Here is a 57,671-nt window from a genome sequence, read left to right on the forward strand (position 1 = left end):
GGCGGCAGCTGGGCGCGACTCGGTTCGGACGGGGCCTGGGTGCCGCTGCTGGCGGCGCGCGGGGTCGATGTGGCGCCGCTGGCGCCGGCCAATTGCGGCTTCGACGTCGACTGGAGCGAGCATTTCAGCGGCCGTCACGCGGGGGAACCGCTGACCACCGTCGCCATCATTTCGACCGGCGCGGATGGCAAGCAATTCCGCAAGCAGGGACAATTCGTTGTCACCGCGGGTGGGGTCGAGGGGAGCCTGATTTATGCGCTGTCGGCGGCTTTGCGCGACCAGATCGCGGCCGCGGGCAGTGCGACGATTTATCTGGATTTGCTGCCGGATTTATCGGTGGAGCGGGTGGCGGATGAAGTCACGCGGCCGCGCGGCGCGCGGTCGCTGGCCAGTCATCTGCAAAGCCGGTTGGGAATCAAGGGCGTGAAGGCGGGGCTGCTGCGGGAGTGTCTGGGCAAGGAGGAGTATGGCGATCCGGATCGGCTGGCGGAGGCGATCAAGATGCTGCCGGTGCGGCTGGTGCGTCCGCGCCCGATCGACGAGGCGATCAGCAGCGCCGGCGGCGTGCGCTGGGATGGCCTGGAGGGCACGATGCTGAAAGCGGCGCCCGGAGTGTTCGTGGCCGGCGAGATGATCGATTGGGAGGCGCCGACGGGCGGGTATCTGTTGACGGCGTGTCTGGCGAGCGGACTCGCGGCCGGGCGCGATGTATTGGCCTGGAGCGTCAGCAATCACGAGGAGGCACGTAGGGCGGATTAGGCGGAACGCCGTAATCCGCCATTGCATGCGCCGTCGAGACGCGCGCAATGGCGGATTACGCTGCGCTAATCCGCCCCACGTATCTCCACGGTGTTTTCGGAGCCGGGCCGCAGGTCTATTCCCAGCTGACGTCCCCCGAACCGCTGCGGTTCACATTGCGCTGATCGGGATTGCCCAGCACCCGGATGTCGCCGCTGCCGCGCAAGGTCAAATCCGCCGATTGCTTGGCGAAGACATGGCTGGTGCCCGATCCCTTCAAATCGACCGTCACCTTGTCCGCCGCCAGATGGCGCGCATCGAGGTCGCCCGAGCCGGTCAACTGCGCGTCCAGCGTCTTGCAGCTGCCCGACGACTTGATCTCGCCCGAACCGACCAGCTCCAATTCCACATGCTCGCTGCTGCCCGCGTTCAGATGCAGGTTGCCGCTGCCATGCGCGCCGGCGATCAGATTGCGATAGCGCCCGGAGAAATTCACATTGCCCGAGCCGTGCAGCCGCAGTTCCAGCTTGTCGCCGCTGAAACCGGACACCTTGGTGTCGCCGCTGCTGCGCACCGTCAGCTCCTCCAGCATCGGCAGCACCAGCTCGACCTGCAAGCGGTGTTTCGGATTGAGCAGCATGCCCTTGGTGCCGATGTGCAGATCGCGCCCGTCCTGGATGGTTTCGATATTGGCCAGCGAACGCTGTTCGCCGCGCACCTTCATCGACGCCGTCGGCCCCTGGGTCAGGATCAGGTCGATCGGTCCCTCCAGTACCACGGTCACCGCCATCGCGTCGACTTTGCGGGTCTCGCCGCTCAAGGTGCGCCCGGCCACGCTGGTCGGGCTGGTGGTGCCGTAAGCCTTGAGCATGCTGTACGTGACGCCGATCAGCAAGAACGACAGCAGCAGCAGGCCGATTCCGATTTTGAGTAATGCACGCATTCGTAGCTCCTTAGCGTCCGCGCAGCAGCGACATGTTCATCGCCGCGTAGCGTCTCAAGCCGATCACGGTGTAGCGGGTCAGCACGATGCTGATCAGGCACAGGCCGATGCCCGCCAAAATCAAGCCGAAGCCGATGAAGGTCTGGGTGGTGCGGGCGCCGCTGTCGAAGTCGGTGGTGATGTGGACGTCGCCGGTGGCCACCGCCTCGGCGCGGTCGAACAGGCGGCTGGCGCGGCTGGTTCCCTGCACGCCGCCGGCATCGGCATCCGCATCGTCCGTGCCGTCGGGCGTCTTGCTGACCTGGATGCCCATGTCGTTGATGGCGATGCGCCAGCGCTTGGCCTCGGCTTCCTCTTCCTTGGTGTCGAAACGGGAATCGGTCAGCGCCATCACGTGGTGCAGCGGACCTTCGAGCGAGAGCTCGTTCTGGCCCGACAGGCCGCTGGCGGTCAGCGCCACGCCGCCGATGTAGAAGGCGAAGGCCGACACGTAGATGGCCAGCAGCATCGACGCGTACACCATTGCCGGAATGACCATGAACAGGTTGAAAATCGCCAGTCCGACGAACGAGACCATCACGCGGACCAGGTTGGCCGGCGTTTTCTTTTGCTCAAAAGAACTTAAGTGGGCCGAGGCGCGCAGGGTCATCGCGATCTTGCGCGGTTCGTCGAGCTCTTTGTAGACCTCGGCTTCGCTTTTGCCGGCCACCAGGCCGTCGATAAAGCGCTGCTCGTAGTAGGCCAGGGTCTTGGCCACCGTTTCCGGTGGCAAGCCCTGCATCGCCTGCTTGAGCGCATCGAGGTATTGCTGCTTACTCATGATGTGTTCCAATTACGTCTTTGTCGATGGTGCAACTGTACGCAGATCGGCGTCCACATGCCAACGCCATGTGACAGGCTGCACAAATCGCGGGGCAGGCGACGGAAACCGGACACCGGACGGCGGGGCGTTACGTGACGCCCTTCAAATGGGCCGCCGCCGCCACGCCGCTGCGCACCGCAGATTCCAGCGTGGCCGGGTAGTCGCCGGCCGTGTAATCACCCGCCAAGGCCAGCCCCGGCAGCCCGCTGGCATTGCGCGGACGCACCAAACCAGGCGAGCTGGCGTAGGTGGCGCGCTTCTCGGTGATCACCTTGAACCAGCTCGGCCGGCCCAGTTCCGGCCGTTGGAAGGCCGCCGCCAGCTGCACGGCGACCGCTTCGGCCAGCAAATCCTGTTCCTGCGCGGCCACGCCGGCCGAGGCGCTGATGACCACCGCCAGCAGCCCCGCCTGGCCGGCGTCGAGCTGGCCGCGGTCGAACACGAACTGGCCCCACTGGTAGTTGTCCGGATCTTCCAGCAGCGCGAAGAACGGCAAGTCCAGCCGGGTGGCGGCGTCGTATTGCAAATAAATGGTGGTGATGGCCTCGGATTCGAAGGCTGTCAATTGGGCGCACACGTCGGTGGTGTCGCAGTCGGGCACGGCGTGCAGCAGCGCGGCGGCCTGGGCGGCGCCGGTGGCCAGCACCACGCCGTTGAAATAGGTGCTCCAGGTGCCGCCGACGGCCGCGCCGCTGACGTCGACCTGCCACAGGCGGCCTTCGATCGACCGCAGCGCCTGGACCTTGGCGCCGGTGCGCACCGCGCCGCCGTGCGCCCGCAGGAAGGCCGAGGCCGCGTCCGGGAACAGCGCCGACAGGTCCGCGCGCGGCAGCAGCATGTCCGAGGCGCTGCGTTTGGCGCCCAGGCTGTCGCGCAGCACGTTGAGGAAGATCCGGGCCGAGGCGCGCTCCGGCGGCGTGTTCAGCGCGGCCAGGCACAGCGGGCGCCACATCAGCTGGATCAGGCGCGGCGTCTGCTCGAAGCGCGCCAGCAGTTCGCTGACGCTGCAATCGGTGTTGAGCTTCCAGCCCATCCAGCGCGCCGTGCTCGAGAAACGGGCCAGGCTCATCTTGTCCGCGCGGTCGAGGCCTTTGCTGCGCAGCAGCGCGAGCGCCAGGTGCAGCGGGGCCGGCAGGCGCGGCGCGACGAAGTCCATGCCCCCGCCGCCGGGCGGATAGCGCATCTGCAGCGGCAAGGTCAGCAGGGTCTGGTCGCGGTCGACGCCGACCAGCTTCATCAGGCGCAAGGTTTCGCTGTAGGCGCCGAGCAGGATGTGCTGGCCGTTGTCGAGCAGCTTGCGGTCGGTCTCGACCCGGCGCGCGCGCCCGCCGAGCGTGCGCGCCGCCTCGAACAGGGTGACCTTGAAGCCGGCACGCGCCAGCTCGACGGCGGCGGCGCAGCCGGCCCAGCCGCTGCCGATGACGGCGACCGAGCGCACATTGGACGGTTCGGCCTTCGCGGCCGAGCGTTTTTCTTCCGGCGACCCGGTCGCGGCGTCGTCGTTAGCCACGAATATAGGTCTTCCAGGCGAGCCACAGTTTGCGGATGGGCGTGAGCGAAATGCGCTGGCTGAGCACGTGATAGCCGTCGTCCTGCACTTCCGTCAGCAGGGTGCGGTAGATGGCGGCCATCATCAGGCCCGGCCGTTGGGCGCGCCGGTCTTCCTTGGGCAGCAGCGCGAAGGCGTCGTCGTAGGCCTGCTGGGCGCGGGCCACCTGGAAGGCCATCAGCTTTTCGAAGTTCTCGCTGTGGCGGGCGTTGAGCAGGTCGGCGGCGGTCACGTTGAACTGCTGCAGCTCGTTGATCGGCAGATAGATGCGGCCCTTGCGCGCGTCCTCGCCGACGTCGCGGATGATGTTGGTCAGCTGGAAGGCGTGGCCCAGCTTTTCCGCGTACTTCAAGGTCTCGGGCCGGGTCGCGCCGAAGATGCTGGCCGACAGGATGCCGACCACCGAGGCCACGTGCCAGCAATACGTGGTCAGCGCCGGATAGTCGAGGTAGCGTGTCTGGTTCAGGTCCATCTCCATGCCGTCGATGATGGCTTGCAGATGCTGCTGCTCGAGGTTGTAGAGGGCCAGGTGGGGCTGCAGCGCCTGCGTGACGGGGTGGCTTTGCTTGCCCTCGTACATATTGGCGATTTCCTTGCGCCACCACGCCAGCTTGATGCGGGCCACCGATTCGTCGGTGCATTCGTCGACGGTGTCGTCGACCTCGCGGCAAAAGGCATACAGGGCGGTGATGGCTCGGCGACGCTCCGGCGGCAGGAACAGAAAACTATAGTAAAAACTGGAGCCGCTCTGGGCGGTCTTTTGCTGGCAGTAGTCGTCGGGGGACATGAATAAAAAAGCAAGGAATGACTATCGAAGCCGCTATTCTATAGTGTTAAGCGCACGGATGGGGGCTGGGTTATAGTCACCATTTCCTTATTTGGAGGGGACGGCGAGATGATACGGATCCGGGAAATAGACCATATCGTTTTGCGGGTGATCGAACTGGAGCCGATGCTGCATTTCTACGGCACGGTGCTCGGTTGCCCGGTGGAGAAGCGCCAGGACGCGATCGGCCTGGTGCAGCTGCGCGCGGGCGCCTCGATGATCGATCTGGTGCCGGTCGACGGCAAGCTGGGCAGCATGGGTGGCGCCGCGCCGGGCGCCGAGGGCCGCAATCTGGACCACTTTTGCCTGCGGGTGGAACCGTTCGACGCGGCGGCGATACGGGCGCATCTGGCCGCGCACGGGGTGGCGGCGGGGCCGGTGGAGTCGCGCTACGGCGCCGAGGGCGAGGGGCCGTCGATCTATCTGACCGACCCGGAGGGCAACGTGGTCGAGCTTAAAGGCCCGCCGGCATCCGGCTGGCGCGGCGCCGGCCCGGCGGATCGGACAGCACGCGGACGATGACGTTGACCGGGATCGCGCGGCGCACCAGGAATTCCGACGCGAACGCCTTGCCGTGGCTTTGCTGCAGGCGCACGCCCAGCTCGACGATTTTGGACGTTTCGGTATCCGGGCGCTGCGATTGGCCCATCGCCATGCCGAAATAGGGATTATGTGACAACATGATGACACCTCGTAATTTTTCCCCGAACATAACACGAGAAGCCGATATTGTGCAGTGGAAACGATTAAATCGTGCGAGGCTTGCAGATTACTGCTGGGTTAGACCGGCTGTTCAAGCGCCGCCGGCACGATAATGTTGCACCATGGCGTTAAACAGGCTTGTCTCTGGGGAAATTGAGCGACAGCGCGAACCTATTTCACTACAATCGTTTTCAGGTCCACACCGCCGCCGCCCCCACGAGGAGAATCCCATGCGCATGGCTCAATTCCACACTTCCGACGTCGCGGCGGTCGGCGACTTGGCGCTGCCGGCCGACGCCGATCTGTTGCTGGTGTTCGGCGCCCGCGCGCTATTGCAATCGGCATCCCTGTTCCCGGCGCTGCGAACAGCCTGTCCGGGCGCCGTGATCGCCGGCTGCAGCACCGCCGGCGAGATTTGCGGCACCGAAGTGCACGACGACAGCCTGGTGATCACCGCTGTCAATTTCGCCGCGACCCGCGTCGCGCTGGTGTCCGCCACCCTGGAACTGGCCGCCGACAGCCGCCAGGCCGGCGCCACGCTGTCGGCGCAACTGCTGGGCGAGCAGCTGCGCCACGTGCTGGTGCTGTCGGACGGGCTGGCCGTCAATGGCAGCGAACTGGTGCAGGGTCTGCGCACCTCGCTCCCGGCCGGCGTCAACGTCACCGGCGGCCTGGCCGGCGACGGCCCGCACTTCGGCGCCACTGTCGTCATCGCCGACGCGCCGGCCGCCTCGCACCGCATCGCCGCCATCGGTTTCTACGGCGAGCGCTTGCGCGTCGGCTACGGCTCGCTGGGCGGTTGGGACTCCTTCGGGCCGGAACGTCTGATCACGCGCGCCGAGGGCAACACGCTCTTCGAACTGGACGGCGAGTCGGCGCTGAGCCTGTATAAAACCTACCTCGGCAAGCAGGCCGAGGATTTACCGTCGTCCGGCCTGCTGTTCCCGCTGGCGCTGCATCTGCCGGACGCCGACACCTACGTCGTGCGCACCATCCTGGGCATCGACGAGGGGGCGCAAAGCATGACCTTCGCCGGCGACATGCCGGTCGGCGCCCGCGCGCAGTTGATGAAGGCCAATTTCAACCGGCTGGTCGACGGCGCCATCGGTGCCGCCGAGGACACGCTGACCCAGCTCGACGGCCACGCGCCGGAGCTGGCCATCCTGATCAGCTGCATCGGCCGCAAACTGGTGCTGCAGCAACGCATCGAGGAGGAAACCGAGGGCGTCGCCGAGGTGTTGGGGCCGCGGGCGACCTTGACCGGCTTTTATTCCTACGGCGAAATCGCGCCCCACAGCGCGCTGACCCGCTGCGAGCTGCACAATCAAACCATGACCGTCACCACCTTCAGCGAGGAATAGGCCATGCATCCCTTGCTGGCGCGCCAGCTCAAGAAGTATTGCCGCGACGGCCAGGTCGACCTGGACGGCTTGAGCAAGGCGGTCGACGACGCCTATGCCAGCTTCGAGCATGATCGCTTGCTGATCGAAAATTCGCTGGAGGTGATGTCGCAGGAACTGGGCAAGCGCAACCGCCAACTGGCCGAGCAGCTGTCGGACAAGCAGCAGATGATGGATCAGCTCAGCATCAGCAACGTCGAACTGCGCGAGCTGAACAATAAGCTGGAGACGACCCGCCACCAGCTGCTGCAATCGGACAAAATGGCGTCGATCGGCCAGTTGGCGGCCGGCGTCGCGCACGAGATCAACAATCCCATCGGCTACATCAATTCCAATTTTTCCACCTTGCAGCGCTACGTCGGCAGCCTGTGCGACATGCTCAGCGCGTATGAGGAGGCCGAGTCCGCCATCGCGTCGTCCGAGGTGGTGTCGCGGCTGAAGGCGATGCGCGCGGAAATGGACCTGGGCTACCTGCGTACCGATATTCCCGAACTGATGGCCGAGTCGACCGAGGGGCTGGAGCGGGTGCGGCGCATCGTCCAGGACCTGAAGGATTTTTCGCACGCCGACGCGCAGAACGAGTGGCAGCTGTTCAATCTGCACCTGGGCATCGACTCGACGCTGAACATCGTCGCCAACGAGATCAAGTACAACGCCGAGGTCGTCAAGGAATACGGCGACATTCCCGAGATCGAATGCCTGTCGTCGCAAATCAACCAGGTGGTCATGAACCTGGTGGTCAACGCCGCCCACGCGATCCGGCCGGGGCACGGCAAGATCACCTTGCGCACCGGCATTGACGGCGAGCACGTGTGGTTCTCGGTCACCGACACCGGCAGCGGCATCGAGCCGGACAACCTGAAACGCATCTTCGACCCGTTCTTCACCACCAAGCCGATCGGCAAGGGCACCGGGCTGGGACTATCGGTGACCTACGGCATCGTACAAAAGCACAGCGGGCGCATCGAGGTCGACAGCGAAGTCGGGCGGGGCACCACATTCCGCGTGGTGCTGCCGATCGTACACCGCGGCGACGACGCCGTCGCCGCCGACCGTTAAACGCCCCCCGGAATTACGGTTTGATCACCGCCACCGCGCCGCCGGAGGGCGCCAGCTTCAACGTCAGCGTTGCCGTCGCCGATACCTTGCTGTCGCTCGCCTTCAGGCGGGTGGGATCGGCGCCGTCCTGCAGCACGTGCGCGTTGAATGCGCCTTTGCCGAGGAAGGACAGCGGCACCTTCAACGTGCGGCCCGCTTCGTTGGTCATCGCGCCGATGTACCAGGTGTCGCCCTTGCGCCGCGCCGAGACGATGTACTGACCGATATCGCCCGACAGGATGCGGGTCTCGTCCCACGACGTCGGCACCGTCTGCACGAACTCCGCGCCGTCGGCGTTGACATAGGCGGCCGGGGCGTCCGACACCATCTGGAACGGGCTGTCGTAGACCACGTACATGGCGACGGCCTGGCCGCGCGTGGTCATCACCATCGGCTCGTGGTTGCGGTGCTTGAAGTTCGCCGGCGTGGTGTTGCGGAAGCCGCCCGGCGTGTAATCCATCGGCCCCAGGATCATGCGGGTGAACGGCAAGGTGACGTTGTGGCCGGCCGTGATGCGCGCGCTCCACTTGTTGTTCTCGGCGCCCAGCACGCCTTCCTGCGTGATGTAGTTCGGCCAGGTGCGGTTCAGGCCGGTCGGAGGATAGGCGCCGTGCAGGTTGACCATCAGGTGGTGCTTGGCCGCCTTCTCCAGCACCTTGTGGTACCAATCGACCATTTCCTGGTCGTTGCGGTTCATGAAGTCCACCTTGACGCCCTTGATGCCCCAGGCTTCATACTGCTTGAAGGCCGCGTCCATCTGGTTGTCGAGTTGCTGCCATTGCAACCACAGCCACACGCCCACGCCTTGCGACTTGGCGTACTGGAGCAGGGCGGGCATGTCCATTTCCGGCTTGCCGCGCGTGACGTCGGCGTCGGCGTTCGGCTCGATATCGCTGCCGACGGACCAGCCCTCGTCGATCAGGATATCCTCCAGCTTCATCTTCTTGGAAAAGTCGATGAAGGCCTTGTAGGTGGCGGTGTTGACGCCGGCGTTGGGCACGTCGACGGCCCAATCGTTCCACCAGTCCCACGACGTCTTGGTCGGTTTGATCCAGCTGGTGTCCTTGATTTGCGACGGCGCGGCCAGGGTTGGGATCAGCGACGAGGCGGCCAGGTCGCCCGGCGCGTCGGCCAGCATCACCACGCGCCACGGCGTCTGGAATCCCTGCCCCTTCAACTGCACGCTGGCCGAAATGGTTTTGCGGGAGCGGAAGTTGCGGTCGTTGTCGAAGCGCGGCGGCAAGGTGACCGCCACGCCCAGTCCGGCGTCGCCGCGTCCGGACAGGAAGAAGCCGGGATAGTCCTTGACGTCGGACTCGGCGATGGCGAAGGTGGTCTGGCCGGCGCCGGTCTTGCACACCAGTGGCGAGATGTAGTGGTGGAAGTTGCGCAGCTTCGACGCCTTGGTCTGGTCGTACTCGGCCTCGAAACTGGTGTCGAAGCGGCCCATGTTGGCGCCCCAGCAATCATAGTCTTTGGCGAAGTTGAACTGCGTGCTCTCGCTCTTGACCTTGACCGTGCTCAGACCGGCCTGTTCCGGCAGGGTGTAGCGGAAGGCGACGCCGTCGTCGTAGGCCCGCACCAGCAGGTGGAAGTTGAAGGGCTTGCCGGCGGCGGTAAACGCCAGGTCGGCGTGGGTGTAGCGGTCGGGCGCGCTGCGCGCCTTGCCGACGACGATGTTGTAGGTGTCGTTGACGTTGCCGCCGGTGCGGCCGGTCAGCTTGGCGCCCGGGCCGATCGTGCCGATGTCCAGATTGAGTCCGAGCGGCGAAGGCTCAATGATGACCTTGCCGTTGCGGCTGACCGAATAGGTGAGTTTATCGCTGTCGATGGTCACCACATTGCTGCCGCCGGGCGATTTGACGGTGATGGTTTCGGCGTTGGCGCTCGCCATGGCGGCAACAACGGTGGTCATCGCGATGAGTGTGGCCGCGCGGACGTGATCTGTCATGTTGGTGGGTCTCCGATTTTATGGTGGATGGTCTAATTGCCCCTCATTTTGCGAGAAACTTGCCACTACGGCAATTGCGAATTTCACCAAGCGACGGCATGGAAAACCGCAATACCGGTCAGCTGCCTGGTTTACAGCGGGTCGGTCAGTACTGCGCGCTAAGATCGATCCGGACGCATAACTGGGCCGACCGCCAAGGTGCGGAGCAGGGCAGCGGCCAACCTGAAGCCGAGACACTTGTCGGGTCAACACGCCCCGAAATTTTAGTTCGCCCACCTCGCAGATAGCGCTGAGGCACCTCAGCCATCTATGCGGTTTTTTTATTTCCCTGAGTGGATTTTTGTTGTGATAAAATAATTGTCACTTTAAGAATACTAGGGGTCTCAATTGATTAAAAAAACATTCTGCATCTTACTTTCTGCGCTTGCATTTTGTACCTCATTGGCGCAGGCGGCTGACTATAGGCTTGACTTCGTCGTATCTGATTTCCTTACAGATGAGGGTGATTCAGCGCCACCGTTTAGCTCTGCTTCGGGTTCGTTCGTCTTTTCAACTGATTCGCTCTTCTCTCAGTGGACGGCATTGAAAGACTTTCAAATGACGCTCGGCGACCAGCGCTACTTCATATCAGACGTGGGTTTTGAAAGTTACGGGGTTTATACGCTTATCGGCGGACTTGAGACTGGCTTTAATGGGGTGGGAAGTGAAACGAATGATTTTGTCATGGAACTTTGGGCTAGCTGGCGCGGACCCCGTCCGACCGTAACTTACGCGACTACTTCCCAGCCTGGTTTTTGGATCAGCACATCCTATAGTCGGACCTTAACTGAACTAACTCCAGCTGTACCTGAGCCAGAAACGTATGCGTTGCTGATCGCCGGACTTGGCTTGGTAGGCATGGCCGCTCGGCGCAGAAGGGTGTAGTTATCAACCCGTTTTATGGCCATATTGACTCACGGAAGCCCGCTTAAATGCGGGCTTTTTCTTTCCGCATTCAAAAGAAGAGGCGGCCATACAGACCACCCACCCGAGCAGGCAACTGGTCCGCGACTACCTCAGTTTGAGCTGGTGCAGTTAAGCTAGTTCGATGGCAATCCCATCATTTTTTCGCTGTGTCAAATTGGTCGGGGCGGCAGTGGGAGCTAGCTTGTAGCCGCCGTACGCAAACTCCGTTCAATAAAGTTGGGGTTTGCCTTGTTTAACCTAAATCCTGTCGATCAGCATGGCCAATTCCAGCCCCCGGGGATTTCGCCTCGTTTGTTGGTTGCTTTGGCCGTGTCGGATACTTCAACTGATAGTCCAGCGCTGCATGCTGAATGATGAGAAATGCTGCAAGCGATGCGCGATTGCTGTCGAGTCAGGTCCGACATTCGGACATTGGCACTGGGCGGCGGAACTCTTTTGACGCGCGAAAGTTTGTAAATGTCCGAATGTCAGACTTGAGCCTCGTGGCTGATGTTGCGTTTGGTCGGCGCTTTCTTTTAAAATGTACAGCGTATATTTAAGGAGGATACCATGACTACTGGACACGTTTTTATCGCCACCAGCCTGGATGGCTACATCGCGCGCTCCGATGGCGACATCGATTGGCTGCTGCAACGGGATGACCCGGCGGAAGATCATGGCTATCTCGATTTCATTGCGGACAAGGAGATGATCGTGATGGGGCGCGGCAGCTATGAGAAGGCGTTATCTTTCGATAAATGGCACTATGATCGGCCGGTGCTCGTGTTATCCAAGCAACTGGCGGGGCGCCCAGTGCCGAGCTCGCTGCAAGGAAAGGTGCGATTCTCAGGCCTCTCGCCGGTTGAGACGATGAGGGAAATGGCGGAACAGAACGTGCGCCGGGTCTATGTGGACGGCGGACAGGTGGTGCAGTCCTTCCTGCGGGAGGGGTTGATCGAGGACATGGTGGTGACCACCGTCCCTGTACTGATCGGCGCTGGCAAGCCTTTGTTCGGGGCGCTGCCGCAAGATGTCGATCTGACGCTGGTTTCCAGCCGCGCATTTCCCTCGAGCCTGGTGCAAACGACGTATCGGATATCGCGGTGACCCGTGCACGAGGCCGCCCGAAGCAGGGAACGGGACTGACGCGGGACGATATTCTTGACGCGGCCATGCCATTGCTGGAGCAGGGCGGTGGCAAAGGGTTGAGCATGCGCGCCCTTGCCGCGCGGCTTGGCACCACGCCGATGAGCCTTTACCACCACGTCCCCGACCGTGCCGGACTCTTGGTGGCATTGTCGGACCGTGTTTATGGCGAAGTGCTGAGCGCAATGCCGGACTCGATAGACGGGTGGAGTGAAATTCGGATCCTGCTCACGCGTTACCACGAGGCCGTCGGCGGGCATCCCCAGCTAACCTTGGAGATCTTTGCCGAACCCCAGGCGTTTGCCGGAGTAAGCCGAGTGATCACCGATCGCCTGAACTCGTTGCTTGCAACGATCACCGGGGAGCACCTTCTCTGGCGCGATATCCTGATCGACCATGCGCACGGGAGCGGGTTGGCGCTCAGTTCGGCTCAAGCGGATCAGGAGCGCGGCGCTTTGCTGCGCGCCCAGTACGGGCAGGCGCTGGATTGCTTGTTGGCGGGGCTGGCGTCCTCCAGCAATCAGCCGTTGTTATAAAAACAGAAGCTTCCCGCCGTTCCGTTCAAAATCTCGACGGGAGACTTCCGTCTCAATGGCCGCCAATCCGTCAGGGCTGTAAATATCCCGGTAGAGCAACTGTGGCTGCTTGGCTATTTTGCGAAATTCCTGAAAAGGTAATGTGGCGATGTCGATGTCATAGCTAGGCTCCACGACCGCCGCAACCCAAGAGGCGAGCAGGTCGGTCCTGTTCAGGATTTTGTTTATGCGCGCTTCCAGCAGAAGGTGCCCGCTTGAATCCTCTAACGTCTTGTTGAATTCATCGTCGGTCAGGGTCGTCACAACCAGATCGTGATTGACGCCGCTTGTCAGCGATACCCAACCATTCGTTGCCATGTCCGTGTCGGCAGAGAATTGAATGACAGGGAATTTCTTGCCCGTTTTTTCCGACCTCAGCCACAGAATGGCATCGTAGATTGCCGCCAGCCTCGTCATTTCGTCGCGTCGGGCGATATTTGTTGACGACTCGTTTGATTTCTTCTGCTGAAAAAATATGAGATCGTCCCGAAGACCAAGCCTAACAGTATTGTCGCACCCCATCTGTACCCGGCGGCCGGTCCCTGAATCAAGGTGTACAAATAGCTGCCGAAGATGGAACCCAAGGTGCTGCTGAACAAGGTTATCAAAAATTTTTTCATATTGTTCTCGAATTTGAGAGGCAGATTTGCCGTGCGGAGCCTGCTGCCGGCCGCCCCTGCTACGAAGAAGCACGCAAGAATTTTCCGGCTTTGGCCTCCAACAACTTGATGAGCTCAGGCTGCATGTATTCGTAGTCGTCGGGAATGTCCAGACAGATGACGCGCTTGCCATTCAAATATTTGCCAAATTTGGCGGAGAGACGGTTTCGATGCGCCTTCTCCATGACAAAAATGATGTTTGACCAAGCGATCTGCTCCGGCGAGAGCGGGACAGTGGCATCGCCACCTAAGCCAGCTGAGTCTGTTTCTACATCCGGCCAGCCAGCGAATATTTGTTCAGCGGTAGGGCTGCGCAATCGATTCTGGCTGCATATAAATAGTGCTTTTTTCATTTTTCCGTTCTTGTTCTACGTGCCGCGAATCAGGATCATGTCCAGCGATAGTCGAGCTCATGTCCGAATGACAGACTTGACCCCCGCAGCGGGTTTGCTTATTCCCGCAGTATTTTTGTCATCGGCTTTCCTTTTGCCAGCTCGTCGACCAGCTTGTCCAGATAGCGGATCTTTTGCATCAGCGGGTCCTCGACGTCCTCCACCCGGACGCCGCAGACCACTCCTTTGATGAGCGAGACGTTCGGGTGCAGCGCCGGGGCGTTGGCAAAGAATGTCTGGAAATCGCTTTCCTGTTCCAGCTGCCGATCCAGTCCCGGCTTTTCATAACCCGTCAGCCAGCAAATAATCTGGTCGACTTCTTCCTTGGTCCGGTTTTTACGCTCCGCTTTTTGGACGTACATCGGGTAAACCTTCGAGAACGGCATTGTGAAAATTCGATGTGTGGACATGGCTGTTCTCCTCTACGAGCCTATCCTGAAGAACTCCATCTTCCAGTTGGTTTCCCAGGTGTGCCCGGCGTCGTTCGAAAATGCTTGTTCCCAGCGCGGATTTTCGCCCGGCGTCGCGGTCCAGGTAAACCGGACCTTGATCGCTTTCCCGTCCAGCATATCGTCGGCAAAGAATAAGCCGATGTGGTTGTCGAACTTGCCCACGACGGGCGTATCGAGTTGTGTGGGATTGCGGCCGTCCAGCCACCAGATCGCCCACTCACCGGATTTGCGGCAATACGAACGCATCGCCACCGCGCGTACCGAGCCCTCGGGGAAGTGCAGGATGTTGTCTTCGAGATTGCCGAAGCCGCCAAGTATCTTGCTCGTCGAGGATAGCCCTTCGAAATCCGTCCACTCGGTGCAACCGCACATGCGTGCATTGAGGCGATGGTGTTCGACGCGCCAATCGCCGATGATGAAATCGAAGTCGGCGGGTGCGGCGTGGTCTGGTGGCAGGGGCATCTGTGTTGGCTTTCTCAACTTGAGGTCAAAACACAGTATAGAAGCACTGTTATCCTTCTGGCAAGCTCGGGCGGCCTGCGGCGTTTACGCCGCGCTCAGCACCCGCTTCAACTGCCGTTTCATGCGCACCGACGCCCAGAACACGCTCAGCCATTCCCGCTTGGTCAACTTTGGACGATGCAGGAAGACATCGTATTCCGCCTCCTCAATGGCGTCGAGGATGCGCAGGCCGCCTTGCACCATCATCCGCAGCTCGAAGCCGATCCGGCCCTTCAGCCGCAGCGCCAGCGGCGCGCCGCTCAGCATCAGGGCGCGCGCGCGCTCGACCTCGAACTTCATCATCGAGCGCCAGCGGGGCCGGGCGCTGGCCTGATCCAGCGCGCCGGGCAGGATGGCGTAGCGGTTCAGATCCTCCAGCGGAATATAGATGCGCTCCTTTTGCAGGTCGATCGCCACGTCCTGCAGGAAGTTGATCAGCTGTAGCGCGCTGCAAATCGCGTCCGAGTCGCGCAGGTTCTGTTCGTCGGCCGCACCGTACAGGTGCAGCATCAGGTGGCCGACCGGATTGGCCGACCGCGAGCAATAGTCCAGCACCGCGTCATACGTCTGGTAGCGGCTGACCACCACATCCTGCTTGAAGGCCGACAGCAGCTCGTACATCGGCTTGAGCGGCAGTCCGTACTCGCGCACCACCTGCGCCAGCCGCTCGAACATCGGCGCGTGGCCGCTATCCCCGGCGGCGATGCGGTCGAGCGCGGCTTCGTAGGCGCTCAGCGCGGCCAGCCGTTCCTCCGGCGTGGCGTCGCCCTCGTCGGCGATGTCATCGGCGCTGCGGGCGAAGGCGTAAATGGCTTCGACCGCTGGACGTAGACGACTTGGTAACAAAATGGAAGCAACAGGAAAATTCTCGTAGTGATCAACTGACATACACACCCAGCCTAAAGCAATATTTTTAGATTAATGACGCAAAAGTCATTTGCAAACGGATTTGCTCGGCTTATAATTAATTAACGGAAAGTCATTTATTTCCAACCCGTAATAGTAGTGCCAACTACCCTCCAGAGCAAGGAAAAGGAAAGTACTGTGGTCGCCCCCAAAATCCCGCGTCAGATTTCCCCATTGTTAATTGCGTTGCTGATGGCCGCCACCCTGGCCGCCTGCTCCAAGCCCGCCGAGAAAACCGAAGATATCCGTCCGGTGCGGGCCATCGTACTGAGCAGCAGCGACGTCGACGTCAACGCCGAGTTCTCCGGCGAGGTGCGCGCCCGCGTCGAATCGCGCCTGGGCTTTCGCGTGGCCGGCAAGATCGTCAGCCGCAAGGTCGATGTGGGCGCCCTGGTCAAAAAGGGCCAGGTGCTGATGCAGCTCGATCCGCAGGATTTGAAATTATCGCAGGCGCAGTCGCTGGCCGCGCTGCGTTCGGCTGAAACCAGCCGCGACCTGGCCAAGGCCGAGTTGAAACGCTACCAGGAGTTGCGCGCCAAGAATTTCGTCAGCCAGGCCGTGCTCGACGAGAAGGAGTCCACCTTCAAGTCGGCGCAGTCCAATGTCGAGGCTTCCCAGGCGGCCTATCGCGGACAATCGAACCAGGCCGGCTACGCGGCGCTGGTGTCCGATGTCGACGGCGTGGTGACGGCGGTGTCGGCCGAGGCGGGACAGGTGGTGCAGCCCGGCATCGAGGTGGTGCGCGTGGCCAAGTCCGGCGAAAAGGAGATCGTCATCGGCTTGCCGGAGGATAAGGTCGACATTTTGCGCAAGATTTCGGACGTGCATGTGCGGTTGTGGGCCGATCCGACCAAATCGGTGGCCGGCAAGATCCGCGAGATTTCGCCGGTGGCCGATCCGGCCACCCGCACCTACACCGCCAAGGTGACGATTCCGGACAGCCTGGCCGAAGCCAAGCTGGGCATGACGGCGGTGGTGCGGTTCGCCTCGAAGACGGACACGCCACAGATCAAGGTGCCGCTGACGGCCCTGTTCAACGAGAAATCGGTGACCTCGGTCTGGGTGGTGGAGGGCGGCGTCGCCAAGCTGGTGCCGGTCACCGTCATCGGCGCGGCCGGTAACGATTTGATCATCGGCAGCGGCGTCAAGCCCGGCCAGACCGTCGTCACGGCGGGCGTGCATCTGCTCAAGCCGGGCCAGAAAGTCAAGATCCTCGGTAACGATGTGCCGGTGGCGGCACCGGCGCCTGCGGCCGGGGTCGCCAAATGAAGGGCTTCAACCTCTCACGCTGGGCGCTCGAACATATTCCGCTGACCCGCTACCTGATCGCGGTGCTGCTCATCGGCGGTGCCCTCAGTTATAGCAACCTGGGCCAGGACGAGGACCCGCCGTTCACCTTCCGGGCGATGGTGGTGCGCGCCAACTGGCCGGGCGCGACCGCGCTGCAGGTGGCCGAGCAAGTCACCGACAAGCTGGAAAAGAAGTTGCAGGAAACACCAGGCATCGATGAAATCAGCAGCTATTCGAAGCCGGGCGAGACCCTGATCATCCTCAAGTTGCTCGAATCGACGCCGCCGAAAGAGGTCGCGCAGTCCTGGTATCAGGTGCGCAAGAAAATCGGCGACATGCGCGCTACCTTGCCGCCGGGTGTGCAGGGGCCGTTCTTCAACGACGAGTTCGGCGATACCTACGGGTCGATCTTCGCGCTGTCGGGCGACGGTTTCACCTATGCCGAGATGAAGGATTATGCCGATTTCGTGCGCCAGCAGTTGCTGGGCGTGAAGATGGTGTCCAAGGTCGAGTTGTTCGGCGTGCAGGACGAGAAGATCAACATCGAGTTCTCGCACAAGAAGTTTTCCCAACTGGGCATTCCGATCGAGACCATCGCCAACCAGATCGCCACGCAGAACAGCATCGAGTCGACCGGCGTGCTGGTCACGCCGACCGACAACCTGCAGGTGCGCGTCACCGGCGCGCTGAAGACCGTCAAGGACCTCGAAGAGCTGGAGTTGCGCGCCAACGGCACCACGTTCCGCCTGGGCGACTTCGCCACCATCAAGCGCCAGTACCAGGACCCGCCGGGCGACAAGATGCGCTTCAACGGCAAGGAAGTGATCGGCCTGGGCGTGTCGATGGAGAAGGGCGGCAATATCATCGAACTCGGCAAGCACATGGAGAAAACCGTGGCCGAGATGAAGGCCAAGCTGCCCGTCGGTATCGAGCTCGAGCGCGTTTCCGACCAGCCCGAGGCGGTCAAGGCGTCCGTGGGCGAGTTCGTCCATACGCTGATCGAGGCGGTGCTGATCGTGCTGGCCGTCAGTTTCGTCGCGCTCGGCCTGCACACCAAGCCGTTCCGCCTGGACATCCGTCCGGGCCTGGTGGTGGCGTTGAGCATTCCGCTGGTGCTGGCCGTGACCTTCCTGTTCATGCGCATGCTCGACATCGACTTGCACAAGATCTCGCTGGGCGCGCTGATCATCGCGCTGGGCCTGCTGGTGGACGACGCCATCATCGCCGTCGAAATGATGGTGCGCAAGATGGAGGAGGGCATGTCGCGCTTCGACGCGGCCACCTACGCCTACACGTCGACCGCGATCCCGATGCTGACCGGCACCCTGATCACCGTCGCCGGCTTCCTGCCGATCGGCCTGGCCAAATCGGCCGCCGGCGAGTACACGTTTTCGCTGTTCTCGGTCAACGCGCTGGCGCTGATTATTTCGTGGGTGGTGGCCGTGACGTTCACCCCTTACCTGGGCTATGTCTTGCTGAAGGTTAAGCCGCACGCCGACGGCGCCAGCGAGCACGACCTGTTCGACACGCCAGGCTTCCGCCGCTTCCGGGCGGTGGTCAACTGGTGCGTGGAATTTCGCAAAACGACCATCGTGCTGTCGCTGGCGGTGTTCGCGCTGGGCGTGTACGGTTTCAACTTCATCGAGAAACAATTCTTCCCGGATTCCAGCCGTCCCGAACTGATGGTCGAGATGTGGACGCAGGAGGGCACGACCTTCGCCGCCAACGAGGCCCAAGTCAAGAAGTTCGAGGCGTTCATCCGCAAGCAGCCCGGCGTGGTCAGCGTGACCAGCTATGTCGGCACCGGCAGCCCGCGTTTCTATCTGCCGCTGGACCAGATTTTCCCGCAGACCAACGTCTCGCAAATCGTCGTGTTGCCGAAGGATTTGAAGGCGCGCGCCGAGTTGCGCCAGAAGATCGTCGATGTGTTCAAGGTCGATTTCCCCGAGGTACGTGGCCGGGTCAAGTTGCTGCCGAACGGTCCGCCGGTGCCGTATCCGGTGCAGTTCCGCGTGACGGGCACGGAAGTGGCGAAAGTGCGCGCCATCGCCGACCAGGTCAAGGACATCATGCGTGACAACCCGAACACGCTGGGCGTCAACGACAACTGGAACGAATCGATCAAGGTGCTGCGTTTGGACCTGGATCAGGACAAGATGCGCGCCGTTGGCGTCACTTCCCAGACTGTCATGCGCGCGGCCAACACGATTCTGTCCGGCACCACCGTCGGCCAGTTCCGCGAGGACATCAAGCTGGTCGACATCCAGATTCGCCAGCCTATCGACGAGCGCAACACGATCTCGATCCTGAACGACACGAATATCCCTACCGCGAGCGGCAAGTTCGTGACGATCAGCCAGCTGGCGCGCGCCCACTTCGTGTGGGAGCCGGGCGTGGTGTGGCGGGAAGGGCGCGAGTGGGCGATCACCGTGCAGGCCGATGTGGGCGACCACATCCAGGGGCCGACCGTCTCGGGCCAGATCGAGCCCAAGCTGAAGGCGCTGCGCGACGCGCTACCGGCCGGCTACAAGATCACCGTCAAGGGCGCGGCGGCCGACAGCGGCTCGGCCGAGGCGTCGATCGCGGCCAACCTGCCGCTGGCGATCTTCATCATCTTCACCTTGCTGATGTTGCAGTTGCATAGCTTCTCGCGGGCGCTGCTGGTGTTCCTGACTGGTCCGCTGGGCGTGGCGGGCGCGGCGATGGCGCTGCTGTTGCTGGGCCGTCCGCTGGGCTTTGTCGCCAACCTGGGCATCATCGCGCTGTTCGGCATGATCATCCGCAACTCGGTGATCCTGGTCGACCAGATCGAACAGGACATCAAGGCCGGCCACGATCCGTGGACGGCGATCGTCGAATCGGCGGTGCGGCGTTGCCGTCCGATCATCCTGACGGCGGCGGCGGCGGCGCTGGCGATGATCCCGTTGTCGCGCTCCGTGTTCTGGGGGCCGATGGCGGTGGCGATCATGGGTGGCCTGGTCGTGGCGACCGCGCTGACCTTATTGTTCCTGCCGGCGCTATACGCGGCGTGGTTCAGGGTGAAAAAGCCAGTTAAATAAGCAGTTGCGAGGCGAATTCGCGTAAAAATAAGCGAAAAACGGCGGAATGCTGGGGTTAGTTTAAAAATCACCACATTTCGCTAAAAAACCCGTTAGAATACCGCGTTGAAGTTGAAAGCTCCCACGGAGAATAGTGGGGCCGGGGCGACCGTTTTCACTTACGAGTCGCCCTTTGCTTTTGTGCAAACATGCCGCGAGGATGGCGAAATTGGTAGACGCACCAGGTTTAGGTCCTGACGCCAGCAATGGTGTGGGGGTTCGAGTCCCCCTCCTCGCACCAACTGTATCACTATTTTTTTGGACGATTTTTACATGGCAACTGCAGTCGAAACCTTGGGCAAACTCGAACGTCGTATCACGATCTCCTTCCCGCTGACCGAAGTCCGCAGCGAAGTTGAGAAGCGCCTGAAAGTGCAAGCCAAAACGGCTAAGGCACCAGGCTTCCGTCCGGGTAAAGTTCCTCTGAAAATGGTCGCAGCACAGTACGGTTATCAGATCGAGACCGAAGTGTTGAACGACAAAGTTGGCCGCGCTTTCAACGACGCCGCAAACGAAGCCCAGCTGCGCGTGGCTGGCTACCCGAACATCCAGCCGAAGGAAGACTCGCCAGAAGGCGTGCTGACCTTCGACGCGACGTTCGAAGTCTACCCGGAAGTCGTCGTCGGCGACCTGACCACGGTGGAAATCGAAACCGTCAAGGCCGACGTCTCGGAAGCCGAGATCGACAAGACCATTGAAATCCTGCGCAAACAGCGCGTGCACTTCCACACCAAGGGCGAAGCCGGCGAACACGGCGACGGCGGCGAGCCGGTTGCCGCCAACGGCGACCGCGTGACCGTCGACTTCGTCGGCTCGATCGACGGCGTTGAGTTCCCAGGCGGCAAAGCTGAAGATTACCCGTTCGTGCTGGGCGAAGGCCGCATGCTGCCGGAATTCGAAGCCGCGACCGTCGGCCTGAAGGTTGGCGAAGCCAAGACCTTCCCGCTGGCTTTCCCGGAGGACTACCATGGTAAAGACGTCGCCGGCAAAACCGCGTCGTTCACCATCACGCTGAAAAAGCTGGAATGGGCGCACCTGCCGGAAGTCGATGCCGAATTCGCCAAATCGCTGGGCGTGGCCGATGGCGACGTCGCCAAAATGCGCGAAGACATCAAAGTCAACCTGGAGCGCGAAGTCGCCGGCCGTGTCAAAGCCCGCAACAAGGAAGCCGTCATGGAAGCGCTGGTGAAAACCGCCACCCTGGACGTGCCGCAGTCGCTGATCGCGCAAGACAGCGAGCGCCTGGCCGAAATGACCCGCCAGGACATGGAACAGCGCGGCATGAACGTCAAGGACGTGCCATTCCCGCAAGAACTGTTCGCGGAAAAAGCCGAGCGTCGCGTACGCCTGGGCCTGATCCTGTCGCAACTGGTCGGCGAGAACAAGCTGCAAGCCCAGCCTGAGCAGGTCAAGGCGCAAGTCGAAGACTTCGCCCAGAGCTACGAAGACCCGCGCGAAGTGCTGAAGTACTACTACAGCGACCGTCGCCGCCTGGCCGAGGTGGAAGCTCTTGTATTGGAAGAAAACGTCGTCAACTACGTCCTGGGCCTGTCGAAGACGTCGTCCAAGGTCGTGGCCTTTGACGAACTGATGGGAAGCAACGCTCAAGCGTAATTCAGCACGGCCGAAGTGATAATTTAGCTGACAAGTTTGCTGTAACGATTTGTAGTAATATCTTCACTCCGGCCTAGCTGCTTCACAAGGAAATAGAATGACTGGTTTTAACCGTAATCCGGCGCTGGACACTGAAATGCTCGGCCTGGTGCCGATGGTGGTCGAACAAAGCGGTCGCGGCGAGCGTTCGTACGATATCTACTCGCGCCTGCTCAAGGAACGCATCATCTTCATGGTCGGTCCCGTCAACGACCAGATGGCGAACCTGGTGGTCGCCCAGCTGTTGTTCCTGGAAAGCGAAAATCCGGACAAGGATATCTCGCTGTACATCAATTCCCCCGGCGGTTCGGTCTCGGCCGGTCTGGCGATCTTCGACACGATGCAGTTCATCAAGCCCGACGTATCGACGTTGTGCACCGGCATGGCCGCCTCGATGGGCGCCTTCCTGCTGGCCGCCGGCGCCAAGGGCAAGCGCTTCTCGCTGCCGAACTCGCGCATCATGATTCACCAGCCTTCGGGCGGTTCGCAAGGCATGGCGTCCGACATCGAGATCCAGGCCAAGGAAATCTTGTATCTGCGTCATCGTCTGAACGCCATCATGGCCGAACGCACCGGCCAAACCGTCGAGCAGATCGCCAAAGACACCGATCGTGACCGTTTCATGTCGGCGGAAGAGGCTGTAGAGTACGGATTGATCGACAAAATGTTGTCCAACCGGGCTTGATGCTTTCATCGCAGCGTTGCTGCGCAGTATTGCTGTAAAACGCGCCCGGGCGATCAATCGTTCGGGCGTTTCGTTTTTATTTCGGGTAGCATGTAGTGGTAGGCGGACTTTTCCGGAACGCCACGCACGCTGCAACAGCAAAGCCATTCTGTAACTCAAAGAAAACTGCCCCATGTCAGACAAAAAATCCTCCAGCGGCGAAAAATTACTGTACTGCTCGTTTTGCGGCAAGAGCCAGCACGAGGTAAAAAAACTCATCGCCGGCCCGTCGGTCTTCATCTGCGACGAGTGCATCGACCTGTGCAACGACATCATCCGCGACGAGACATCGGCCATCGAATCCGTCGCCGGCGCCAAGTCGGACCTGCCAACCCCGCATGAAATCAAGGACTTGCTGGACCAGTACGTCATCGGCCAGCAAACCGCCAAGCGCATCCTGTCGGTCGCCGTGTACAACCACTACAAGCGTCTGAAGCACCTGGGCAAGAAAGACGACATCGAACTGGCCAAGAGCAACATCTTGCTGGTCGGTCCTACCGGCTCGGGCAAGACCCTGCTGGCGCAGACCCTGGCGCGCATGTTGAACGTGCCGTTCGTCATCGCCGACGCCACCACCTTGACCGAAGCGGGCTATGTGGGCGAGGATGTTGAGAATATCATCCAGAAACTGTTGCAGAGCTGCAACTACGATGTTGAGAAAGCTCAACGCGGCATCGTCTATATCGATGAGATCGACAAGATCTCGCGCAAGTCCGACAACCCGTCCATCACGCGCGACGTGTCGGGCGAGGGCGTGCAGCAGGCGCTGTTGAAACTGATCGAGGGCACGATGGCGTCGGTGCCGCCACAAGGCGGGCGCAAGCATCCTAACCAGGACTTCGTGCAGATCGACACCACCAACATCATGTTCATCTGCGGCGGCGCGTTCGACGGCCTGGCCAAGGTCATCGCCAACCGGTCGGAAAAGTCGGGCATCGGCTTCTCGGCCAGCGTCAAGAGCAAGAAGGAGCGCAACGCCAGCGAAGTGCTGATGGAAGCGGAACCGGAAGATCTGATCAAGTTCGGCCTGATCCCCGAGCTGGTCGGCCGTCTGCCGGTCGTCGCCACCCTGTCCGAGCTGACGGAAGAGGCGCTGATCCAGATCCTGATCGAGCCGAAGAACGCGCTGGTCAAACAGTACTCGAAGCTGCTGGACATGGAAGGCGCCGAGCTGGAGATCCGTCCGGCCGCGCTGCACGCCATCGCCAAGAAAGCGCTGGCCCGCAAGACCGGCGCGCGCGGCCTGCGTTCGATCCTGGAGCACGCTTTGCTGGACACGATGTACGAGTTGCCCAATGAAACCAATGTCACCAAAGTGGTTATCGATGAAAATACGATCACCAGCGGCGCCAAACCTTTATTGATATACCAGGACCAGGCCAAAGCCTCTGGTGAGAATTAAATAACTTGTGCACACTTGCCCCACGCCGACGCAAAATTCATTTCGCATCCGTGAGGCAAGGCGGTACAATTTAAATCAATAAAAGAGCAGGCTTCATTCGAAAAGCCACACGTGACAGCCGCTGTCGCGCGTGGCTTTTTTATTGGATGGTTCTTTTAGAATGGCTGGCTTCTTTGAAAAGACTCTTTTTTAAGGGAATTATTTCTTGTAGTCGGTCTTGTGATTCGGCATGTCAGCGCCCACATCATAATCACGCTTTCACATAAGGTACGCCATGACAACTTCCAAATTAACAGAGCAAACTCAACTGCCGTTATTGCCGCTGCGGGACGTTGTAGTTTTCCCGCATATGGTGATACCACTGTTCGTAGGTCGACCAAAGTCGATCAAGGCGCTGGAAGCCGCAATGGAGCAGGGCAAGAGCATCATGCTTGCCGCGCAAAAAGCGGCCGCCAAGGACGAACCTTCTGCCACCGATATCTACGAGATCGGCTGCGTGGCCAATATTCTGCAAATGCTGAAGCTGCCCGACGGCACCGTGAAGGTGCTGGTCGAGGGCTCGCAGCGCGCGCGCATCAACCGTATCACGGATTCGCCGACGCACTTCGTGGCCGACCTGACGCCGCTCGATTCCGAGCTGGGCGACGATTCGGAAATCGAAGCCATGCGCCGTGCGATCGTTCAGCAGTTCGACCAGTACGTCAAGCTGAACAAAAAGATCCCGCCTGAAATCCTCGCTTCGCTGTCGGGCATCGACGACGCCGGCCGCCTGGCCGACACCGTCGCCGCGCACCTGCCGCTGAAGCTCGAGCAGAAACAGGTGATCCTGGAAATCTTCAGCGTCGCCAAGCGCCTGGAGCATCTGCTGGGCCAGCTGGAAGGCGAACTCGACATTTTGCAGGTCGAGAAGCGCATCCGTGGCCGCGTCAAGCGCCAGATGGAAAAGTCGCAGCGCGAGTACTACCTGAACGAGCAAGTCAAAGCCATCCAGAAGGAACTGGGCGAGGGCGAGGACGGCGCCGACCTGGACGAACTGGAGAAGAAGGTCGCGCTGGCCAAGATGCCGAAAGAGGCATTGGACAAGGCCACCGCCGAACTGAAAAAGCTGAAACTGATGTCGCCGATGTCGGCCGAGGCCACCGTCGTGCGCAACTACATCGATACCCTGGTCAGCTTGCCGTGGAAGAAAAAGTCCAAGGTCAACAACGACCTGTCGAACGCCGAGAAAGTGCTCGAGGGCGACCACTACGGCCTGGACAAGGTTAAAGAACGCATCCTGGAATATCTTGCAGTCCAACAGCGCGTCGACAAGCTGAAAGCGCCGATCCTGTGCTTCGTCGGTCCTCCTGGCGTGGGTAAAACCTCGCTGGGCCAGTCGATCGCCCGCGCCACGAACCGCAAGTTCGTGCGCATGGCGCTCGGCGGCGTGCGCGACGAGGCCGAGATCCGCGGCCACCGCCGCACCTACATCGGCTCGATGCCGGGCAAGGTGCTGCAGTCGCTGGCCAAGGTCGGCGTGCGCAATCCGCTGTTCCTGCTGGACGAGATCGACAAGATGGGCGCGGACTTCCGCGGCGATCCGTCGTCGGCCCTGCTCGAGGTGCTGGACCCTGAACAGAACCACACGTTCTCGGACCACTACATCGAGGTCGACTTCGATCTGTCCGACGTGATGTTCGTGGCGACGTCGAACTCGTACAACATCCCGCCGGCGCTGCTGGACCGCATGGAAGTCATCCGCCTGTCCGGTTACACGGAAGACGAGAAGACCAGCATCGCCCAGCGCTACCTGCTGCCGAAACAGATCAAGAACAACGGTCTGAAGGAAGACGAGATCGCCGTCAGCGAAGCCGCCTTGCGCGACATCATCCGCTACTACACCCGCGAAGCCGGCGTGCGTTCGCTGGAACGCGAAGTGTCGAAGATCTGCCGCAAGGTCGTCAAGATGCTGCTGCTGAAGAAGTCGGAGAAGAAAGTCGCCGTCACGCCGAAAAACCTGGACAAGTTCCTGGGCGTGCGCCGCTACGACTTCGGCGTGGCCGAGAAGGAAAACCAGATCGGCCAGGTCGTCGGTCTGGCATGGACCGAAGTGGGCGGCGATCTGCTGACCATCGAGGCCGTGCAGATGCCGGGCAAGGGCGGCGTGATACGCACCGGTACTTTGGGCGACGTGATGAAGGAGTCGATCGAAGCGGCCCGCACCGTGGTGCGCAGCCGTGCCAACCGCCTCGGCATCAAGAACGAAGTGTTCGAGAAGAGCGACATCCACATCCACGTGCCGGAAGGCGCGACGCCGAAGGACGGTCCTTCGGCCGGCGCGGCGATGACGGTGGCGATGGTGTCGGTATTCACGGGCATTCCGGTGCGCGCCGACGTGGCCATGACCGGCGAGATCACGCTGCGCGGCGAAGTATTGCCGATCGGCGGCCTCAAAGAGAAACTGCTGGCGGCCCAGCGCGGTGGCATCAAGACCGTGCTGATCCCCGAGCAGAACGTCAAGGACCTGGCCGACATCCCGGACAATGTCAAAAACAAACTGGAAATCGTGCCGGTGCGTTGGATCGACAAAGTACTGGAAATCGCGCTGGAACGCCTGCCCGAACCGCTGACGGAGACCGCGCCGGTGGAAGCGGTGGCCGCGGCCGCCGCCAAAGCCGACGGCCAAACAGAAGTGGTAAAACACTAACTTTTGTTCAGCATTAGTATCCGGTATTGCAAAAACAGGCGCTTTTATAGCGCCTGTTTTTTATTTTGGCCCACTTTTCTACAGTGCAGCGCTTGACACGACACCGGGCTGGCTTGTTTAATACGGCCTGAGATTTTTCTCGGCCAGGACTGCGGTTTTAAATACCGGAGTTTAGCGGCTAAACGATATAACCTTTGTGACGGGGAATTGCTTTGAATAAGACTGAATTGATCGACCATATTGCCACTTCCGCTGACATCTCGAAAGCTGCCGCCGCGCGCGCGCTGGACGCGGTGATCGACGGCGTGACCACGACCCTGCAAAACAACGACAGCGTGACCCTGGTCGGCTTTGGTACCTTCTCCGTGAGCGAACGCGCCGCCCGTACCGGCCGCAATCCGCGCACCAAGGAAGAGATCACCATCGAAGCAGCAAAAGTTCCTAAATTTAAAGCTGGTAAAGCTTTGAAAGATGCTGTAAACTAACGGACTTCGGTGAGCAGCTCATGTAAATGAGTGGCTCACTTAAGGAAAATGCGGCAAAACGGGCGGTTAGCTCAGTTGGTAGAGCGGAGCCCTTACAAGGCTTAGGTCGGGAGTTCGAGCCTCTCACCGCCCACCAGTTTTGCGGCAGTCGTTGTAAAAAGTAGTGCCCAGTGTTTTGTTGGGAGCGGTAGTTCAGTTGGTTAGAATACCGGCCTGTCACGCCGGGGGTCGCGGGTTCGAGTCCCGTCCGCTCCGCCAACAAAATGCGCATTAAGCAGTACCCAAAGGAGCGGTAGTTCAGTTGGTTAGAATACCGGCCTGTCACGCCGGGGGTCGCGGGTTCGAGTCCCGTCCGCTCCGCCAAGAACAAGATACCCCGCAGCTTATAATGAGCTGCGGGGTTTTTCTTTTGCGCGGCCGGTTTATTCGGCCGCCCGACTTGAATATCGCGACGCCGGCTTTATATTAGCCGCAGCATGAGGATATATTAACTTTGTGGTGAATATGCTCATGCCGCCGTTCCGGCGCGAATAGGCGCGGGCGGCGGGGGTGTTGCGGCGGGCGGCGGAGGTGCCGTTCTGTCATGATTTACCCTTGCTATAGAGGGTGCCTCACTGTAAAATCCGCCAACCGGAATTGGCGAACGCGAGTTCGCCTTTTTTGTATGTGCAAGTTCCACTCAATCCGAATTGGCTGACCATGTTTGAATTTATTCGTACCCATCAACGCTTGATGCAGATTCTCCTGGCGATCATCATCGTGCCTTCGTTCGCGTTAGTCGGCCTCGAGGGCTACAAAGGCTTCGGCGACGACGCCACCACGATCGCCAAGGTCGCCGGTCAACCGGTGAGCCAGCAAGAGTTCGACAACGCGCTGCGCAACCAGCTCGACAGCTATCGCCAGCGCATGGGCGAGCAGTTCGACCAGAAGATGTTCGACACGCCCGAGTTCCGGCAAAACCTGTTCGACCAGCTGATCGCCGAACGCGCGATCGCCGCCGAAGTGACCCGTTCGAACCTGAGCGTCACCGATGCCCAGCTGCAAAAGGCCATCACCGAACTGTTCGGCGGCCCGGGCACCTTCGACATGGAGCGCTACAAGCAGATCCTGGCCTCCCAGGGCTTGACCCCGGCCATGAACGACGCCCGCATGCGCCGCGACATGGCGCTGCAGCAGCTGGCCGGCTCGGTGCAAAGCACCGGTTTCGCCCCGCGCACCGTCGCCAAGACGCTGTCGGACATCGGCGCGCAGGAACGCGAAGTGCAGGAACTGCTGCTGCCGATCGCCGATTTCGTGCCGCAGGTCAAAGTCACCGACGAAATGGTCAAGGCTTACTACGAAAAGAACGGCAAGTTCTTCGAAGTGCCCGAGCAGGCCAAGATCGAATACGTGGTCCTCAACAGCGACGCCGTGATGAGCCAGATCGCCGTCACCGACGCCGAAGTCGCCACCTACTACAACGCCAACCAGGCCGCCTTCACGACGCCGGAAACGCGCCGCGCCGCGCACGTGCTGATCACCCTGAAGAAGGGCGCCAACGCCGCCGAGACCGCCGCCGCCAAGGCCAAGGCCGACGCCATCGTCGCCGAGCTGCGCAAGAACCCGGCCGACTTCGCCAAGGTCGCCAAGGCCAAGTCGGAAGATCCGGTATCGGCCGAGCAGGGCGGCGATCTGGACATCGTCACCAAGGGCGTGCTGCCGGCGCCTGTCGAGGCGGCCGTCATGAAGCTCAAGCAGGGCGAGATCAGCGACGCCGTGCAATCGGAGTTCGGCTTCCACGTGCTGACCGTCAGCGCGCTGACGCCGGCCGTCGTCAAGCCGCTGGACGCGGTCAAGACCGAAGTGGCCGAGGCGCTGAAAAAACAGAAGGCCGCCAAGAAGTATTCGGAAATGGCCGAGGCGTTCACCAACACCGTCTACGAGCAGTCCGACAGCCTGAAGCCGGTCGCCGACAAGCTGGGCCTGAAGATCGAAAGCGCCGCCAACGTCTCGCGCAATCCATCGCCGATGGCCGGCCCGGCGCCGTACAACAACGCCAAGTTCCTGGCCGCGCTGTTCTCGAACGACTCGATCAGCAGCAAGCGCAACACCGAAGCGGTCGAAGCCGCGCCGAGCACCTTGATCGCCGGCCGCATCGTCGAATTCAAGCCCGCCTCGAAGCGTCCGCTGGCCGAAGTCGACGCCGCGATCCGTCAGCGCGTGACGATGGAAGAAGCCAACAAGCTGGCCACCAAGGCCGGCGCCGACAAACTGGCCGCGTTCAAGAAATCGGGCGACGCCGCCGGCTTCGGCGCGGCCAAGCTGGTCTCGCGTTCCAAGGCCGACGGCATCAACGGCCTGGCCATGCAGGAAGTCATGAAAGCCGACACCAGCAAGCTGCCGGCCTACGTCGGCGTGGACGTGCCGGGCATGGGCTACGGCATCTACCGCATCGGCAAGGTGCAGCAGCCTGCCGAGCAGGACGCCGAGCGCCGCAAGTCGGAAGCCGAGCAGATCAACACCATCGTCGCGCAGCAGGAGATGTACGAATACATCCAGTTGCTGAAGGAACGCGCCAAGGTCAAGATCATCAAGCCGATCCAGACCGCGGCGGTGACCGAAGTAAAGTAAGCCCGGGTTGGCACGACAAAAAAAGCCCCGAACGTCAAAAACGTTCGGGGCTTTTTTATTAGCTAAAACATGAGCTAGCGGGGAGACACGTAGGGCGGATTAGCGCAGCGTAATCGGCCATGGTGGCTCCGCCTGCGACGCCTGCATGGCCGATTACGGCGTGCCGCCTAATCCGCCCTACGTGGATCAGAAGGTATAGCCTACCCGCGCATAATAGTACCCGCCATTGATCCCGATCGGCGAGAACGACGGATACTGCGTCACCGCCGCCGTGTTCAGCGCCGCGCGCGCCGCCGCCACGTACTCCCGATTGACCTTGTCCGGATACTTGTTGAACAGGTTGTTGGCGCCGGCCGACACCGTCACCGCCTTCGTCACCCGGTACGATACCTCCAGATCCGTCGTGAACAAGGTGTCGATCTTGGTCTCGAAGTAGTTGACGTTGTTGAGCGAGCTATACCCCGACGACGGCCCGTAAATCGATTCCCGCAGGTTGACGGTCCAGTCTCCCTTCTTCCACAGCCCGCCCAGGTTGACGCGCACCTTCGGCGACGAGTTCTCCAGCGAGGCGATGGCCGACTGGTCGAGCAGGCGCTGCGGCAGCAACTGCGACGGCGCCTGGTTGACCTTGGTCACCGTGACCTTGTTGTAGTTGGCCGCCGCCGACCAGTCCACCCGGCCCAGGTCGCCGAAATTGCTGCCGTACGACAGCACCGCTTCGATCCCCTTGTTGCGCGTGTTGGCCGCGTTGGAGAACACGCTGATGCCGGTGCGCGTGACGGTCGGGTCGAGGATGTTGCCGTTGGCGCGGATGGCCGCCACCACCGCCGGCGAATTGACCGTGTTGCCCGAGCCGAACAAGGTGCCGCTGCCGACAATGCGGTCGTGGATGCTGATGCTGTAGGCGTCCACCGTCACCGTCGCCTTCGGCACCGGATGGAACACCATGCCCAGGCTGTAGTTCTGCGACTTCTCCGGTTTCAGGCCGTTGATGCCGACCAGCGCGGCGGCCGGCGAGTTCGGCGCCAGTTGCACCGAAGCCTGCGTCGGCGAGACGTTGGTGGCCGAGTAGTACTGCTCGGCCATGGTCGGCGCGCGGAAGCCGTTGCTGACCGTGCCGCGCAGCGCGAACGCCGGCGTGAAGTCGTAGCGGGCCGTGAACTTGCCCACGCGCGCGCTGCCGAAGTCGCTGTAGTCCTCGAAGCGGGCGGCGACGTCGATCTTCAGGTTGGCGACCGGCGAGCCGGCGACGTCGACGTAGACCGATTTGTTGTTGCGGTCGTGTTTACCGGCGTCGGTCAGCGAGAAGCCCGGATACGATTGCGAGCCTTCCTTGTAGCGCGAGGCGGGGTCGCCGGCGCCGATCTCGTAGCCGTCGCGGCGATACTCGACGCCGCCGGCCACCGACAGCGGCGAGGCCCAGCCGACGGCGAACTCGCGGTTCACCTCCAGCGACGTGGTCCACTGGGTGGCGGTGAACGTGCCGGCGTGGAACAAGGTCGGCGAGGCGCCGGTGTCGTTGAACAGCGAGATGTTGCCGGAGTTCTTGACGCCGATCTTGGCCTCGTCCTTGCCGTAGGTGCTGCTCAGGTCCCAGTTCCAGCCGGCCAGCTCGCCCTTCGCGCCGCCGGTGAAGCCGTAGTCGGTCTCGTCCAGGGTCTGCTTCGGGTTGAAGCCGTTCGGGTACATGCGCGGAATGCGGTTGGGCACGCGGTAGTTCTGGAACGAGTCGGCCTCCTTCTTGCCGTAGGTGGCGATGGTGTACAGCTCGGTGCCGCCGAGGTCGATGCCGCCGTTCAAGGACAGCAGGTTCAGGTGGTAGGCGGCGTCGCCGGAGATCTTGTTGGCGTACGGGTAGCCGTCGGCCTGCGTCAGGGTCGGCATGGACGCCAGGTTGGCCGGGTTGGTCACGCGCGGGTCGATGTCCGAGCGCATGCTGTGGCCGTGGTACTTGGTCTCGCCGGTCAGGTTCAGGTAGCTGTTGGCGCTCGGCTCGAAGCCGATGTTGAAGCTGGCGTCGCCGGTCTTGCCGCCCTCGTCGAAGTAGCGGCCGGCGGTGCCGGTCAGCGAGCCGCCCGAGCTGTCTTTTTTGAGGATGATGTTGATCACGCCGGCGATCGCGTCGGTGCCGTACTGGGCGGCGGCGCCGTCCTGCAGCACCTCGATGTGGTCGATGGCGGCCACCGGGATGAAGTTCAGGTCGGTCGCGGCGCCGCCTTGGAACGGGCCGGCCAGCACGGCCAGGTTGGAGGTGGTGTGGCGGCGCTTGCCGTTGACCAGCACCAGGGTGTTGTTCGGGCTCAGGCCGCGCAGGCGGGCCGACAGGGTCATGTTGGCGGTGTCGCCGCCGAAGGCCTGGGCGGTGAAGGAGGGCAGGTTTTGCGCCAGCGCCTGGATCAGGTCGGGCTGGCCGGTGCGTTCCAGGGAGCCCGAATCGAGCACCTGGATCGGCGATGCGCTATCGACGGCCTTCAGGCCGCCGCGACGGGTGCCGGTGACGATGACGGCGGAAATGGTGTCGCCGGCCGCCGCCGGAGCTGGTGTCGCGGCGGTTGCCGCCTCGGCGGCGGTGTCGGCGGCCAAGACGTTCGCGGCCGCGCCGGCGGTCAGCGCCAGCAGTACTGCTTGGGTCAACAGGCGTTTTTTCGTGTGCATCGGATGCTTCATTGGTGCCGCTCCTTCAGGTTTTAAAATTTAGGCGCAAGTGTCCCCAGACCCCGTCGCGGGGTTTTCTTTTGGGTTCGTTGTGGGTGTACGCCGGCATGAAACTGGCGTAAGGGACAATTACCTTATCGCAAGATGTGTGCCAAGATAGCAAACTGAAAGCTATGTAAATACTTTAGCGGATTGGACGGAACGGCCGCCCGTGGGGATGATTTTTTGTGCGGAAATCCGCATGCGGCGCTTTGTAACAAAGTTGTTACAAGCGGCGTTTAGGGATGCACTGATTTGGGGTATGCACTACGGTGGGTGGTCGCCGGATGAGTCCCGGCTACGGATACATGGCGGATTACGCTGCGCTAATCCGCCCTACGTGTCTCCTCGTCGAATCGGGGTTCGTGGCCTGCTTCCACCATCGCCAACGCCTGACCACGGAGACACGTAGGGCGGATTAGGCGGAACGCCGTAATCCGCCATCGTTGAGCCGTCGACGACGCGTTATTTTGCCGTGGCGATCAGATTCGCCGCCGCCTTGTCGAACGCGGCTGTGTCGATATCGTCAAGCTCCAGTACCGTGGCCGCGCCGAATTTGACGAAGTTGCGGTCGATCGAGCGCAGGTAGGCCGGGTCGTAATGCCGTTCAAGCAATTCCTCGACCAGCGGCGCCATCTGCCCGCCGTCGGACATCGATTGCCAGCGGGTGATCGTCTCGCGCCCGTGCAGCGCCGTCAGATGCTCCAGCTGTTCGTTCAGCGACGCCGGGCTGACCAGAAAATGCCGGTAATCCTCCATCAGCAAGCGCACGCGGTTGGCGCGCGACAACGTCAGAGAAATACAGTCCGAGGCCCGCATCGACTCCATCAGCGCCGTCGGCACGCGCAGGTTGCCGACCTTCTTGCTCTCCGACTCGACAAACACCGGCAGCGCCGGGTCGAAGCGGCGCACGGTATCCCAGATGCTGGTTTCGAAGGCCTTCTGGCTGGGCTGCGGCAGGCTGGGCAGGTTGCCCAGCACCGAGCCCCGGTGCGCGGCCAGCTGTTCCAGATCCAGCACTTGCGCGCCATGCGCGTGCAGCACCTCCAGCAAACGGCTCTTGCCGCTGCCCGTCGTGCCGCACACGACCTTGAAGCGCAGCGGCGGCGCCACCTCCAGCGCGGCGTTGACGTGCGCGCGGAAGGCCTTGTAGCCGCCGTCGAGCTGCGCCACCGGCCAGCCGACCTTGGCCAGGATGTGCGCCATCGAGCCGCTGCGGTTGCCGCCGCGCCAGCAATAGACCAGCGGCCGCCATTCGCGCGGCTTGTCGAGCCACAGCCGCTCCAGGTGGTTGGCGATATTGGCCGCCACCAGCGCCGCGCCGACCTTCTTGGCCTCGAAGGAATTGATCTGCTTGTACATGGTGCCGACGCGGATGCGCTGCTCGTCGTCGAGCACCGGCGCGTTGATGGCGCCGGGCAAGTGGTCGAGCGCGTATTCGGACGGGCTGCGCGCGTCGATGATGGCGTCGAAGCCGTTCAACTGCCGCAACACGTCGTCGATGCCGAGAATTTCCGGATACTTCATTTTGCCTTGATGGTTTTTTGCAGCACGGGCCAGATATTGGCCAGGATGGTGGGGTGGGCCTGGGCCAGCGGGTGCAGGCGGTCGGGCTGGAACAACTGGGTCTTGTCGGCGACGCCGTCGAGCATGAACGGCACCAGCGGCGCCTTGAATTCCTTGCTCAAAGCACCATACATGGCGAAGAATTGCTCCGAGTAGTCGCGCCCGTAGTTGGGCGGGATGCGCATGCCGACCAGCATGACCCTGGCGCCGGCCTTGGTGGCCGCCTCGTTCATGGCGCGCAGGTTGGCCTCGGCGGCCTTGACCGGCAGCCCGCGCAGGCCGTCGTTGGCGCCCAGCTCGATGACGACCAGCGCCGGTTTGTACTTGGCCAGTAGCGCCGGCAAGCGGGTGCGGCCGCCGCTGGTGGTCTCGCCGCTGACGCTGGCGTTGACCAGCACCGCGTCGATCTTCTCGTCCTTGAGTTTTTTCTCGGCCAGCGCCACCCAGCCGGCGCCGCGCGCCAGGCCGTATTCGGCCGACAGGCTGTCCCCGAGCACAAGCACGGTTTTTGGTGCAGAATAGGCGCTCGCCGCTGCCGACAACATGAGCAGGGCGGCCAGTGCGTGTACACTTAGTTTCTTCGATAAATCTGTTGCCAACTTACTCAATACATTTCGCATGCCCGATTTCCCTAAAGCGTCTTCCAATTTCATTCCGGATGGTCCCGGCGGTGGTTATAACACGGCGAGCACAGCGAGCACGGCGGCCGCCGCGGAGCCGGTTTCCCGGCCCGATGGCGCCGCCGCCATCGCCGTCAGCGGCCTGGCCAAGCGGGTTGCCGATGCCAGTGGCGAACTGACGATTTTGCACGAGGTGGATTTTACCGTGCAAAAAGCCGAGACGCTTGCCATTGTGGGCGCTTCCGGATCGGGCAAGTCCACTTTGCTCGGTTTGCTGGCCGGTCTGGACACGCCGAGCGCCGGCAAGGTGGTGCTCGATGGCGTGGACATCTACGCGCTCGACGAGGACGGCCGCGCCGCGCTGCGCAAGGAAAAGCTGGGCTTCGTGTTCCAGTCGTTCCAGTTGCTGGCGCATTTGACGGCGGTCGAAAATGTCATGTTGCCATTGGAATTGAGCGGCGCCACCCATGCGCGCGAGAAGGCCGAGGCGATGCTGGACCGGGTCGGGCTGTCCAGCCGCTTGAAGCACTATCCCAAATATCTGTCCGGCGGCGAGCAGCAGCGGGTGGCGCTGGCGCGCGCCTTCGTCACCGAGCCGCCGCTGTTGTTCGCCGACGAGCCGACCGGCAGCCTGGACGCGGCCACCGGCGAATCGGTCATCAAGCTGATGTTCGAATTGAACCGCCAGCACGGTTCGACCCTGGTGTTGGTCACCCACGACCAGTCGATGGCGGCGCGTTGCGGCCGCACCATCACCATCGCCGCCGGCCGGTTGGTATAAGCAAACGGCGTTGGCGGCGCTTGGCGGATTACGGCGTGCCGCCTAATCCGCCCTACGTGTAACACGTGGCTTCAGGCGCCTGGGTGCCGAATCGGGAGCAGCTCCAGAAACACGTAGGGCGGATTAGCGTAGCGTAATCCGCCATCTACGAGCCGCCGACACCTTTACCGTCCGTGATGCTGCACCATCCGGTTCAGCGCCACACGGATCGCCGGTATCAACTCGCCGGCGGTCAAGCCGATCGGCCCGGCGCCGTCGGCCACCAGCACATCGGCCGCCATGCCGTGCAGCCACACGGCGCCCAGCGCCGCCTCCCACTGCGGCCAGCCTTGCGCCATCAGGCTGCCGCATAAGCCGGCCAGCACATCGCCGGTACCGGCCGTCGCCAGCGCCGGATTACCGGTGGTATTGACGACCACCGCGCCGGTGGGCGCCGCGACCACCGTCCCCGAACCCTTCAACACCACCACAGCGTTCAACGCCGCCGCCAGCTTGCGCGCCGCCAGCACCCGGTCCGCCTGCACCTCGCCAACCGAACACTCCAGCAAGCGCGCCGCCTCCAGCGGATGCGGCGTCAGCACCGCCGGCTGCTTGCGCCCGGCCAGTGCCTCGCGCAGCGCCGGCGTGGCCGCGATCAGATTGAGCGCGTCCGCGTCCGCCAGCAGGGCGCCGTCGCAAGCGATGGCGCGCGCCAGCAGCCCGGCCGCCGCCGACGACGCCCCCAGCCCCGGCCCGGTCACCAGGGTCGCCGTCTCCAGATCGAAATCCCCGGCGCCACGGCACATCAGCTCCGGCTGGCCGGCGTCGCAGGCCAGCGGTTCGTCGACGAACAGCGCGTAGACCCGGCCGGCGCCGCCGTGCAGCGCGGCGCGCGCGGCCAGCAACGGCGCGCCGGCCATGCCGTGCGCGCCGCCGATCACCGCCACGTTGCCGTAGCTGCCCTTGTGCGAACTGTGCTGGCGCGGCCGCAGATGGCGCGAGAACAATTTGACGTCGTTCACATGCATGCTGGCCGGCGGGAACAGGGCGGCGTCGATGTCCAGCCGCGAGACGTCCACCAGGCCGGCGTGGTCGCGGCCTTCGCAGGTGTGCAGCCCCGGCTTGTCGCCGATGAAGGTGATCGTGTGCGTGGCGCGCACGGCCACGCCGTCCGGCCCGACGATGGCGCCGGTGTCGGCGTCCAGGCCGCTGGGCACGTCCAGCGCCAGCACCTGGCACTTGAGCAGGTTGACCGCCTCCACCAGCGCCCGCATCGCGCCGTTCAATGGCCGCTTCAGGCCGATGCCGAACAGGCCGTCGACCACCAGGTTCCAGTCGGCGCCGGCCACCAGCGCCCCGGCGCCGCCGGCATCGGCGTAACTATCGGTATCGGTAGCGGCGACATCGGCGAACGACACGTCGCTGACGCGCGCGCGCTGCAGCGCCGTCTGGCGCTCGGCCGAGGGCTCGCCGGTGGGCGGGTAATGCAGCACCGTGACGTTGGCGCCGGCGTAGGCCAGATGCGCGGCCGCCTCCAGCGCGTCGCCGCCGTTGTTGCCGGGACCGGCGAGCACCAGCACCCTGGCGTGGTTGGTGGAGAACGGCAGCATGTCGAGCGCCGCGTTGGCGCCGGACTGGCCGGCGCGCTGCATCAGCGCGCCGTCCGGGAGGACCGCGGCGGCGGCGTGTTCGATGGCGCGGATTTCGGCGACGGAGTAGAGTCTGTTCATGGTGCCATCTTAGCATCTATATTTGTTTCGGCACGGTAGGAACGCGCTTCCGCGCGCGCGCGCCACACACTACAATAGGCGCTTCACTTGGCGTTTTGAGGTAGGCATGGATTGGCAATTCTGGATCGACCGCGGCGGCACGTTCACCGATATCGTGGCGCGTCCGCCCGACGGCCACTTGCGCACGTTGAAGCTGTTGTCCGACAATCCGGAACTGTACCGGGACGCCGCCATCGCCGGCATCCGCCAGATGATGGGCGTCGCCAAAGGCAAACCCATCCCCGTGGCGCAGATCGACGCCGTCAAGATGGGCACCACGGTGGCCACCAACGCGCTGCTCGAGCGCAAGGGCGAGCCCACCGCGCTGGCCATCACGCGCGGCTTCGGCGACGCGCTGCGCATCGCCTACCAGAACCGTCCGCGCCTGTTCGACCGCCACATCGTGCTGCCGGAGCTGCTGTATCAACACGTGATCGAGATCGACGAACGGATCGGCGCCCACGGCGACATCGTCACCGCGCTCGATCTCGACGCCGCCCGCGCCGGCCTGCGGGCCGCCTACGACCAGGGCCTGCGCTCGCTGGCGATCGTCTTCATGCACGGCTACCGTTACCACGAGCACGAGCAGCGGGTGGCCGAGGCGGCGCGCGAGATCGGCTTTACGCAGGTGTCGGTGTCGCACCAGGCCAGCCCGATGATGAAGCTGGTCGCGCGCGGCGACACCACCGTCGTCGATGCCTATCTGTCGCCCATCCTGCGCCGCTATGTCGACCAGGTGGCCGACGAGATGCCGGGCGTGAACCTGCAGTTCATGCAGTCGAGCGGCGGCCTGACGGACGCGCGCGCCTTCCAGGGCAAGGACAGCATCCTCAGCGGCCCGGCCGGCGGCATCGTCGGCATGGTCCGCGCCAGCAAGCTGGCCGGCTTCGACAAGGTGATCGGCTTCGACATGGGCGGCACCTCGACCGACGTGTCGCATTACTCCGGCGAGTTCGAGCGCGTGTTCGAGACCCAGGTGGCCGGCGTGCGCATGCGCGCGCCGATGATGAGCATCCACACGGTGGCCGCCGGCGGCGGTTCGATCCTGCATTTCGACGGCAGCCGCTACCGCGTCGGCCCGGACAGCGCCGGCGCCAATCCCGGCCCGGCCAGCTACCGGCGCGGCGGGCCGCTGGCCGTCACCGACTGCAACGTCATGCTCGGCAAGATCCAGCCGCAGCATTTTCCGCATTTGTTCGGCGGCGACGGCCGCCAGGCGCTCGACGCCGAGACCGTGCGGGCCGGCTTCCGCGAACTGGCGGCCCATATCGCCGCCGCCACCGGCGTGGAGACGACCGCCGAGCAGGTCGCCGAGGGCTATATCGACATCGCCGTCGGCAACATGGCCAACGCGATCAAGCAGATCTCGGTGCAGCGCGGCCACGACGTGACCGATTACACGCTCACCAGCTTCGGCGGCGCCGGCGGGCAGCACGCCTGCCTGGTGGCCGACGCGCTGGGCATGAAGACGGTGTTCGTGCACTCGCTGGCCGGCGTGATGTCGGCCTACGGCATGGGGCTGGCCGACCAGACCGCGATGCGCGAGGCCGCCGTCGAGGCGCGCCTGACGGAGCAGCTGCAACCCGAGCTGGTCGAGCGCCTCGACGCGCTGGGCGAGCTGGCCTGCGAAGACCTGTACGACCAGGGCGTGGCCGACGACCGCATCGCGCTGATACGGCGCGTGCACCTGCGCTACGAGGGCACCGATTCGGCGCTGATCGTGCTGTTCGATACCCCCCACGGCATGAAGTCCCAGTTCGAGGCCGCCTACCGCAAGCGCTATTCCTTCCTGATGGAGGCCAAGGCGCTGATCGTCGAGGCGGTGTCGGTGGAGGCGGTCGGCAAGTCCGACGCGCCGGTCGAGAACGTCGAGCCGGCGCCGCGCCGCGTCTCCGGCCTGATGCCCGACGCCGTCGTGCCGATGTACTCGGGCGGTCGTTGGCGCCAGACCAGCCTGTACCACCGTTCGGCCACGCGCATCGGCGACATCGTCAAGGGCCCGGCCATCATCGCCGAGGCCAACGCCACCACCATCGTCGAGCCGGGTTGGCAGGCCGAGGTGTCGCCGCACGACCACCTGGTGCTGCGGCGCGTGGCCGCGCTGCCGGAGCGGCGCGCCATCGGCACCAGCGCCGATCCGGTGATGCTGGAGATCTTCAACAACCTGTTCATGTCGATCGCCGAGCAGATGGGGCTGCGGCTGCAGAACACCGCGTACTCGGTCAACATCAAGGAGCGGCTCGACTTCAGCTGCGCCATCTTCGACGCCGACGGCAACCTGATCGCCAACGCGCCGCACATGCCGGTGCACCTGGGCTCGATGGGCGAGAGCATCAAGACCGTCATGCGCGAGAACGCCGGCACGATGCGCGCCGGCGACGTCTACATGCTCAACGATCCGTACAACGGCGGCACCCATTTGCCCGACGTCACCGTGATCTCGCCGGTGTTCGACGAGGCGGCCGAACGCATCCTGTTCTACGTCGGCTCGCGCGGCCACCACGCCGACATCGGCGGCACCACGCCGGGCTCGATGCCGCCGGATTCGCGGATCATCGAGGAGGAGGGCGTGTTGATCAACAATTTCAAATTGGTCGACGGCGCCGACGGCGGCCGCCTGCGCGACGCCGAAACGCGCGCCCTGCTGGCCGGGGCGCGCTATCCGGCGCGCAATCCGGACCAGAACATGGCCGACCTGCGCGCGCAGGTGGCCGCCAATCAAAAGGGCGTCGACGAGCTGCGCAAGATGGTCGCGCACTTCGGCCTGGACGTGGTGCAGGCCTACATGGGCCACGTGCAGGACAACGCCGAGGAAGCCGTGCGCCGGGTGATCGGTTCGCTCAATGACGGCGCCTACACCTTGCGGCTCGACAACGGCGCGCAAATCCAGGTGGCGGTGCGGGTCGACCGGGCCAGCCGTGGCGCGGAGATCGATTTCACCGGCACCTCGGCGCAGCTGGACAACAACTTCAACGCGCCGTCGGCGGTGTGCATGGCGGCGGTGCTGTACGTGTTCCGCACCCTGGTCAACGACGAGATTCCGCTCAACGCCGGCTGCCTCAAGCCGCTGAAGGTGATCATCCCGCCGGGCTCCATGCTCAATCCGCACTATCCGGCGTCTGTCGTCTCGGGCAATGTCGAGACCTCGACCTGCATCACCAACGCGCTGTACGGCGCGCTGGGCGTGATGGCGGCGGCGCAGGGCACGATGAATAATTTCACGTTCGGCAACGCCAAATACCAGTATTACGAAACCATCAGCGGCGGCTCCGGCGCCGGGCCGGGCTTCGACGGCACCAGCGTGGTGCAAACCAATATGACCAACTCGCGGCTGACCGATCCCGAGATACTGGAGTTCCGCTTCCCGGTGCGCCTGGACAGCTACGAGATCCGCCAGGGCAGCGGCGGCGCCGGACGCTGGCGCGGCGGCGACGGTGGCGCGCGCAGGGTGCGTTTCCTGGAGCCGATGACGGCTGCCATCCTGTCGAACAACCGCATCCACGCGCCGTTCGGCATGGCCGGCGGCGAAGCGGGCGCGCTCGGGCGCAACACGGTGCTGCGCGCCGACGGCGGCGTCGAGCAGCTGGGCCATATCGGCAAGGTCGACATGCAGGCGGGCGACGTGTTCGTCATCGAAACGCCGGGCGGCGGCGGCTACGGCGAACCTGACCACTAAAGCAAACTTTCGTCTAAACCATGCATGGCCGATTACGGCGTTCCGCCTAATCCGCCCTACGTGATTCAGATGACATCAGCGCCGCCGGGAGCGTGGCCGGCGATACCTCGGGGCGCGCCAGGCGATACCGTCCATTCGGCGCTTGTTGAATGGATGGCCGCTCAGTACAGTTGGCTTTTCTCCAAAGACGAGACAACCATGCGTACGCTATTCAGACTCCTGCGCGGACACGGAACGCCCAACTCGGCGGTAGTTTCCGCCTTCGTTTTGTGCGGGCTTTACTTCGTGTCGTGGTATCTGATCACCCACTGGTCGGATTTTCCGGCGTCGCCGATTTTTTACCGTTAAGGGGCCCTTGCGGCCACGTCAGGCCGTGGTGGCGATACCGTACTTGCGCTGGGTGTGGTAGTACTGCGCCTGCAGCGCTTCGAGCGACGGATGGGCCGGGTCGATCTTGCGCATGCGCTCGAGCAGATAGGCGCATTGCTCGGCCAACGGCACTTCCCACCCCAGATCGTCCAGTTGCTTCAACATCGCCGAGGCCGCCGCCGGCAGCAGCGACATATTGGCCGGCGCCTTGCGCAGGCCGGCGTTGAGCGTGTCGACCGCCGCCCGCAGGTCGCCCTGGCCGCGCATCGCGGCCGCGTCGGCCAGCAGCTCGCCCACCTGCACCTTGATCTGTTCGCCCATGCCTTCGGCCAGGTCGTGCCTGCCGGCCTTTTCGAACACCTGCACCGCGTCGTCCATCGTCACGCCGCTGTCGTTGTCGTTCATCAGGTTGAGCATGACGTTGGACGCTTGCTGGTCCAGCTTGACGCTCAGGCAACTGTGCACCAGGCCGATTTTCAGTCCGGTCGACAGCCCGCGCGCGTGCTCGATGGCGTTGACGGCCGTCGTCAGCTCGGTGGCGGCGCCGGCCAGGTTGCCCGTCATTTCCTGCACCAGCCCGGCGGCGATGGCGCGGCACGCCTCGGTGTTGGCGTTGCCGCGCAGCGAGCGTTCCATGTCCCGGATCACGCCGCTGGCCTGGTTGGCGTCGCCTTTCTTGACCAGGGTCTTGACCAGCTTGACGTGGTCCTCGGGGTCGCGGAACTCCGAATACTTGGCCTTGGCGACGACCTGCTTGAAGGCTTTCTCGGCCACGCCGACGTCGCCCGTCTCCAGGGCCACCTCGCCCAGGTGGCGCAGCCGGCGCACCATGTTGGGCGAAATGCCGACCGCGTCCTCCAGCACCTTCTTGGCCGATTCCTGCTGGCCCAGCGCCTCGTGGGTGCGCGCCAGCAAATCGTAGGCGGCCATGAACTTCGGATGCTGTTCCAGCAGGTCGACCAGCGTTTGCTGCGCCTCGACGAATTTCTGCAGCCCGAACTGGCAGCGCGCCATGCCCAGGTGGGCCCAGGCGGTGGGGCGGGTCATCAGGATGGTTTGATAGACGAATTCGGCCTCCACCAGGTCGTCGATGGACACCAGCAGCTCGGCGCGCAGCCGGGCGTAATCGTTGGCGTAGCGGGGATGCTTGTCCTCGCCTTCCTTGCAGCTGGTGATGGCCTTGCGGATGCTGCCGGCGGCCAGTTGCTGGTACACCGGCCAGAACACCTCGCGCCGCTCGACGGCGCGGCCGATGCGCTGCATCAGCGAATCGACGGTGAACGGCTTGAGGATGTAATCGGTCGGCGCCAGCTCGACGGCGCCGATGACCTTGCTGTAGACGCCCTCGGAGGTGAGCATGATGAAGATGGTCCACTGCGCGATCAGCTTGTGGTGGCGCAGGTCTTCGAGCAGTTGCTGGCCGTCCTGGCCGTTGGCCTCGCCGCTGCCGTTGCCCAGGTCGTATTCGCACAGCACGATGTCGTAGGGTTTTTTGGACAACTGCCGGATGGCGGTGCCGGAACTGACCGCGTACTCGATCTTGGTGATCGACGATTGGTTCAGCATATTATGCAGGCTGCCGCGCATACCCGGGTTCGGGTCGACGATGAGCACCGACAAGTCGCTATATTCCGCCATGATGAAACCCCTGCTTATGTTCCTGCTTATTCGGTCTAGCATACCCCAAGGCAAGTAAAAATGTTACAGAAACCAAGTGTTTGGCGGGGAAAGTGGGCGTTTTCAGGGGGGAATCGTCGTCAAATGTTGCTTTGCTGGCAGTTTTTGGATGGAAATGGCGCTGTATGGCGAGGCTGCTAACGGGTATAATGCGCGCAAAGGAACACTGCAAGAATTAGCCTCATGCCTCATCGCCCTTTAATCCGCAGCCTTGCTGCATCAACCATCCTCCACATATGTTGATTCTGCCGGGCTCCAACGCCCTGTCCGCATTCCGTAGCCAACGCCTGTTAACCCAACTGCAAGCCGCGCTGCCGTCCGTCGCCGCCGTCCAGGCGCGCTATGTCCACTTCATCGACGCCGCCCAGCCGCTGTCGGCCGACGACACCGGCCGCCTCGGTGCGCTGCTGACCTACGGCGAGCCGGCCCACGCCGACAACACCGAAGGCGCGGTCGAGGAATTCTTCGTCATCCCGCGCTTCGGCACGATCTCGCCGTGGGCCTCCAAGGCCACCGACATCGTCCACAACTGCGGCATGGCGCACGTCAAGCGCGTCGAGCGCGGCATCGCCTTCCGCATCAACCTGAAGACCGGCATTTTGGGCAGCAGCATCGGCGCGCCGAAGAAGCTGTCGGACGAGGAAGTGCAAACCGTCGCGGCGTTGCTGCACGACCGCATGACCGAATCGGTGCTGCGCTCGCCGGACGAGGCGGCCGGCCTGTTCCGCACGCTGGACGCCAAGCCGCTGGAGTCGGTTGACGTGATCGGCATGGGCAAGAACGCGCTGGAGAAGGCCAACACGGACCTGGGCTTGGCGATGTCGGACGACGAGATCGAGTACCTGGACGCCGCCTTCACCAAGGCCGGCCGCAATCCGACCGACGTCGAACTGATGATGTTCGCGCAGGCCAACAGCGAGCATTGCCGCCACAAGATTTTCAACGCCGATTGGACCATCGACGGCGTGGCCCAGCCCAAGTCGCTGTTCGGCATGATCAAGAACACCCACCAGTTGCAGCCGAAGGGCACCATCGTCGCCTACAGCGACAACTCGTCGATCATGGAAGGCGCCGAAGTGATGCGCTTCTTCCCGCAGGGCGAGGCGCAGCAGTACGCGCCGATGACCGAATTGACGCACACCCTGATGAAGGTGGAAACCCACAACCACCCGACCGCGATTTCGCCGTTCCCGGGCGCCTCCACCGGCGCCGGCGGCGAGATCCGCGACGAGGGCGCGACCGGCCGCGGCGCCAAGCCGAAGGCCGGCCTGACCGGCTTCACGGTCTCGAACCTGCTGCTGCCGGGCGCCGTACAGGCCTGGGAAAACGACCTCGACGTCACCGCGCCCGTCTCCGGTTACCGCGACAGCGCGTCCGCCAAGGCCTACGGCAAGCCGGACCGCATCGCCTCGGCGCTGCAGATCATGATCGAAGGCCCGCTCGGCGGCGCCGCGTTCAGCAATGAATTCGGCCGTCCGGTGCTGGGCGGTTACTTCCGCACCTACGAACAGAATATCGGCAAGCAGTTCGCCGGCGCCCAGGACACCGTGTTCGGCTACCACAAGCCGATCATGATCGCCGGCGGCATCGGCAACATCTCCGGCCAGCACACGCACAAGAACGACATCCCGGTCGGCAGCCTGCTGGTGCAGCTGGGCGGTCCCGGCATGCGCATCGGCATGGGCGGCTCGGCCGCGTCGTCGATGGCGACCGGCACCAACACGGCCGACCTGGACTTCGACTCGGTCCAGCGCGGCAACCCGGAAATGGAACGCCGCGCCCAGGAAGTGATCAACGGCTGCTGGCAGCTCGGACCGAAAAACCCGATCATCTCGATCCACGACGTCGGCGCCGGCGGCTTGTCGAACGCCTTCCCGGAGATCACCAACGATGCCAAGCGCGGCGCGATCTTCGATCTGCGCAAGATCCCGCTGGAAGAAAGCGGCATGGCGCCGAAGGAAATCTGGTCCAACGAATCGCAGGAACGCTATGTGCTGGCCATCGCGCCGGAGAGCCTGCCGATGTTCAAGGCGCTGTGCGAGCGTGAGCGCTGTCTGTTCGCCGTCGTCGGCACCGCCACCGAGGAACGTCAACTGAAGCTGATCGATCCGGAGCTGGGCAACGAGCCGGTCGACATGCCGATGGACGTCCTGCTGGGCAAGCCGCCGAAGATGCAGCGCGACGCGCACCACGTGCAAAACGATTTCCCGGCGATCGACCTGACCGGCATCGAACTGGAAGAAGCGGCCAAGCGCGTGCTGCTGCTGCCGACCGTCGGCGACAAATCCTTCCTGATCACCATCGGCGACCGCACCGTGGGCGGCATGTCCGTGCGCGACCAGATGGTCGGCCCGTGGCAGGTGCCGGTGGCCGATTGCGCCGTCACCGCGATGAGCTTCGAAGGTTATCTGGGCGAAGCGATGGCGATGGGCGAGCGCACGCCGCTAGCCGTCATCAACGCCGCCGCGTCGGGCCGCATGGCCGTCGCCGAGTCGATCACCAACATCGCCGCCGCGCCGATCAAGGACATCTCCGACATCAAACTGTCGGCCAACTGGATGGCCGCCTGCGGCCAGCCGGGCCAGGACGCGGCGCTGTTCGATACCGTCAAGGCGGTCGGCATGGAGTTGTGCCCGGCGCTGGGTATCAGCATCCCGGTCGGCAAGGATTCGCTGTCGATGCGCACCACGTGGAAAGACGATGGAGATTCGAAGGCCGTCACCTCGCCGGTCTCGCTGATCGTTTCGGCCTTCGCGCCGGTGTACGACGTGCGCAAATCGCTGACGCCGCAGATCAAGACCGACGCCGGCGACACCGCCATGATCCTGATCGATCTGGGTCGCGGCAAGAACCGCCTGGGCGCCTCGGCGCTGTCGCTGGTCATGGGCCAGCTGGGCAACGAGACGCCGGACGTCGACAGCCCGGAAGACCTGAAAGCCTTCTTCGCCGCGATCCAGCGGCTGAACGCCGACGGCAAGCTGCTTGCGTATCACGACCGTTCCGACGGCGGCCTGTATGGCACCCTGGCCGAGATGGCCTTCGCCGGCCGCGCTGGCCTGTCGATCAACCTCGACATCCTGACCCTGGAACAGGGCCACGGCGCCGACCAGGGCGATGCCAAGAACTGGGCCGGCCAGATCGCCGAACGCCGCAACGAGCAAACCTTGCGCGCGCTGTTCTCCGAAGAGCTGGGCGCCGTGATCCAGGTGCGCGCCGACGAGAAGTCGCTGGTCATGGACGTGCTGCGCTCCTTCAACCTGGGCGCGTGCAGCCATATCATCGGCAAGCCGAACGACCGCGGCGTGATCGAATTCACCCGCGACGCCAAGATCATCTACAACCAGCCGCGTGCCGCGCTGCACCGCCTGTGGAGCGAAACCAGCTGGCGCATCGCCCGCCTGCGCGACAATCCGGCCTGCGCCGACGCCGAATACGACCGCATCCTGGACGAAGCCGAACCGGGCATGACGCCGAAGATCACCTTCGACCTGACCGAGAACGTGGCCGCGCCGTTCATCGCGACCGGCGTGCGTCCGCGCGTGGCGATCCTGCGCGAGCAGGGCGTCAACTCGCACATCGAGACCGCATACGTGATGCACCAGGCGGGCTTCAACGCCGTCGACGTGCACATGAGCGATCTGATTGCCGGCAGGGTCAAGCTGGACGACTTCCAGGGCATCATCGCCGTCGGCGGCTTCTCGTACGGCGACGTGCTGGGAGCCGGCGAGGGCTGGGCCAAGACCATCCTGTTCAACGCCGCCTTGTCCGAGCAGTTCGCCCGCTTCTTCGCGCGCACCGACAGCTTCGGCCTGGGCGTGTGCAACGGTTGCCAGATGATGAGCAATCTGAAGTCCATCATCCCGGGCGCGCACGCGTGGCCGAAGTTCACCACCAACAAATCGGAGAAATTCGAGGCGCGCTTCGCGATGGTGGAAGTGCTGGATTCGCCGTCGATCTTCTTTAACGGCATGGCCGGCACGCAGACGCCGATCGCCATCGCCCACGGCGAAGGCTACGCGGACTTCACCCAGACCGGCAACATCGCCGAGGCGGTGGCGGCGATGCGTTTCGTCGACCAGCGCGGCGCGGCCACCGAGGCCTATCCGTTCAACCCGAACGGTTCGCCGCAGGGCTTGACGTCGGTGACCACGGCCGATGGCCGCTTCACGGTCATGATGCCGCATGCGGAGCGCGTGTTCCGCTCGGTGCAGCAGTCCTGGCACCCGGAAGCGTGGGGCGAGGATTCGCCTTGGATGCGCATGTTCCGCAATGCCCGCAAGTTTGTGGGATAAATCGGAGGGCAACCCGCCGCTTAATCGGCGGCGCTGAATATCGAGGCAGCCGGGAGGAATCCCCGCTGCCTCGATTGCATTGTAGGCAAAATTATCGAAAACTCATGAATTGTATTTTATTAAAATATAATTAATGTTATTGTCTTGGCTGGCAAATCTGCCAACTAATTTAAATACACCGAGGATTTTCGATGAAACTGCGCATACTCGCATCTATTTTGAGTGTCTTGACCTTTTCCGCGCAGGCTGCCGCCCCTGGACAGTACGCCGTGACCTCCCTGGGTTCGCTGGTCGGCCTGGATATGAACAATCATGGCCAAGTGGCTGGCTATACTTTTGCCTCCGGCAGCCAGCAGGCCGCGATCTACGATAGCGGTGTCGTGTCGGCGATCGCCGGCACCACGGGCATATCGTTCGCCAACGGCATCAACGACGCCGGCCAGATTTCGGGCAATTTCGGTGAGTACGCTGACCGCGGATTCCTGTATTCGTCCGGGTCCCTGACGGCGATCGCCGGCTTCGAGGCGTACGGGATTGATAATCAAGGCAATGTGGCTGGCATTCGCGGCCACTCGTTGGAACCCGGATCCTACTTCACAACATCGTCACTGTACGCCAACGGTCAAATGACGGACGTGAGTCTGGGCGGGCAATTCATGCGCACGATAGGCATCAGCAAGGGCGGTACGATGTACGGCTTTGGAAATCCGCCGGATTCCGGCGCGATGAATCCTTACACGTACCGCAACGGCGTTCTGACCAACTACTCGAACGTCTTTGGCGATTCGGCCATCGTCGGCGCGGCCAACGACCATAACCAATTGTTGGGTACCGATGTGTCGTCGCTGACGCACTTCATCTACTCCAACGGTGTCGTGGAATACCTGCCGAGTGGGGTAGGTTATCAAAGCCTCAATAATTCCGGCTGGGCCGTTGGTGGGCTGCAGGATACGACCGATTCCAGCTTCCTCAAAGGCCTGTTGCTGGTCGATGGCGTTTCGTATGACTTGAACTCGCTGATCGATCCGGCCTCGGGCTGGAATATCACCAGCGCAAGCGTCATCAACGAAAACAACCAGATCCTGGCCCAAGGCTGCAACGCCAGCGGTTGTGGCTCGCTGCTGCTGTCGCCGTTGACCGCTGGTTCGCCCGCCGGTTCTCCGGTCTCCAGCCCGGTCGCCGCCGTCCCGGAACCTGAGACTTACGGCATGATGCTGTTGGGTATGGCCGCTATCGGCGTAGCCGCCCGTCGTCGTCGCAAGCAAGCGGCGAAGTAATCGGCGTGTTTTAAATATCGGGGGCGAAGTGTTTATTCGCCTCCCGATAACTGAGCGGAGAAAGCCTGGCTTTCTCCGTCGCGGTGAATTCCCGCACGGCCTGCGGATTGTGGCGCGCGTAATCCCTCAGCGCCCAGCCGATGGCTTTCTGAATAAAGAATTCCTTTTCATGCGCGCACTGCAGCGAATACGAAAAGAGTAATGCCTCATCCGTTTTATCCCGCCATCCCAATTGATGTAATATCGCGACCCGCCGCACCCACATATTCTGGTGGACGATGGCCTGATCCATACCGTCATGCCGATATCGCAAAACCTTGCCGACGACGGAAGCTATCGCATCGACCGTATCCCACCACGATTTCGATTGCACCAACTCCATCAAAAACGGCAAATGCCCGGCATCAAGTTTATCGGAATGCATCGCTAGCAAATCGATTGCCGCATATTGATATTCCCGCTCGGCGCAATCCCACAGCGCCCGCGCCAATGCGATCAATTCGTCCGCGCTGTATGATTTCATTCCCTTGTAAATCTGCTTGGTGGCGGCGCGCCGCGCTGGTGTACCGATGCCAAGAAACTCGAACTGATCGCGCATATAGGCGGCCATGGGCCCGCGACGCGCCGGGTAGGCAACGCCGTGAAGAGCGAGCGCAATGGCTTCGATATTCGGCTTCATGCTATGCAAGGGTCAACTGTGATCGATTCAAGCCAAATATTAGCACGTACCCGCCAGATTCTGGTGTAACTTGCCAAGGCCGGTGGCACAAAGGGCCATCTAAACCACGTAGGGCGGATTAGCGCAGCGTAATCCGCCAAGCTCCGCCGATAGCTCCAAAACAAACACCGATTGCGGATGCTATAGTGCATCATCAAAGAACAACCTATCGCTCGATCGCATAAAGGAACAACGATGTCAATTGATTGGCAATCCTTCACCCCGTGGGCATCGCTAGCCGGCGGCATATTAATCGGCGCGGCGGCGAGTCTGCTCATTCTATTCAACGGAAGAATAGCCGGCATCAGCGGAATAATCGGCGGCTTATTCCAGCCCGGAAAAGGTGATACGAGCTGGCGCCTGGCATTCATCGCCGGCCTGCTTGGCGCACCCTTAATTTACAGCTTATTCACCGAACTACCCGGCATTCAAATCGAAGCCCATTGCGGCATCCTGATAGCCGCCGGCCTGATAGTCGGTGTCGGAACCCGCTACGGCTCCGGTTGCACCAGCGGCCACGGTGTCTGCGGTTTATCCAGGCTATCGCCACGTTCCTTGGTCGCGACAATAACCTTTATGGCCGCCGGTTTCGCCGCCACCTACGTGGTCCGTCATTTAATGAACTAGGGGAGGGCATATGCCGATATTCACCGCTTTACTGGCAGGACTAATTTTCGGCCTCGGCCTGATACTGTCCGGAATGGCCAATCCCGCCAAGGTGTTGGGTTTTCTCGACCTGGCGGGCGCCTGGGATCCGTCTCTGATGTTCGTCATGGGCGGCGCGATCGGCGTGGCCTTTGTCGGCTTCGCTGCGGCGGCCCGGCGCAAAGTGACGCCAACCGGCGAACCGATCAACCTGCCCACGGCGCGCCAGATCGACCGCCCTCTGGTGATCGGAGCGCTAATGTTCGGCATCGGCTGGGGCGTCGCCGGCTTCTGTCCCGGTCCCGCGCTGGTCGGCGTGGGTATGCTGGAACCCAAGGCGCTGCTGTTCGTGCTGGCCATGCTCGCCGGCATGGGACTGTTCGAATGGCGCCGTCGCAATAACGACTGAAAAGCAAAACGCCCGATAAACTTCATCGGGCGTTCCTTCAGGGCAGGCGGCCGCAGCCGCTCTGCTCGAGCCTGCCAGTGTTACTGGACTTTGGCTTTCTTGATCAGTTCGTCGCGGTAAGCGGCGATCTTCTTCTGCTGCAACGCCTCGGCAACCTGGCCTTTGACCTCGGCCAGCGCCGGCAGCTTGGTGGCGCGCGACTCTTCCAGCTTGATGACGTGGTAGCCGAACTCGGTCTTGACCGGGGTTTCGGTGATCGCGCCTGGTTTCAGGGCCATCATGGCGTCGGCGAAAGGCTTGACCAGCTTGGCGGGAGTCATCCAGCCCAGATCGCCGCCGTTGTTGGCCGAGCCATCCTTCGAGACCTTGGCCAGTTCTTCGAACTTGCCGCCGGCTTTGAGTTTGGCGATGATGTCCTTGGCTTCCTGTTCGGTCGCGACCAGGATGTGGCGCGAGTGGTATTCCTTGTCGCCGACGGCGGCTTTGTACTTATCGTATTCGGCCTGGATTTCCGCGTCCTTGACCGGGTTCTTCTTGACGTAGTCGGCCAGCATGGCGTTGATGGTGATGCTCTGCGCGGCGTTGTCGATGGCGGACTTCACTTCCGGCTTGGCGCCGTAGCCTTGCTTGCTGGCTTCCTGCAGCAGCACTTCGCGGCCGATCAGTTCCTTCTTGACCATTTCGCGCAGCTGCGGGCTGTCGGGCTGCTGGCCTTGGGCCACCACTTGTTTGACCATCTGGTCCACCTTGGCGGCGGGAATAGCCTTTCCATTGACGGTCGCGGCGTTTTGCGCGAAAACCGGGGCTGCAACGACAGCGATCAGTGCTAACAACAGACGGGCTGGCTTCAACATCATTATTAAATCCTATAAAAAAACAAGAAATCGCACTCGGCGGTGCATTGTACCAACGCAGAATCAAAAACGGCGCCCCGCAGGGCGCCGCCTTCTATAACATTACTGCACTTTTGCTTTCTTGACCAGTTCTTCCTGATACGCCTGCAGCTTCTTCTGCGCCAGCGCCTCGGAGATCTGCGGCTTGACTTCTTCCAGGGTCGGCAGCTTGGCCGGACGGATGTCGTCGACCTTGATGACGTGGAAACCGTTCGGGGTTTGCACCGGCTTCTCGGTCACGCCGCCTTTTTGCAGGGCCACGAAGGCGGCCGAGAAGGCTGGTGGGAAGGACGAAGGCGAGGCCCAGTCCAGATCGCCGCCGTTGGCAGCCGAACCGGTGTCTTTCGACGTCTTGGCCAGATCTTCGAACTTCGAGCCGGCTTTGAGCTTGGCGATCACGTCGTTGGCTTCGGCTTCGGTCGTGGTCAGGATGTGACGCACGTGGTATTCCTTGTCGCCGGCCTGGGCGGTGAAGCGGTCGTACTCGGCCTTGACGTCGGCGTCGGCGACCGGGTTCTTCTTGATGTAGTCGGCGACCATCGCGTTGATGATGATGGCCTGGCGGGCATTGTCGATCTGCGCCTTGACGGCGGCATCCTTGCCGAAACCTTGTTTTTCCGCTTCCTGCATCATCACTTCACGGCCGATCAGGTCTTTCTTGATCAGTTCGCGCAGTTGCGGCGAGTCCGGCTGCTGGCCCTGGGCGACGACTTGCTTGACGACGGCTTCGACGCGCGAGGTCGGGATGGCTTTGCCATTAACAACGGCAACGTTCTGTGCGAATGCAGGCACGGCGACAACGAGAAGTGCGATCAGCAAACTGGCTGGCTTGAAAGTCATTATTAATTCCTGTAAGGGGAAAGTTTTAGCGAAATTGCCTGGAAGGAGTTCGATCAGCTATCTGTCTTTGTGTTCAGTTATTCTTGAAACCGATAGGACCGCTCCTAGCCGGGCGCTACATCATACTTCGGACGGAGCCAATGCGGTAATGGCCAATGCATGTATTTCACTATGCATCATATCGTGCACGGAATCATACACGAGTCGATGTCTTGTGACGAGTTTCAGGCCTTCGAATTGTAACGAAACGATTCTGACATTGTAATGACCACCGCCGGAGGCGGCGCCGGCGTGTCCGGCGTGCATCGCGGAATCGTCTTCCAACACCAATTCCACCGGCGACAGCGCGGCCTGGAAGCGGCCGCGCATGCGGTCCATGCGGGTATCGCTCATGTCGGATCCTTCATGTGGCGCGACAAATAAATCGTCTGCGCAACGATAAAGACAAACATGATGGCCGTCGAACCGAAGGCCTTGAAGCTGACCCAGGCGCTGGTATCGCCTTTAAAGAGGACGAAGGCGACATACCAATTGAGGATGCCCATGGCGGTGAAAAAACTGATCCAGGCCAGATTGAGGCGCGACCAGATCAAATCCGGCAGTTCGATGATTTCGCCCATCGATTTGCGCATCAGGTTCTTTTTAAAGACGAATTCGCTGACCAGCAAACCGACCGCAAAGAACCAATACACGATACTTAGTTTCCATTTGATGAATACTTCATCGTGCAAGTAAATCGTCAGGCCGCCGAAAAACACAAACATGCCCAGCGAGAACCACATGAGGAATTCGACTTTGCGCCCGCGCAGCTTCAGGTAGGCGATCTGGGCGATTGTGCCGATGATGCCGACCAGGGTGGCCAGCACGATCGGCGACTGGTCGGGCGTGACCGAACCGCCGGAGATGATGCCGCTCAGATAAGTGTTGATGAAGTGCTGGGAGGCCTCGGCATTGGCGCCCGCAAGCTTGTAGGCGCCAAAGAACAGCAGGACCGGCAAAAAGTCGAACAGAAATTTCATGGTGTCTTATTTACTAGTGTTATTAGTCTTGTGGATCGAAGCGCAACGAGGCCGAATTGATGCAATAGCGCAGGCCGGTCGGCGGCGGGCCGTCCGGGAACACGTGGCCCAGGTGGGCATCGCATACCGCGCAAATGATTTCGGTGCGCAGCATACCATGGGTTCGGTCGGTTTTCTCGATCACGTTAGCGGGGTCCAATGCTTCGAAATAGCTCGGCCAGCCGCAGCCGGAATCGAACTTGGCGTCGGAACGGAACAGCGGCGTGTCACAGCACACGCAGGTGTAGATGCCGTGCTCGTGATGATCCCAGAATTTGCCGGTAAATGCACGCTCGGTGGCGGCATGTCGCGTCACCTGGTATTCCATCGGGTCCAGCATGTCGCGCCATTCGGCGTCGGATTTGGTCACTTTAGTGGTCATGGATCGGTGCTCGCTTAAGAAGAACAGCTGACTTCGAGATGGCTTGCCCAGTCCGGCGGCAAAGCGGCGTAGTGGTCGTGTTCGGGCTGTTCGTCGTAGGGGCGCTGCAATACCGCCAGCAGGCGCGCCACTTCGGAAAAGTCCTTGTTTTGCGCTTTTTCAATGGCCACCTGGGCCAGATAGTTACGCAGAACATATTTGGGGTTGATTTTGTTCATCGCAAGCTGGCGTTGGGCATCGTCGCTGGCCTCGGCTTGCAGCCGGTCGCGGTATCGGATGGCCCAGGCGTCGAAGGCGGGACGGTCGATGAACAGGTCGCGCAGCGGCTCGTCGCCGCTGGCGTCCGCCGCCTTCAAACCACCCAGTTTGCGGAAGAAGAGAGTGAAATCCACACCGTTAGCCTGCATTAGAGCGAACATGGCGTCGAGCAGCGCGCGGTCCGCGTCGGCATGCTGCTCCAGCCGTGCCAGTCCCAGCTTGGCGTGCAGCAGTTCGTCCAGCTTGGCGGCGAAAGCGGGTTGATAGACATCAAGCGCGGCCTGCGCGGCCTCGACCTCACCGATCAGCGGCAGCAGCGCCTGGCCCAGCGCGTAGCAGTTCCAGTGGCCGACCTGCGGCTGGTTGCTGTACGAGTAGCGGCCCTGTTGATCCGTATGGTTGCAGATATGGTCGGGATCGAAGGCTTCCATGAAGCCGAACGGGCCGTAGTCTATCGTCAAACCCAGGATCGACATATTGTCGGTGTTCATCACGCCGTGCATGAAGCCGACCGCCTGCCAGTGCGCGATCGTGTGCGCGGTGCGGACCGTGACTTCGCGCAGCAGGCCAACGTAAGGGTTGTCTTCGGCGCGTAACTCCGGGTAAAACCGGTCGATCACATAGTCGGCCAGGATTTTCAGTTCGTCCGGCTTATTGCGGTAGAACCAGTGTTCGAACGAGCCGAAGCGCACAAAGCTGGGCGCCATGCGCACCACGACGGCCGACGTTTCGACCGTTTCGCGCATCACGCCCTGGTCCGAGCCGGCGACCGACAAGGCGCGCGAGGTCGGAATGCCCAGCGCGTGCATCGCTTCCGAGCACAGGAACTCGCGGATCGACGAGCGCAACACGGCGCGGCCGTCGCCCATGCGGGAGTAGGGCGTCATGCCGGCGCCTTTCCATTGCAATTCCATCGGGCCATCGGCGGTGGGCGCCTCGCCAAACAAAATCGCGCGGCCGTCGCCCAGCTGGCCGGCCCAGACGCCGAACTGGTGACCGGAATAGACGGCCGCCAGCGGCAGCGAGCGATCCGGCACGGCATTGCCGATCAGGGTGTCGACGCTATCGGCCAGTCGTTCAGGTGTCAGGCCGACCAGCGCGGCGGCCGGCTCGCTGACGGCGACCAGATAAGGCCCGGGCAACGGGGTGGGCATGAGCCTGGTATAAAAAGCGGGCGGCAAGGACGCAAATGAATTGTCCAGCGGCAGATTGGAGGCAGTAATAGTCGTGTCCGTTCAAATAGGCTCGGCGGGTCTACCGCCGGTGATTTGGTGATTTTACCGCAGGCTTCCGGTGCTGCATTGCAGCATCGAAAACCGTTGACGGTGCTTGTGCCGCCCGTCCACACTTGTTTGCATAAATAACCATGTTGCGGAGCGTGCCATGCAATTCCAGAGTTCGGAGAGTCCAGCGGTTCCAACGGCGCCATTGATGGGCCAGATGATGAGCCAGCCTTTGCTGATCTCCAGCATCATCGAGTTCGCCGCGCGGCACTACGGTGGCAGCGAGATCGTCTCGCGCCGGGTTGAGGGCGACCTGCACCGCTACACCTTCCGCGCATGCCACCAGCGCGCCAAACGGCTGGCGAACGCGCTGCACGGGCTCGGCGTAAGGCAGGGCGAGCGGGTCGCCACCCTCGCATGGAACGGCTACCGTCACCTTGAAGCGTACTACGGCGTCTCCGGTTCCGGCGCCGTCTTGCACACGATTAATCCGCGCCTGCATCCCGAACAACTGGCCTACATCTGCAACCATGCCGAGGACCAGTACCTGTTGTTCGATTTTTGTTTCTTGCCTCTAGTTGAGGCCATCGCTCCCCATTGCAAGACGGTCAAGGGCTTCATCCTGATGGGCGACGCCGACCGCATGCCGGCCGAAACCAAGATCCCCAACCTGCTGTGCTACGAAGACCTGATCAACGCTCATTCGGACGAGTACGCCTGGCCGCAGTTCGACGAGAACACGGCCGCCACCTTGTGCTACACCTCCGGCACCACGGGCAATCCCAAGGGCGCGCTGTACTCGCACCGCTCGACCGTGCTGCACGCCTACGCGTCGGCCCTGCCGAACGTGCTGAACGTCTCCTCGCGCGACGTGGTGATGCCGGTTGTGCCCATGTTCCACGTCAACGCCTGGGGACTGCCGTACTCGGTGCCTCTGTCGGGCGCCAAGATGGTGTTCCCCGGCGCCGCGCTGGACGGCAAATCGGTCTACGAGCTGTTCGAGAGCGAACGCGTGACGTTCTCGGCTGGCGTGCCGACCGTCTGGCTGGGGTTGATTAACTACGCTTTGCAGAACAAGCTGAAGTTCTCGACCTTCCGCCGCACGGTGATCGGCGGCTCGGCCTGTCCGCCGGCGATGATGAACACCTTGATCGATGAATTCGGCGTCGAGGTCATCCACGGCTGGGGGATGACGGAAATGTCGCCGCTCGGCACCACCGGCGGCTTGCTGAGCAAGCATATGGAATTGCCGAAGGAGCAGCAGCGCGCCATCCTGCAAAAGCAGGGCCACGCGATCTTCGGCGTCGATATGAAGATCGTCGACGACGATGGCAAGGAATTGCCATGGGATGGCGTCAGTTACGGGCATTTGCTGGTGAAGGGGCCGTGGGTGCTGGCGAGCTACTTCAAGGACGAGGGCGGCGATGTGCTGGTGGACGGCTGGTTCCCCACCGGCGACGTCGCCACCATCGACGCCGACGGCTTCATGCAGATCACCGACCGCAGCAAGGACGTGATCAAGTCCGGCGGCGAGTGGATCGGCACCATTGACCTGGAAAACGTCGCGATGGCGCACCCGGCGGTGATGCAGGCGGCGTGCATCGGCGTGGCGCACCCGAAGTGGGATGAGCGGCCGTTGCTGGTGGTGGTGTTGCGGCCGGGGCAGCAGGTGGGTCGCGAGGAACTGCTGGCGCACTTCACCGGCAAGGTCGCCAAATGGTGGTTGCCGGATGACGTCGTGTTCGCCGAGGCGTTACCCGTCGGCGGCACAGGCAAGATCCAGAAAAACAAATTGCGCGAGCAGTACAGGGACTACAAACTACCGACGGTTGCAACCTGATACACCGCGTCCGCGCGATGGCAGCTTCCGCAGCAAGTGGGGGTCCGTGCAACTTTAACTCATCTGCCAGCTCGTGTCATGTCAATCTGAGCTAAAGCATTTGAGCGCGTCCATCACCCGCGCTGATGTGGTGTTGGGCTAGACGACCGACTTAGGTTGGTCGTATCGTCTACCTCGCTTCGAAGTGGCGGTTTGCCCCGGCGACCGGCTGCCGTGTTTTGGAGTTCAGTCTATTTCAGTCTATTTCCAGCCTTTCAAGTCTATTCAGGTCTAAATTTCATCATTCAAAGTCTAAAACGGACCAAAACATCAAGGAGAAAGTCTAATTTAGTCTAGCCCTGTAAGGTGAAAGTCTAAAGCGAACCATAATTTCGTTCCGCTCTCTAACCTTTAGACCATTTTGGACAGGGTGGCTATATGAAGTACGAAGCGAAGCAAGCGATCTACCTCCCGGTAACCGACTATCTGAATCTAGAATTCTTCCTGATGGATAACCGGCCCGGCGTAAGGCCGGAGTCCTTCGTGGTGGAACTCGTGAAGCGCTGGCTTGCCACCGAAACGGCACGTCTCGCCCTGCGCAATGGGCAAGCTATACGCGGTTTTTAATGGAAAAGCGTTTTCTTGCCCGAGGGGACCACCCTCAGAACCAGCTATGGCGACATGGTTGAATTCGCCAAAGTTGTGGGCGACCGCATCGTTTCCGATGACGAAAAATCGCTGACGCCATCGATGTTCGCCAACCGCCATGCCAGAGGACGCAATGCCTGGCGCTTCGTATGGTTACGGTTGCCGGGCAACGATCACTGGGTCCGCGCCGCCAACTATAGAATTCATTCCGAAGACTTGGCGCAAAAGCAGTCTAAAACGTTGATGGCTGCGGTCTAAGCCTGTCTATTTTGACAAGCAGCGGTCTAATCCGGGCTAAAACTTTCATCGGACAGTCGATTCCAGTCTAAGCGACCGGGCGCCGCTGCTTTTTTTGGACGCGTTTAGACTGGAGACGCATGGAATCGACCAAATTAGACTGAGTCGCGAAAAAAGGGACCGGCACCCGTGCACCCAACGAATGGGCAGACCCCGGTCCTACGGGTTAAACGAGCGCGGCGAGCGAG

Annotated in this window: 47 protein-coding genes, 4 tRNA genes and 1 pseudogene (2 of these 52 running past the window's edge); 28 read left to right on the plus strand and 24 right to left on the minus strand. The window is 62.2% G+C overall.

Annotated elements, in window-relative coordinates:
- Positions 1-759: the 3' portion of a TIGR03862 family flavoprotein gene (locus tag AC07P1_RS15390; protein WP_494696643.1), read on the plus strand. 501 nt of this gene lie to the left of the window's left edge; the window shows 759 of its 1,260 coding nt (coding positions 502-1,260); the start codon falls outside the window, past its left edge; its stop codon occupies positions 757-759.
- A 115-nt stretch (positions 760-874) separates the two neighbouring features.
- On the opposite strand, the gene AC07P1_RS15395 is transcribed toward AC07P1_RS15390, so the two are convergent.
- From AC07P1_RS15395 to hpnD, 4 genes are all read right to left on the minus strand, one after another.
- Positions 875-1,681: a head GIN domain-containing protein gene (locus AC07P1_RS15395; RefSeq protein WP_363509313.1), complete on the minus strand. Its 807-nt coding sequence runs from the start codon at positions 1,679-1,681 to the stop codon at positions 875-877.
- Between the two features lie 10 nt (positions 1,682-1,691).
- Positions 1,692-2,501 carry a DUF1700 domain-containing protein gene (locus AC07P1_RS15400; protein WP_494696644.1) on the minus strand — a complete coding sequence of 270 codons (810 nt, stop codon included), beginning with the start codon at positions 2,499-2,501 and terminating at the stop codon, positions 1,692-1,694.
- A gap of 130 nt (positions 2,502-2,631) precedes the next feature.
- The gene (gene hpnE / locus AC07P1_RS15405; protein WP_494696856.1) at positions 2,632-3,981 is read right to left on the minus strand and encodes a hydroxysqualene dehydroxylase HpnE; all 1,350 of its coding nucleotides are present in this window, start codon (positions 3,979-3,981) and stop codon (positions 2,632-2,634) included.
- A gap of 64 nt (positions 3,982-4,045) precedes the next feature.
- Positions 4,046-4,879 carry a presqualene diphosphate synthase HpnD gene (gene hpnD / locus AC07P1_RS15410; RefSeq protein WP_494696645.1) on the minus strand — a complete coding sequence of 278 codons (834 nt, stop codon included), beginning with the start codon at positions 4,877-4,879 and terminating at the stop codon, positions 4,046-4,048.
- A gap of 108 nt (positions 4,880-4,987) precedes the next feature.
- Here hpnD and AC07P1_RS15415 point away from each other — a divergent pair, with 108 nt between their 5' ends.
- A complete protein-coding gene (locus AC07P1_RS15415; RefSeq protein WP_494696646.1) occupies positions 4,988-5,440 on the plus strand; it encodes a VOC family protein in 453 nt (150 codons plus the stop codon).
- On the opposite strand, the gene AC07P1_RS15420 is transcribed toward AC07P1_RS15415, so the two are convergent.
- On the minus strand, positions 5,373-5,600 hold the full coding sequence (locus tag AC07P1_RS15420; protein WP_315219070.1) for a hypothetical protein: 228 nt from the start codon (positions 5,598-5,600) through the stop codon (positions 5,373-5,375). The two genes, AC07P1_RS15415 and AC07P1_RS15420, sit on opposite strands and share 68 nt — an antisense overlap.
- Positions 5,601-5,850: 250 nt before the next feature.
- Here AC07P1_RS15420 and AC07P1_RS15425 point away from each other — a divergent pair, with 250 nt between their 5' ends.
- Both AC07P1_RS15425 and AC07P1_RS15430 read left to right on the plus strand, forming a co-directional pair.
- On the plus strand, positions 5,851-6,981 hold the full coding sequence (locus AC07P1_RS15425) for an FIST signal transduction protein (protein ID WP_494696647.1): 1,131 nt from the start codon (positions 5,851-5,853) through the stop codon (positions 6,979-6,981).
- A gap of 3 nt (positions 6,982-6,984) precedes the next feature.
- Positions 6,985-8,079 carry an ATP-binding protein gene (locus tag AC07P1_RS15430; RefSeq protein WP_494696648.1) on the plus strand — a complete coding sequence of 365 codons (1,095 nt, stop codon included), beginning with the start codon at positions 6,985-6,987 and terminating at the stop codon, positions 8,077-8,079.
- Between the two features lie 13 nt (positions 8,080-8,092).
- Here AC07P1_RS15430 and AC07P1_RS15435 read toward each other — a convergent pair whose 3' ends face one another.
- Positions 8,093-10,069, minus strand: a complete 1,977-nt coding sequence (locus tag AC07P1_RS15435) for a glycoside hydrolase family 97 protein (protein ID WP_494696649.1) — start codon at positions 10,067-10,069, stop codon at positions 8,093-8,095.
- Between the two features lie 816 nt (positions 10,070-10,885).
- On the opposite strand from AC07P1_RS15435, the pseudogene AC07P1_RS15440 reads away from it, so the two are divergent.
- The 3 genes and pseudogenes from AC07P1_RS15440 to AC07P1_RS15450 form a co-directional block, all read left to right on the plus strand.
- A pseudogene (locus AC07P1_RS15440) lies at positions 10,886-10,993 on the plus strand (PEPxxWA-CTERM sorting domain-containing protein); the annotation flags it as partial.
- A gap of 591 nt (positions 10,994-11,584) precedes the next feature.
- A complete protein-coding gene (locus tag AC07P1_RS15445; protein ID WP_494696650.1) occupies positions 11,585-12,121 on the plus strand; it encodes a dihydrofolate reductase family protein in 537 nt (178 codons plus the stop codon).
- Complete coding sequence (locus AC07P1_RS15450; RefSeq protein WP_494696651.1) at positions 12,118-12,696, plus strand: TetR/AcrR family transcriptional regulator; 579 nt, start codon at positions 12,118-12,120, stop codon at positions 12,694-12,696. The genes AC07P1_RS15445 and AC07P1_RS15450 overlap by 4 nt, the downstream gene beginning before the upstream one ends.
- Here AC07P1_RS15450 and AC07P1_RS15455 read toward each other — a convergent pair.
- The 5 genes from AC07P1_RS15455 to hpnC form a co-directional block, all read right to left on the minus strand.
- Positions 12,691-13,428, minus strand: coding sequence for a hypothetical protein (locus AC07P1_RS15455; RefSeq protein ID WP_494696652.1), 738 nt, complete (start codon positions 13,426-13,428; stop codon positions 12,691-12,693). The two genes, AC07P1_RS15450 and AC07P1_RS15455, sit on opposite strands and share 6 nt — an antisense overlap.
- Positions 13,415-13,747 (minus strand): low molecular weight protein tyrosine phosphatase family protein, encoded by a 333-nt coding sequence (locus tag AC07P1_RS15460; RefSeq protein WP_494696653.1) that lies wholly within the window; start codon positions 13,745-13,747, stop codon positions 13,415-13,417. The genes AC07P1_RS15455 and AC07P1_RS15460 overlap by 14 nt, the downstream gene beginning before the upstream one ends.
- A gap of 98 nt (positions 13,748-13,845) precedes the next feature.
- Complete coding sequence (locus AC07P1_RS15465; RefSeq protein WP_494696654.1) at positions 13,846-14,172, minus strand: DUF2200 domain-containing protein; 327 nt, start codon at positions 14,170-14,172, stop codon at positions 13,846-13,848.
- Between the two features lie 36 nt (positions 14,173-14,208).
- Positions 14,209-14,700: a DUF1579 domain-containing protein gene (locus tag AC07P1_RS15470; protein WP_494696655.1), complete on the minus strand. Its 492-nt coding sequence runs from the start codon at positions 14,698-14,700 to the stop codon at positions 14,209-14,211.
- An 84-nt stretch (positions 14,701-14,784) separates the two neighbouring features.
- Positions 14,785-15,627 carry a squalene synthase HpnC gene (gene hpnC / locus AC07P1_RS15475; protein ID WP_494696656.1) on the minus strand — a complete coding sequence of 281 codons (843 nt, stop codon included), beginning with the start codon at positions 15,625-15,627 and terminating at the stop codon, positions 14,785-14,787.
- 156 nt (positions 15,628-15,783) lie between these two features.
- Between hpnC and AC07P1_RS15480 the strand changes: the two genes are divergently transcribed.
- The 12 genes from AC07P1_RS15480 to AC07P1_RS15535 all read left to right on the plus strand — a co-directional run bounded on the left by AC07P1_RS15480 (position 15,784) and on the right by AC07P1_RS15535 (position 29,593).
- The gene (locus AC07P1_RS15480) at positions 15,784-16,914 is read left to right on the plus strand and encodes an efflux RND transporter periplasmic adaptor subunit (protein WP_494696657.1); all 1,131 of its coding nucleotides are present in this window, start codon (positions 15,784-15,786) and stop codon (positions 16,912-16,914) included.
- Entirely contained in the window at positions 16,911-19,994 is a 3,084-nt protein-coding gene (locus AC07P1_RS15485; protein ID WP_494696658.1) for an efflux RND transporter permease subunit, read from the plus strand. Before AC07P1_RS15480 ends, AC07P1_RS15485 begins: the two co-directional genes overlap by 4 nt.
- A gap of 193 nt (positions 19,995-20,187) precedes the next feature.
- Positions 20,188-20,274, plus strand: a tRNA-Leu gene (locus AC07P1_RS15490).
- Between the two features lie 32 nt (positions 20,275-20,306).
- Positions 20,307-21,647 (plus strand): trigger factor, encoded by a 1,341-nt coding sequence (gene tig / locus AC07P1_RS15495; RefSeq protein ID WP_494696659.1) that lies wholly within the window; start codon positions 20,307-20,309, stop codon positions 21,645-21,647.
- Positions 21,648-21,744: 97 nt separating this feature from the next.
- A complete protein-coding gene (gene clpP / locus AC07P1_RS15500) occupies positions 21,745-22,371 on the plus strand; it encodes an ATP-dependent Clp endopeptidase proteolytic subunit ClpP (RefSeq protein ID WP_315219061.1) in 627 nt (208 codons plus the stop codon).
- Between the two features lie 172 nt (positions 22,372-22,543).
- Complete coding sequence (gene clpX, locus AC07P1_RS15505) at positions 22,544-23,812, plus strand: ATP-dependent Clp protease ATP-binding subunit ClpX (RefSeq protein ID WP_315219060.1); 1,269 nt, start codon at positions 22,544-22,546, stop codon at positions 23,810-23,812.
- 274 nt (positions 23,813-24,086) lie between these two features.
- Positions 24,087-26,498, plus strand: coding sequence for an endopeptidase La (lon, locus tag AC07P1_RS15510; protein WP_315219059.1), 2,412 nt, complete (start codon positions 24,087-24,089; stop codon positions 26,496-26,498).
- A 212-nt stretch (positions 26,499-26,710) separates the two neighbouring features.
- On the plus strand, positions 26,711-26,983 hold the full coding sequence (locus tag AC07P1_RS15515; protein WP_090319067.1) for an HU family DNA-binding protein: 273 nt from the start codon (positions 26,711-26,713) through the stop codon (positions 26,981-26,983).
- A gap of 60 nt (positions 26,984-27,043) precedes the next feature.
- A tRNA-Val gene (locus AC07P1_RS15520) sits at positions 27,044-27,119 on the plus strand.
- Between the two features lie 45 nt (positions 27,120-27,164).
- A tRNA-Asp gene (locus tag AC07P1_RS15525) sits at positions 27,165-27,241 on the plus strand.
- A gap of 28 nt (positions 27,242-27,269) precedes the next feature.
- Positions 27,270-27,346 (plus strand) — tRNA-Asp (locus AC07P1_RS15530).
- 336 nt (positions 27,347-27,682) lie between these two features.
- On the plus strand, positions 27,683-29,593 hold the full coding sequence (locus AC07P1_RS15535) for a SurA N-terminal domain-containing protein (RefSeq protein ID WP_494696660.1): 1,911 nt from the start codon (positions 27,683-27,685) through the stop codon (positions 29,591-29,593).
- Between the two features lie 186 nt (positions 29,594-29,779).
- Here AC07P1_RS15535 and AC07P1_RS15540 read toward each other — a convergent pair whose 3' ends face one another.
- The 3 genes from AC07P1_RS15540 to AC07P1_RS15550 form a co-directional block, all read right to left on the minus strand.
- Positions 29,780-32,248, minus strand: a complete 2,469-nt coding sequence (locus AC07P1_RS15540; RefSeq protein WP_494696661.1) for a TonB-dependent receptor plug domain-containing protein — start codon at positions 32,246-32,248, stop codon at positions 29,780-29,782.
- Positions 32,249-32,752: 504 nt separating this feature from the next.
- Positions 32,753-33,814, minus strand: coding sequence for a tRNA 2-selenouridine(34) synthase MnmH (gene mnmH, locus AC07P1_RS15545; RefSeq protein WP_494696662.1), 1,062 nt, complete (start codon positions 33,812-33,814; stop codon positions 32,753-32,755).
- Entirely contained in the window at positions 33,811-34,473 is a 663-nt protein-coding gene (locus AC07P1_RS15550) for an arylesterase (protein WP_494696663.1), read from the minus strand. The genes mnmH and AC07P1_RS15550 overlap by 4 nt, the downstream gene beginning before the upstream one ends.
- Before the next feature lie 31 nt (positions 34,474-34,504).
- Between AC07P1_RS15550 and AC07P1_RS15555 the strand changes: the two genes are divergently transcribed.
- Entirely contained in the window at positions 34,505-35,254 is a 750-nt protein-coding gene (locus AC07P1_RS15555) for an ABC transporter ATP-binding protein (RefSeq protein WP_494696857.1), read from the plus strand.
- A gap of 164 nt (positions 35,255-35,418) precedes the next feature.
- Here the strand turns inward: AC07P1_RS15555 and AC07P1_RS15560 are convergent, their stop codons facing one another.
- Entirely contained in the window at positions 35,419-36,963 is a 1,545-nt protein-coding gene (locus AC07P1_RS15560) for an NAD(P)H-hydrate dehydratase (RefSeq protein ID WP_494696664.1), read from the minus strand.
- A gap of 106 nt (positions 36,964-37,069) precedes the next feature.
- Between AC07P1_RS15560 and AC07P1_RS15565 the strand changes: the two genes are divergently transcribed.
- Positions 37,070-40,678, plus strand: coding sequence for a hydantoinase B/oxoprolinase family protein (locus AC07P1_RS15565; protein WP_494696665.1), 3,609 nt, complete (start codon positions 37,070-37,072; stop codon positions 40,676-40,678).
- A gap of 366 nt (positions 40,679-41,044) precedes the next feature.
- Here AC07P1_RS15565 and AC07P1_RS15570 read toward each other — a convergent pair whose 3' ends face one another.
- Entirely contained in the window at positions 41,045-42,685 is a 1,641-nt protein-coding gene (locus tag AC07P1_RS15570; protein ID WP_494696666.1) for a response regulator, read from the minus strand.
- A 275-nt stretch (positions 42,686-42,960) separates the two neighbouring features.
- Between AC07P1_RS15570 and purL the strand changes: the two genes are divergently transcribed.
- Positions 42,961-47,016 (plus strand): phosphoribosylformylglycinamidine synthase, encoded by a 4,056-nt coding sequence (purL, locus tag AC07P1_RS15575; RefSeq protein WP_494696667.1) that lies wholly within the window; start codon positions 42,961-42,963, stop codon positions 47,014-47,016.
- 191 nt (positions 47,017-47,207) lie between these two features.
- Positions 47,208-48,293 (plus strand): PEP-CTERM sorting domain-containing protein, encoded by a 1,086-nt coding sequence (locus AC07P1_RS15580; RefSeq protein ID WP_494696668.1) that lies wholly within the window; start codon positions 47,208-47,210, stop codon positions 48,291-48,293.
- Between the two features lie 10 nt (positions 48,294-48,303).
- Here AC07P1_RS15580 and AC07P1_RS15585 read toward each other — a convergent pair whose 3' ends face one another.
- A complete protein-coding gene (locus tag AC07P1_RS15585; protein ID WP_494696669.1) occupies positions 48,304-48,972 on the minus strand; it encodes a DNA alkylation repair protein in 669 nt (222 codons plus the stop codon).
- Positions 48,973-49,206: 234 nt separating this feature from the next.
- Here AC07P1_RS15585 and AC07P1_RS15590 point away from each other — a divergent pair, with 234 nt between their 5' ends.
- Together AC07P1_RS15590 and AC07P1_RS15595 are read left to right on the plus strand one after the other, a co-directional pair.
- Complete coding sequence (locus AC07P1_RS15590) at positions 49,207-49,638, plus strand: YeeE/YedE family protein (RefSeq protein ID WP_494696670.1); 432 nt, start codon at positions 49,207-49,209, stop codon at positions 49,636-49,638.
- Between the two features lie 10 nt (positions 49,639-49,648).
- A complete protein-coding gene (locus tag AC07P1_RS15595) occupies positions 49,649-50,065 on the plus strand; it encodes a DUF6691 family protein (protein WP_494696671.1) in 417 nt (138 codons plus the stop codon).
- A gap of 80 nt (positions 50,066-50,145) precedes the next feature.
- Here AC07P1_RS15595 and AC07P1_RS15600 read toward each other — a convergent pair whose 3' ends face one another.
- The 6 genes from AC07P1_RS15600 to AC07P1_RS15625 form a co-directional block, all read right to left on the minus strand.
- Positions 50,146-50,922, minus strand: a complete 777-nt coding sequence (locus AC07P1_RS15600) for a peptidylprolyl isomerase (RefSeq protein WP_494696672.1) — start codon at positions 50,920-50,922, stop codon at positions 50,146-50,148.
- Between the two features lie 99 nt (positions 50,923-51,021).
- Positions 51,022-51,798 carry a peptidylprolyl isomerase gene (locus AC07P1_RS15605; RefSeq protein ID WP_494696673.1) on the minus strand — a complete coding sequence of 259 codons (777 nt, stop codon included), beginning with the start codon at positions 51,796-51,798 and terminating at the stop codon, positions 51,022-51,024.
- A gap of 120 nt (positions 51,799-51,918) precedes the next feature.
- Positions 51,919-52,191 carry a BolA family protein gene (locus AC07P1_RS15610; protein ID WP_315219041.1) on the minus strand — a complete coding sequence of 91 codons (273 nt, stop codon included), beginning with the start codon at positions 52,189-52,191 and terminating at the stop codon, positions 51,919-51,921.
- Positions 52,188-52,817, minus strand: a complete 630-nt coding sequence (locus AC07P1_RS15615; RefSeq protein ID WP_494696674.1) for a septation protein A — start codon at positions 52,815-52,817, stop codon at positions 52,188-52,190. Before AC07P1_RS15615 ends, AC07P1_RS15610 begins: the two co-directional genes overlap by 4 nt.
- A gap of 22 nt (positions 52,818-52,839) precedes the next feature.
- Positions 52,840-53,238, minus strand: coding sequence for a peptide-methionine (R)-S-oxide reductase MsrB (msrB, locus tag AC07P1_RS15620; protein WP_315219039.1), 399 nt, complete (start codon positions 53,236-53,238; stop codon positions 52,840-52,842).
- 14 nt (positions 53,239-53,252) lie between these two features.
- Complete coding sequence (locus AC07P1_RS15625) at positions 53,253-54,650, minus strand: protein adenylyltransferase SelO (RefSeq protein ID WP_494696675.1); 1,398 nt, start codon at positions 54,648-54,650, stop codon at positions 53,253-53,255.
- A gap of 229 nt (positions 54,651-54,879) precedes the next feature.
- Between AC07P1_RS15625 and AC07P1_RS15630 the strand changes: the two genes are divergently transcribed.
- From AC07P1_RS15630 to AC07P1_RS15640, 3 genes are all read left to right on the plus strand, one after another.
- The gene (locus tag AC07P1_RS15630) at positions 54,880-56,559 is read left to right on the plus strand and encodes a 3-(methylthio)propionyl-CoA ligase (RefSeq protein WP_494696676.1); all 1,680 of its coding nucleotides are present in this window, start codon (positions 54,880-54,882) and stop codon (positions 56,557-56,559) included.
- Positions 56,560-56,976: 417 nt separating this feature from the next.
- Positions 56,977-57,165 (plus strand): hypothetical protein, encoded by a 189-nt coding sequence (locus AC07P1_RS15635; RefSeq protein WP_494696677.1) that lies wholly within the window; start codon positions 56,977-56,979, stop codon positions 57,163-57,165.
- Positions 57,166-57,219: 54 nt separating this feature from the next.
- Positions 57,220-57,444 carry a hypothetical protein gene (locus AC07P1_RS15640; protein WP_494696678.1) on the plus strand — a complete coding sequence of 75 codons (225 nt, stop codon included), beginning with the start codon at positions 57,220-57,222 and terminating at the stop codon, positions 57,442-57,444.
- A gap of 205 nt (positions 57,445-57,649) precedes the next feature.
- Here the strand turns inward: AC07P1_RS15640 and AC07P1_RS15645 are convergent, their stop codons facing one another.
- A protein-coding gene (locus tag AC07P1_RS15645; RefSeq protein ID WP_494696679.1) for an NADH:flavin oxidoreductase crosses the window boundary here: on the minus strand, positions 57,650-57,671 show its end. It continues 1,094 nt past the right edge of the window; the window shows 22 of its 1,116 coding nt (coding positions 1,095-1,116); the start codon falls outside the window, past its right edge; it ends in the stop codon at positions 57,650-57,652.

This window comes from Duganella sp. GW821-FHT07F09 (assembly GCF_059418705.1).

Excerpts from the sequence above, each read along its gene's own strand:
- AC07P1_RS15395 (WP_363509313.1), bottom strand. The coding sequence starts at position 1,681 with ATGCGTGCATTACTCAAAATCGGAATCGGCCTGCTGCTGCTGTCGTTC.
- AC07P1_RS15400 (WP_494696644.1), bottom strand. The coding sequence starts at position 2,501 with ATGAGTAAGCAGCAATACCTCGATGCGCTCAAGCAGGCGATGCAGGGC.
- hpnD (WP_494696645.1), bottom strand. The coding sequence starts at position 4,879 with ATGTCCCCCGACGACTACTGCCAGCAAAAGACCGCCCAGAGCGGCTCC.
- AC07P1_RS15415 (WP_494696646.1), top strand. The coding sequence starts at position 4,988 with ATGATACGGATCCGGGAAATAGACCATATCGTTTTGCGGGTGATCGAA.
- AC07P1_RS15420 (WP_315219070.1), bottom strand. The coding sequence starts at position 5,600 with ATGTTGTCACATAATCCCTATTTCGGCATGGCGATGGGCCAATCGCAG.
- AC07P1_RS15425 (WP_494696647.1), top strand. The coding sequence starts at position 5,851 with ATGCGCATGGCTCAATTCCACACTTCCGACGTCGCGGCGGTCGGCGAC.
- AC07P1_RS15430 (WP_494696648.1), top strand. The coding sequence starts at position 6,985 with ATGCATCCCTTGCTGGCGCGCCAGCTCAAGAAGTATTGCCGCGACGGC.
- AC07P1_RS15435 (WP_494696649.1), bottom strand. The coding sequence starts at position 10,069 with ATGACAGATCACGTCCGCGCGGCCACACTCATCGCGATGACCACCGTT.
- AC07P1_RS15445 (WP_494696650.1), top strand. The coding sequence starts at position 11,585 with ATGACTACTGGACACGTTTTTATCGCCACCAGCCTGGATGGCTACATC.
- AC07P1_RS15460 (WP_494696653.1), bottom strand. The coding sequence starts at position 13,747 with ATGAAAAAAGCACTATTTATATGCAGCCAGAATCGATTGCGCAGCCCT.
- AC07P1_RS15465 (WP_494696654.1), bottom strand. The coding sequence starts at position 14,172 with ATGCCGTTCTCGAAGGTTTACCCGATGTACGTCCAAAAAGCGGAGCGT.
- AC07P1_RS15470 (WP_494696655.1), bottom strand. The coding sequence starts at position 14,700 with ATGCCCCTGCCACCAGACCACGCCGCACCCGCCGACTTCGATTTCATC.
- hpnC (WP_494696656.1), bottom strand. The coding sequence starts at position 15,627 with ATGTCAGTTGATCACTACGAGAATTTTCCTGTTGCTTCCATTTTGTTA.
- AC07P1_RS15485 (WP_494696658.1), top strand. The coding sequence starts at position 16,911 with ATGAAGGGCTTCAACCTCTCACGCTGGGCGCTCGAACATATTCCGCTG.
- tig (WP_494696659.1), top strand. The coding sequence starts at position 20,307 with ATGGCAACTGCAGTCGAAACCTTGGGCAAACTCGAACGTCGTATCACG.
- clpP (WP_315219061.1), top strand. The coding sequence starts at position 21,745 with ATGACTGGTTTTAACCGTAATCCGGCGCTGGACACTGAAATGCTCGGC.
- clpX (WP_315219060.1), top strand. The coding sequence starts at position 22,544 with ATGTCAGACAAAAAATCCTCCAGCGGCGAAAAATTACTGTACTGCTCG.
- lon (WP_315219059.1), top strand. The coding sequence starts at position 24,087 with ATGACAACTTCCAAATTAACAGAGCAAACTCAACTGCCGTTATTGCCG.
- AC07P1_RS15535 (WP_494696660.1), top strand. The coding sequence starts at position 27,683 with ATGTTTGAATTTATTCGTACCCATCAACGCTTGATGCAGATTCTCCTG.
- AC07P1_RS15540 (WP_494696661.1), bottom strand. The coding sequence starts at position 32,248 with ATGCACACGAAAAAACGCCTGTTGACCCAAGCAGTACTGCTGGCGCTG.
- mnmH (WP_494696662.1), bottom strand. The coding sequence starts at position 33,814 with ATGAAGTATCCGGAAATTCTCGGCATCGACGACGTGTTGCGGCAGTTG.
- AC07P1_RS15550 (WP_494696663.1), bottom strand. The coding sequence starts at position 34,473 with ATGCGAAATGTATTGAGTAAGTTGGCAACAGATTTATCGAAGAAACTA.
- AC07P1_RS15560 (WP_494696664.1), bottom strand. The coding sequence starts at position 36,963 with ATGAACAGACTCTACTCCGTCGCCGAAATCCGCGCCATCGAACACGCC.
- AC07P1_RS15565 (WP_494696665.1), top strand. The coding sequence starts at position 37,070 with ATGGATTGGCAATTCTGGATCGACCGCGGCGGCACGTTCACCGATATC.
- AC07P1_RS15570 (WP_494696666.1), bottom strand. The coding sequence starts at position 42,685 with ATGGCGGAATATAGCGACTTGTCGGTGCTCATCGTCGACCCGAACCCG.
- purL (WP_494696667.1), top strand. The coding sequence starts at position 42,961 with ATGTTGATTCTGCCGGGCTCCAACGCCCTGTCCGCATTCCGTAGCCAA.
- AC07P1_RS15580 (WP_494696668.1), top strand. The coding sequence starts at position 47,208 with ATGAAACTGCGCATACTCGCATCTATTTTGAGTGTCTTGACCTTTTCC.
- AC07P1_RS15585 (WP_494696669.1), bottom strand. The coding sequence starts at position 48,972 with ATGAAGCCGAATATCGAAGCCATTGCGCTCGCTCTTCACGGCGTTGCC.
- AC07P1_RS15590 (WP_494696670.1), top strand. The coding sequence starts at position 49,207 with ATGTCAATTGATTGGCAATCCTTCACCCCGTGGGCATCGCTAGCCGGC.
- AC07P1_RS15595 (WP_494696671.1), top strand. The coding sequence starts at position 49,649 with ATGCCGATATTCACCGCTTTACTGGCAGGACTAATTTTCGGCCTCGGC.
- AC07P1_RS15600 (WP_494696672.1), bottom strand. The coding sequence starts at position 50,922 with ATGATGTTGAAGCCAGCCCGTCTGTTGTTAGCACTGATCGCTGTCGTT.
- AC07P1_RS15605 (WP_494696673.1), bottom strand. The coding sequence starts at position 51,798 with ATGACTTTCAAGCCAGCCAGTTTGCTGATCGCACTTCTCGTTGTCGCC.
- AC07P1_RS15610 (WP_315219041.1), bottom strand. The coding sequence starts at position 52,191 with ATGAGCGATACCCGCATGGACCGCATGCGCGGCCGCTTCCAGGCCGCG.
- AC07P1_RS15615 (WP_494696674.1), bottom strand. The coding sequence starts at position 52,817 with ATGAAATTTCTGTTCGACTTTTTGCCGGTCCTGCTGTTCTTTGGCGCC.
- msrB (WP_315219039.1), bottom strand. The coding sequence starts at position 53,238 with ATGACCACTAAAGTGACCAAATCCGACGCCGAATGGCGCGACATGCTG.
- AC07P1_RS15625 (WP_494696675.1), bottom strand. The coding sequence starts at position 54,650 with ATGCCCACCCCGTTGCCCGGGCCTTATCTGGTCGCCGTCAGCGAGCCG.
- AC07P1_RS15630 (WP_494696676.1), top strand. The coding sequence starts at position 54,880 with ATGCAATTCCAGAGTTCGGAGAGTCCAGCGGTTCCAACGGCGCCATTG.
- AC07P1_RS15635 (WP_494696677.1), top strand. The coding sequence starts at position 56,977 with ATGAAGTACGAAGCGAAGCAAGCGATCTACCTCCCGGTAACCGACTAT.
- AC07P1_RS15640 (WP_494696678.1), top strand. The coding sequence starts at position 57,220 with ATGGTTGAATTCGCCAAAGTTGTGGGCGACCGCATCGTTTCCGATGAC.